This window comes from Paenibacillus marchantiae (assembly GCF_028771845.1).
GTDB classification, from domain to species: Bacteria; Bacillota; Bacilli; order Paenibacillales; family Paenibacillaceae; genus Paenibacillus; species Paenibacillus marchantiae.
Genome location: NZ_CP118270.1, coordinates 3,056,590 through 3,114,260, shown reverse-complemented (window position 1 = coordinate 3,114,260; position 57,671 = coordinate 3,056,590). Strand labels below are relative to the sequence as shown.

The window sequence follows — 57,671 nt, the reverse complement described above, 5'->3', positions numbered from 1 at the left end:
ACAGGAGCGATCTTACGGAAGAACGTGGCCGACGGTTATTATAATTCCAATTCCCATTGTTCTTGCCGCCGTTCCCCTGATCTCCTCCGTTGCCTGAACCATTGCCGCCGCCCCCTCTGGAGGACGTATTAGCTTGATCAGATGATTCGTTATTGTAATTACTGTAGTAAGTAGGTACGGGCTTCACGGGTTCAGGTCTTGTAATCTCTACATTTCCTTCTTCACGTTGATTATGTTCCCCATTATGACTTGCTGTATCTTCCTGATTCACGGACTGAAAAGGTCCGTAAGAATAATAATAGGAGGAATCGTCCGTCCCTGATGAATTGCGATTCTCCGCTTGTTTAGTTTCATTTTCCTCGTCTTGACGGTTCGCTCTGTAATTACGTTCGTCCATGCCTCTCTACCTCCCAATCTCTTCTTCGCAAGAGATATTCTTTAACTGTCCTTATTTTGTACTTTAAACCTTAACCGTACCTTAAAAACAATTAAAAAGGAGATAAAAGCACGCTGTTATAGAACATTTTTCCCGCCAAATCTGCATTCTAACCCTTATTCTTCACCCAGCCCTGACGATGAGCGTAGATTGCCAGCTGTGTCCGATCGTCCATTTCACATTTCATCAGCAGATTGCTCACATGAGTTTTGACGGTTTTGATACTAATATGTAGTTCTTCCCCGATGTCCTTATTGGTCTTGCCCTCTGCAATCAGCAAAAGCACTTCCTTTTCCCGTTCCGTCAGGCCGGATTCGTTCTCTCTTGCTGTGCGCTGCCTGATGCCACGGGTCAATGCCTGTGATACGTCGCCTGTCATTACAGGCATACCTCGGTATGCTCCTTGCAGAGCGTAGATCAACTCTTCAGCAGATACTGTCTTCAGCACATAACTGACCGCACCGGCTTCAATCGCTTGTACCACAAGGTCATCCTCCAGAAAACTGGTCAGCATCACAATTTTCATCCCCGGAAATTCGGTCATAATCGCTTGTGTCGCTTCCGCGCCATTCATTACCGGCATCATCAAGTCCATCAGGATCAGGTCAGGCAGTTCGTTTTCTCCCAGCTTGCGCAGCTGATTCAATGCATCCTGTCCGTTACCTGCTTCCCCCATCACATGAAATGTAGGCTCCAGCATAAGATACGTTTTTAACCCCATCCGCACCATATCATGATCATCCACAATCATTACATTTATTATTCCGCTCATTCCGTTTCCCCCTCTGGTTCTTTCGGGAATTTCGGGATGAATACCCGCACCGTCGTCCCCGCTCCCGGCTTCGATATAATCTGAACCTGACCCCCAAGCTTCTCTGCCCGTTCACGCATCGTTGATAATCCGTATGAACCAGGCCGTTCCGCTTGCTGCAAAAACCCCTGACCGTCATCGCTAATGCTCATGCTGATCTGATGTTCACTCTCTCGTATGGACAGGCTGACCAGACCCGCTTCCGCATGTTTTACCACATTAGCGACCGCTTCCTGAATAACAAGAAACAGCTGGTGCTCGATGGCATCGGAAATTCCGCCATCCAGTTCCAGCTCTTTCACTCCTTTTAAACCATTCTGCCTGCAATAATCCGGGAACCAGCTATCCAGCGCTTCGCCAAGATTCCTTCCCTCCAACTCCACTGGGCGAAGCTGAGCGATAAGCCCACGCATCTGCCGCTGTGCGATATGCGACATCTGAATAAGTTGCTCCAACACTTTGCTACCATGCTCGGGATTCATCTCCAGCAAACGTGGTAAGGAAGAAGCCGACATATGCATGGCAAAAAGCTGCTGGCTGACCGTATCATGCAAATCTCTTGCCATCCTTTTTCGTTCTTCAATCACAGCGCGTTCGGATGCCTGTTCCTTTTCAATGACTTCCTGCTCACCAAGCCGCTGAAGCAATCTCATTTTTTTCTCAATCGAATCCATCATGACATTGAATTCCTGATATACCCGTCCGAAGGAGGCATCATCTGCCTCAGGCATACGAACAGCGAGATTGCCCTTAGACACTTTCAGCATGTTGAGATCCAGAAGATCAATCTTGCGTTGAAGCCGTAAGGCGGCAATATAGCCCGTGATTACGGTAGCCAGGAGTACAACAGCAACATAGGTCCACGCACGCTGACGCCCTGTTCCCATCAGCACTTCCCCGTACAGCAAGTAAAACCCGCCCAAAGTAATGAGTCCGGTCAGCGCAAAATACATCATCAGTTCCCACTTATTTGCTTTGAGAATCGTTCGAATCATGCGTTAACCCACCTTGTTCACTTTGACATCTCCAATAAACACACTAACGACAATCCGTACTTTTTTTCCTGCTTCGCGATAATGCGCCGTTTCAGCCTGAGCACTGCTTAGGAATCCACCCCGTTTTTGATTTAACAGCGACATGTCCCCAATAAACGAGTTTGTCGTCACAGTCACACCGAGATCCATATCTTCAGGAACAAATACCTTCACATCCCCAATAAAAGAGGAAATGTTAATTTTCGTCTCACCGTAAGGTATTTGCGCCTTCGTCAAATCAATCACCGTATCGCCAATAAATGCCGAAATATTCATCGGTTTCAGGGAGAACACTTCCTGTCCCATATACATATCACCGATAAATGCCGATTTGTTAATTGTATTCCCATGGCCACCATAGTAATTCGGATCATCATCATAGTGGTCATCGTTATCAAATGTTCCATATTCCTTTTTACTTGAACCGTAACCTTTATGCTTGTGATGATGATGTTGATGTTGATGTTTATGATGGTGTTGATGTCCGTGTGTTTTAGGGTCTTCCTTATCTGTATAGAATGAGCCATGTGAATCATTCTTGTGTTCCTGTTCCGGTTTGCCAAATGTTTTCTCGAACTGTTCATCAAACGAAGACGGCATTTCCAGGTCCTCAGGGGACAATGGCTTATAAGGTGGCTCCGGTGGAGGAGGCGGTGGTACTTGGTCATGGTGTTTCCGGTCACGACGACGGGGTCCGATCAGAACGAACAATCCCCCACCAATCAGCATTACCGGAATTAGGTAGCGAATGAACTCGCCCATGGAATAATCAATCCACCCCAGATTGCGTGCCAAGAAGTATCCACCAATCGCCAGTACAATGGCCGGTCCAATCAATGCATGACTCCCATTACGCCGAATTTCGGTTATACCTTTTACACCCCACCAAATCAAAAATAACGGCCAATATGTTCTGAACATGTATCCGATATCTATGTCATATCCCAATTGCCTGAACAATATTATTGCGCCAATCGCAATAAGAGGAATGCCAACCCACCAGCGGTCCCGCGTAGATCGTTTCATCGCTCATGTCTCCTTTGTCTGTATTCTGTATCCAGTTTACATCAGACAAGGATTGGTTAACAGCGGCGGCAGATGGAATTGATCTCAGTCTCCAGACCGAGACGGAAGGGTATTTATGTAAAATATTAAAAACACCCTGGAGAAATACTCCAAGGTGTCTGTGCATTGATTTACTTTTGTGATTTGCCTGTGTTCTCAGTACCGAACTCAGCATTGTATTTTTCATCAGGTGTTTGGAAGTTATCCTTCACTTTGTTTTGGTGCGATTGTTTCACTTTGCTTGCTGCATTCTCTTCTCCAAACTCTGCATTGTACTTCTCGTTTGGCGTTTGTGAACCTTGAGATTTCTTAGCCACGACGATCACCTCTCTCTTCATATTTACATTGCATGTCTGCAACGCGGGGTTCGTCCCCAGAGAGTATTATGTGAAGAGTGCGCGTGCGTTATTCATGTATTAAAATTCATCATCATTATACGGCCTTGTCCAGCCATGAATCGGGTACGGATTTGTACACATCGATGGCTTCTGATAATTCTTCCAGCATTTTTTCAGTGCATTTTCCAGCACCTTGTTTGATCACCTGTACTTCGACGTCCTTTTTGCCCCATTCTTTATACACTTGCTTTGTGGTAGGGAAATAAAGATCAATTTTATTGCCCTTGATCGCCGAGCCCGTGTCTGCAACGATGCCGTAACCGTAACCGGGAATATATAAAATGGAACCCAGTGGGAACAGCTTCGGATCAGCTGCAATCGTTGAGACCGTTTCTTTATCACGGCGCACCTTTACACCTGAATACGTGATTCCGTATTGAGGATGTTTTGGGCCTTTTCCGGTTGATTCCACACCTGCAGTGTATCCGGTAGCCGTCACTTTATGCGTGTCCAACACCTGTTCTGTACGCGGAGCGAGCACCGGCATGGATGGGTCAACTCCGGTCTGCTTCTCCGGAACTTCCGGCCGTAGAATAACAATAGGCTGTGGAGACCATAAAAACCCCATATAGACCAAGGTTGTGAGCTGAGCCTGATCGCTGTATTCATAAACTGCCGTTTCAGAATGTACGCCTTCAAGCTCTCCTGAAGTTTCGCTGTGCTGATTCTCCACATACATGACTTCATTTTCCTCTTCGAAGGTATATGCTTCTACCTGATTCCAGCCCAAGACTACTCCGGCGAACATTACACAACAAGAGATGATGAACCTTATGTTTTTCTTTTGAATTAAGAATTGCTTTTTCATTATAGAACCTCCCCCTTACTGCAAAGGTTTTCCAAAATGAAAAAATTCTATACTTTTCACCTATTAAGGCTTTTAAACCGGATGTCAGAAAACCAGAAAACAACAAAAAAAACCGTCTGAACCCTTGGATTTACTCCAATATGATTCAAACGGTTTTCTATTATAGAACCCACAATTCAGGATTACACCAGTCTTGTTGCAATCTCTTCTTTGAGCTGGGCTACAATTTCGTCCACAGGTTTCATGCCGAGGTCGCCTTCTCCACGTTTCCGCACAGATACACCCTCTGCATTACGTTCATTTTCACCAACGACGAACATGTAAGGCATTTTCTCAAGCTGTGCTTCACGAATTTTATAACCAAGCTTCTCGTTACGCAGATCCGCTTCAGCAGAGATGCCTGCACGTTTCAGTTTCGCTTCCACTTCACGTGCGTAGTCGTCGAAGTTGCCGGATACAGGAATAACCTTCGCCTGTACAGGAGACAACCACAGTGGCAGAGCCCCTGCAAAGTTCTCCAGCAAGAATGCAGTGAAACGCTCCATCGTACTGATTACACCGCGGTGGATAACGACCGGACGATGTTTCTGCCCATCATCTCCCACATATTCAAGCTCAAACCGCTCTGGTAAGAGGAAGTCCAATTGAACGGTAGACAATGTCTCTTCTTTGCCCAGTGCTGTCTTGATCTGAACATCCAGTTTTGGACCATAGAATGCCGCTTCGCCTTCTGCTTCATAGAATGGAAGGTTGAGTTCTTCCACAACTTCACGGAGCATGCGTTGGGACATTTCCCACATCTCGTCATTCTGGAAGTATTTCTCGGTATCCTGAGGATCGCGGTAGGACAGACGGAAACGATATTCGTGAATGCCGAAATCTTTATAAACCGTTTGAATCAGCTCAATAACACGAGCGAACTCTTCCTTGATCTGATCCGGGCGTGCGAATATATGAGAATCGTTCAGCGTCATCGCACGTACACGGTGCAGACCTGTCAACGCGCCCGACATTTCGTAACGATGCATCATGCCAAGCTCGGCAATCCGGATCGGCAGATCACGGTAGCTGTGCATGCTGGACTTGTACACCATCATGTGGTGAGGACAGTTCATCGGACGAAGAACAAGTTCTTCATTGTCCATAACCATTTTCGGGAACATGTCATCCTGATAGTGCTCCCAGTGACCTGATGTTTTGTACAATTCAACATTACCCAGCACCGGTGTGTACACATGCTGATATCCGAGGCTCTCTTCCAAATCCACGATATAACGCTCCAACGTCCGGCGCAGCTTGGCACCATTAGGCAACCAGATTGGCAGACCTTGTCCAACCAGTTGGGAGAATGTGAAGATTTCGAGTTCCTTACCCAGTTTACGGTGATCCCGTTTACGAGCTTCTTCCAGGAAGTGCAAATGCTCATCAAGCTGTGCTTTTTTCACAAAAGCTGTACCGTAAATACGTTGCAGCATTTTGTTTTTGCTGTCTCCACGCCAGTAAGCACCGGCAACATTCATCAGTTTGAATACTTTGATTTTGCTGGTGGATGGTACGTGTGGTCCACGACACAAGTCGAAGAATTCACCTTGCTCATAAATAGTGATAACACTGTCTTCTGGTAAGTCACGAATCAATTCGAGCTTGTAAGGATCGCCCACTTCTCCGAAGATTTTGATCGCTTCCTCGCGGCTAACTTCCTTACGTACAATCGGCAAGTTCTCATTAACAATACGTTCCATTTCCTTCTCGATCTTTTGCAGATCTTCGGGATTGAGAGGTTGTTCCAGATCCATATCATAGTAGAAACCATCTTCAATGACAGGACCAACGCCGAGATGTACCTCTTTGTTTCCATATAAACGCTTCACAGCTTGAGCGAGCAAGTGAGCTGTACTATGACGCATCACTTCCAGGCCTTCTGGTGAATCCAGTGTTACGATCTCCACCAATGCTCCCTCATGAAGTGTTGTGGACAAGTCCACCACGATTCCATCCAGTTTGCCGGCTACGGCATTTTTGCGAAGTCCGCTGCTGATCGAAGCGGCCACATCTTCAATGCTGCTTCCGTCGGCATACTCACGAACCGAACCATCGGGTAGTTTAATGTTAACTGCCATTTGTCTCATTCCTCCTGTAAATTCAACCTCTGTCCATACATGATCATGGATGGATAATCTATTGCTGTTCCTGCAATTTTTGCAAAGGAACGCAAAAAACACCCGTCCCGGCAAAGGGACGAGTGTTGTATACTCTCGTGGTTCCACCCTAATTCAGCTGCTTCATCCGTATTGGAAGTACAGCCCTCATTGGCATGACGGTAACGGGCATGACCCGGCATATCCTTACTCATGGATGACTACCTGTATTATAGAGGCAATATTTATATCCATTTTCAAAACTGCAGCTACAAAGGGGTAAACCAAACGTGGCATCCGGAGGAAATTTCAGCCTAGTTCCCTCTCTCTGCACTGACCGTGCGTATGGTTCTTGTCTTTGTCAACGCTTTTGTTTATTGTTCCATAACAACCTCAAATAAATATCATGGATCAACAGTTATTATAATTGCCGATATCACTTGCGTCAAGACCTGTCAACAATCCGGAGCGCAGCACTTCACACTCAGGGCAATGATGGCATAATTGCACCTTGTCTTCAAAGATCTGACGGATCGTAGAGATGATAGGCAGATCTGGAGTGCGTGTATGCAGCATGACCTTTTCAGGCGAGATGGAGATCAGCGTACTCACGATCATGTCTTCGATATCCATTTCCAATTCAAGTCCAGGCATCTCTACAACGACCTGTTCATCCTTTTGTACGGGCAGCACATTAAGCGCAGCATCCAATACTTGAAATTCATGCAAACCTTTGTGTATCAAATGTACAAGAGGTACTTTCGCCTCCTGAAAGAACACAAAATATTTGAGTAGCCCCATAAACTCTTCATATTGACGATCCATCCAGAATTCATCCAGCGCATATTCTACCAGCTCATGAAGTTCCTGCTTATATGGCCGAATCCGGAAATTTAGAATGCCTTCAAGATGAAAAAAATGCACCTCTTCCAAATCCTGCTTCAATCCATTGGCCAAAGTGGTACGGCGACGCTCTCGCAGGCCTGGCTGATCCAAGTCCCCATTAAATAATAAAGGCATGCATATCCGATTTACCTTCTCCACCTCATGTTCATCCATGACTGAGCAGGCCTTTGAGATCATCTCTTCCACCATAATACGTTCACGTGTATCCATGATGTAATCTGCAAGTCCAGTGGCAAGCAAATCACTGATCTGAGGCAGCCACTGCTGGAAGTCAGCGTGATTCTCATTGCCTCTGCATACCCAGGCCGCTCTTCCGTCATTATGTTTGAAGGTGAGCCGAAATCCTCTTTTGCTTATATGTAAACCTTTGGTTTTTTCCTTCACACAACGATAAAATTGATCCGCTTCCTCCTGCCCTGATACATCGGTCCATACGGCGAACAGTTCCATAAGAATCACTCCTTTCCTTCCTGTTCAAAGTATATGGCAAGGCTGATAGGGATATACGAAGCGGATTGATGGAAAGCGTGTCATGATTTCTCAGTATATTATCAATCTGTTTGGAGTTAAGACAAAAATGTGTTATTATTTTTATAACAGTATGTTTCACGGAAAAGGGGGGAAGCCAAAATGAGACAACAACCAAGAATACTCCGTTACGCTTTTATTATCATTTTGTGCGTATTCCAAGCGTTGTCCTTCCCTATTCCGATGCAGTCGGAATCCGCTGTCGAGGTAACCGTTGAGACGACTTCCAACAAGGAAGTGCTTGTCCACACATTGGAGTCTCAGCAGAAACCTGCCATTCGCAAATACCCACAAGTCATGTCGAAGTTGATTGCGGTCACGCATAACAAACCTGTCTTTCTTGTGCTCGCTTTGTTGCTAATGCTGCGAATTCCTACACCGCGTCTACCCTTTAAACCGTTGATTTGTCTGTTTAAACGCAGATTATTTCTGCTACCCATCAAATTCACCAGTATGTATGTATCTCCCACCCCTATAGCACCAAAATACGTGAACGCTCTTAACTAGCCTTTACATCGTATTTTAGGTTGCTTTGCATGGAGACACCTCTGTCTGATAGACGGTGTGCTTGTGCATAACTTTTAACCCTTTTAGCAAATGTTAGATATCGATCAGCCTCATTGGCAACACCTATTTGTTAGCAACTATTTTGTTATCCCCATTTTCATTAAAAATTCACAACACAAGGCTGTGTGTCAGGAGTCCCTGGCTCTGTTTACCCGCATCATTTAATGTTCCTAAGTGCAGCTGTTCATTCTATTTTCGGGAAATAAGCCTGTCTTCTGTGGCCAGCCCTCAATTTAAGGAGGCATACTATCCATGGATGTACGCGAAACAGATTTGCCGGGAATCGGCAAGAAATTTCAGATTGAAACGAGCAGTGGAGATAAAATTATTGTCATTATTCACGATGACGGTCGCCGGGAAATGTACCATTTTGAGTACGATGATCCAGACCAAAGCATCTCCATGATTACACTTGATGACTATGAAGCAAGACAGATTGCTGCCATCGTTGGTGGATTGACCTATAAACCAAAGCAGCTTGAAAATATTGAAGTAACGTTTGACGATCTGATTATTGAATGGTACAAAATCGAGCCATCCTACGGATGTATCGGTAAATCTATTGGTGAACTGGACGTACGTCAAAACTCAGGGGCAACGGTTATTGCCGTTGTAGAGAAGAATCACAAAAAACATATCAGCCCCGGTCCGGAGGTCGTGATTAGTGCAGAGTCCACGGTAGTAGCCGTTGGCGAACGCAATCAGCAGAAACTGTTTAAATCCCTCCTCCTGACTGGAAGGGGGTAAATAGATGGATCATTTGATATTCGAAGTAGGTCTGGCCCTTGTGCTCATTGCGGCAGCCGGCCTTTTATCGGCAAAACTAAGATTTTCGGTCGTTCCGTTTTATATTCTGATCGGGATGGCTGTTGGGCCACATGCTATGAAAATCTGGCATCTGGACTTCCGTTTCATTGAAAGTCAGCCGTTTATTGAGTTTATGGGCCGCATTGGTATTCTCTTCCTGCTCTTCTATCTAGGGCTGGAATTCTCGGTTGGTCGTTTGATCAAATCGGGTAAATCCATTGCAGTCGGCGGGTCTATCTATATTGGGATTAACTTCACGCTGGGATTAATATTCGGTTTTATGTCCGGTTTCCCAGTTGCAGAAGCACTTATTATCGCAGGTATAACTACCATCTCTTCCAGTGCCATCGTGGCCAAGGTACTCGTGGATTTGAAACGAACGGCCAATCCTGAAACAGAGATGATATTGGGTATTATTATGTTCGAAGATGTATTCCTCGCTGTATATATCTCGATCTTGTCCGGACTTGTGCTTAGTGATTCATCCTCCATCGGAGGCGTCATCATGTCCGCACTTATTGCTCTCGGATTCATGCTTATCGTGATTATCCTTGGACGCAAAGCAACACCGCTACTAAACAAATTGCTTAAAATTCGATCGAATGAGCTATTCTCTCTCGTTGTATTCGGAGCCTTGTTCCTGGTAGCCGGCTTCTCTGAAACCATTCATGTTGCCGAAGCGATTGGTGCATTACTGGTTGGTCTGGTGCTTGCTGAAACAGAACACGCGAAACGGATTGAGCACTTGATTCTACCGTTCCGTGACTTCTTCGGAGCAATCTTCTTCTTCAGCTTTGGATTGTCCATTGATCCGTTGTCTTTGGGTGGCGAAGCCGTATGGTTAGCTCTGATTGCAGTTGTTATTACATTGTTCGGTAACTTCCTGGCAGGTATGATGGCCGGACGCAGTGCAGGACTATCGCCCAAAGCATCGGCGAATATTGGATTAACCATTGTGTCACGGGGTGAATTTTCCATCATCTTGGCCAACATGGGTAAAGCCGGAGGACTGTTGCCAATGATTCAACCGTTTGCCGCGCTCTATGTCCTAATTCTGGCCATTCTGGGTCCTTTATTAACCAAAGAGTCCAAACATGTATTCCGTTTATTGGATAAAATATTCAAGTTCAAGGATCCTCGGAAAAAGAAAGAAGAACCAAAGGTTCTACAGAAAGAAGGATAATTCCTTATGTCTGTACAGAACAGACACACTAACGTACTTCGCGGCTCTTATGCCGATCTTTCTGTGACTAACCCAGGGAGAATGGCTCGAAAGCCGCACTAAGGAGGATGACCTATGAAAGCACCTCTGATATCGGCTAATCCGGTGCCACAAACCGCCAAGACCAGATTATCATCTGCCCGTCGCATGTTGAATTTATTGTTTGTAATAGCGGGTGGAATTCTGGCCTCCGTGGGACTTGAATTGTTTCTACATCCCAATAAGATCATTATTGGAGGCATTACAGGTATCTCTTCGTTGTTCGCCCACTGGACCGAAATGAGGATTGGTTTGTTCCTGTTTTTGTTCAACGTTCCGTTTATCTTTCTGTCCTATAGACTCGTGCAAAAGAAATTCGTACTGGTCACTGTTCTGGGTTTGGTTGTCTTTTCGATTGGTGCCATTGTGCTTCATCCCATGCCGCCGCTTGTCGAGCACCCGCTGGCTGCCGCCATGTTTGGGGGATTATGTCTCGGTCTAGGAATCGGTCTAGTCGTGCGGTATGGTGGGACACTGGATACGCTGGAAATCGGTGATCCGTCCTCCCGTCCACCTGAACGTGTATTTAGCGGGAAACGGATGCTTATCGAAAAAATAATCATGCTGCTCAACTTGTTGATTCTAACCGCCGCTGGTGTTGTCTTCGGTTGGGATCAAGCGATGTACTCGGTAATTGCTTATCTCATTGCATATGAAATGGTGTATATTGCATTCCGCGGATTCACAGCTAAGCGCAAAATATGTATTTTAACCACGCAAAGCGCTCAAGTTGAAAAAGCCATCCGTAAACGGCTGCGCCGTGAACCTGGAACATTGGCTGCTTCAACGGATCCAGGGCATCCAGCTGTCGCTGAAGGTTGGATCCAACACGTTCCGGGAGCGCTCTACTATGAGATTCATTTCCTCGAAATGATCTGGCTCAAATCCATTGTGCGTCATATTGATCCACATGCAGGTATTGTGACAAACCCGGAAAAATAATAGCTCATGTAAGTTGAACTAAAGATATTTACACTGACACTACGATGACAGAACAACCTTCCAATCGCTGTTATCCCCAGATTTTTTCGATTCCCTTTTCTGAAGGGAAAAATCCGGGGATAAAGGCGAACGCTTCGCTTATTCAGGTTTTTTCTGTCCTCTTCGTTATCGTGTAATTTTAATTCAACTTACAAAAAACGCTCTCTTCCCCTATGGATGGACAGTATTGTCCAGTAAGGTCAGAGAGCGTTTTTTTCTGTTATCAGACTTACTTGTTATTATAGCTCAACGATGGCTTTGACTACATGTGAATCTGGCAATAACCATTGATCTATTGCAGTAGGTAACTCATCAAATTCCACTCGGTGTGTGATATACCCATCCATGCTTAATTTCTTTTGACGCAAGGTCGACAGGACTTGTTCAAAATCTTCACGGGTTGCGTTTCGACTGCCCAAGATACTCATCTCCCGCTTGTGAAATTCGGGGTCATGAAAGGTAATATCCGCTCTCACCAGTCCCACGAAAATAAGTTGACCACTATGAGCAACATATTGAAGCGCCTCATTCATCGAATTCACGTTACCTGTTGCATCGAAGACAGCTGTAGCATAGTCGCCTCCCGTAATTTCAGCCACTTGTTGTACAGAATGTTCATTGGCCTGTACCAGGTCATCCGCTCCAGCCCAAGTCCGGCTAAGCTCCAGTCTGTCCAGATTACGATCAACGGCAATAACACGCGCCCCCGCCTGTTTGGCAAATGCCATCACACCCAATCCAATGGGGCCAGCTCCAATCACAACCACATGCTCACCATACTTGATTCCCGCTCTTCTGACGGCATGGGCTCCAATGCTTAATGGTTCTACCATTGCCGTCTCATCCAGCGTCAAACCTTCTGCTGAGAGCAGATGTGAGACAGGCACGCTGATTTTTTCTCTCATGCCTCCGTCTACGTGCACACCCATCACCTGCATGGACACACAACAATTCGTTTTCCCTGATCGACAGGCGATACAATGCCCACAATGCAAATACGGAATAATACTAACCTGATCTCCCTTCTTCAGGCCCGCTTCATTCTCCCCGATGTCTTCAATAATCCCTGCAAGCTCATGACCCAATACACGAGGATAGGTGAAAAAAGGCTGATTGCCTCTGTATGCATGCAGATCTGTGCCGCAGATACCAATTCGTCGGATAGTAACCAACGCCTGATTCTCGGTTCTTTCGGGTTCAGCTATGTCTCGCAACGCCAAACGATTTATTTCTTCACATATAACTGCTCTCATTCCTGTTCCCCCTTCGATGATGCTTGTGACTTTATGTTATGTTCAATGTTATATTCAGGACGGCCGCTGGCCCAGCTCTCATTATGAACCGGAGCCAGGATTCGGAGCACCTCCGATAACAGTTCCTGGTCTAATGGTTCCTCAATCCAGGCTGCATTGTTGCGGATATTATGTTCACTTGCACTGCTGACCAGTGTCGTTGGAATCCGTTCATTGGCTGTTGCAAACTGCACGGCAAGCTTCGCAATATCGCTGCCCTGTTCCGCGCAGAACCGCGCCGCTTGCAGGCAGACCTGCTTCACGCGATCATCTGCCGGGTGCCAGGCAGGAGCTCCTCTTGTGCTTAACAAGCCCATAGAAAGAGGCGAAGCATTCACAAGGCCAACTTCTTTATTTTCCAAAAGGGGCAGCAAGGACAGTAGTGAAGTATCATTTAATGCATAATGGCAGTAGGAAATGATAGCGTCAGCATCAATCTGTGGCAACACTGTTTCGAATAACGGCAGCGGTAAGCCACAAATCCCTGCATGGCGAATGACTCCCTGCTCCTTTAGGCGGAGTAAGGTTGGGAAAGCTTCTTCAATAATAATATCGGCCGGGACAAACTCGATGTCATGCAAGAACAGGATGTCGATATAATCGGTATGCAGTCGATCCAGACTCTCTTGTACACTATCATGTATCCGCTTACGCGAAAAATCAAATGCATTCTCCCCATAACGTCCAGCCTTGGTCGACAACGTAAACGAGCTACGTGGCAAACTACGGATGGCTTCTCCAAGCACCGATTCAGCCTTCGTTAATCCATAATAGGGCGAAACATCTATATAGTTCATCCCTGCATCTACAGCGGCGTGAACCGTACGAACACCCTCACCTCGGTCAATATCACGAAATACTGAACCTAGAGAGGATGCTCCAAAGCTCAGTACAGGTACTTCCAATTCCGTCTTCCCAAGTCTTCTTGTTTTCATCGGCCTGCCCCTTCCCAGCATGTCTGCTTACTCACGTGTCCTTTCATTGTAACAGTTGAATTTCAAACTAAAATATCGCCAAATGCGTAATATGTACTGTTTGATGATCTGTGAATAATCGCTTGGTGTGAAGTGAAATTAAAAAGTCCGCCGATTCCCCCTTAAAGAGTAATCAACGGACTTCATATCCAAACTGACTGAATGATTCTTATCCATTCAATTCATCAGCGTGATGTACTATAAAATAAATATTAGTTCTGCATTACAAAATCTTGTTGAATGGCATTATTCTCATCAAACGTCCGCAGGATGTCATATCTTGTGTTACGCTGTGCCGGAATATAACCGGACTCCCGAATCAGTTGCGTAATGGAACCAATGTTGACTTTGTACGTTGCGCCTGCAGCAGATACCACGTTCTCTTCAATCATGGTGCTACCAAAGTCATTGCAGCCAAATTCGAGTGATTTTTTGCCGACTTCAGGTCCCATCGTTACCCATGAGGATTGAATGTTTTTGATGTTGTCCAACACCAGTCGACTGATCGCTACCGTCTTCAGGTACTCTTCTGGCGTCTGACGCTCCAGCTTCAGGTTTGTATTATCCGGTTGGAATGTCCAAGGAATGAACGCCAGAAATCCTTCGGAATCATACTTGTTCGCAATGCACTCATCCTGAGCTTCACGTACACGAAGCAGATGCAGTGCGCGCTCTTCCATCGTTTCACCAAGGCCGATAACCATCGTTGCCGTTGTGTTCATACCGATACGGTGAGCCGTCTGCATAACGTCCATCCAATCGCGCCATGAACCTTTCAAACGGCTGATTTTGCGGCGTGTACGGTCATCCAGGATTTCGGCACCACCACCAGGCAGAGAATCGAGTCCCGCTTCGTGAATTGCACGTACAACCTCTTCCAAAGTAAGACCGTCGGACACTTCAACCATTTTCATAATTTCAGCTGGCGAGAAGGAGTGCATCGTAATATTAGGGAAACGCTCCTTGATCGCTTTGAGCAGGTCAGTGTAATAGCTAAACGGCAGATTCGGATTCGTTCCGCCTTGCATCAAAATCTCGGTACCATTTACGTCTTCGGTTTCTTGAATCTTCTGGAAGATGACTTCATCGGGAAGTACATATCCTTCGTCAGAGCCAGGTCTGCGGTAGAAAGCACAAAAACGGCAGTACACATCACACACGTTCGTGTAGTTGACGTTACGCCCAATTACAAATGTTCTGTATGGTTCGGGGTGCATGCGTTTTACAATCACATTGGCGGCGGCCCCGATTTTGTCTACTTCATTTGATTCAAACAGCTGAATCGTGTCTTCCAAGTCCAAACGTTCGCCCCGAAGGGCTTTATCTAAGATACGGTCTACCGTACTCATCGTAAAAAAGCCTCCCTCATGAAGAGAAAATATAATCACGATCCGTCCCAACTTGCTCATATAGATGAAAGTTTTGGTGGCAACATCGCATTTCTGTACTCCACATATCGTAACACAGGTTACATGTGAAAAAAAGCACCTTATGAGAAGGTGCTTTAAAAATTAATAAAAATGTTTACATATGCTATCTATTTCATTTCTTTTTCAGCGGGCTCTAACACCCGTGTTTCAATACTGTTCGATCCTACGAGTCCTGAAGTGCCTGATCCAGATCTGCAATCAGGTCATCGATGTCTTCCAGACCAACCGAGAAGCGCAGTAATCCGTCAGTTATACCCCGATCACGGCGAACCTCAGCCGGCATAGCCGCATGAGACATCATCGCAGGATAAGACAAGATACTTTCAACCGCACCCAAACTCACGGCAACAATTGGCAATTTCACACGATTAAGTACAGCCTTGGCCCGATCGCCTGAACCTACGTCAAACGACACGACAGCGCCGTATCCGCTTGACTGACGTTCATGAGCTTCACGGCCGGGATGATCCAGCAGTCCCGGATAAAATACAGCCGTAATATCACTGCGTCCACTAAGCCAAGCAGCCAGCTTCGCTGTGCTCTGTTCACTGTGTGCCATGCGCGCACCCAAGGTTTTCATACCACGCATCAGCAGCCAGGATTCCTGAGCCCCGAGCACGGTTCCAAGTCCATTCTGCAATTGTTTTAGCTGTGTACCCAATGAATCCGTACGAGCAACGGCTAAACCTGCCAGTACATCACTGTGTCCGCCAAGGAACTTGGTCGCACTATGTACGACAATATCTACCCCGAGCTCGATCGGCCGTTGGTAATAAGGCGTCATGAAGGTGTTATCGAGAATGGAGATTAACCCATGTTCCTGTGCCCAGGAGGTGACCGCAGCAATATCCGTGATCCGAAGTGTCGGGTTGGATGGTGTTTCCATATAGACTGCCTTCGTATTCGGTTTGAGCGCTGCCTTCACTTCATCAATATTGGTCATATCCACAAAGGTAGTCTCAATCTGCATCCGGCTCAGAATGGAAGTAAGCAGTCGATACGTTCCTCCATATACATCTTCCGTCACAATCATGTGATCGCCTGCCGAGAACATCATGAACACACTGGAGATGGCAGCCATGCCTGAGGAATAGGCAAATCCTCGTGCCCCACCCTCCAATAATGTAATGTAATCCTCCAATGCCTGACGAGTCGGGTTACCGGAACGACTATAATCATGTTGAGGTGGATTAAAAATATCAAAATGATGGAATGTGGAGGCCTGGTAAATTGGCACACTGGAAGCCCCGGTGGTTTTATCAATTTCGTCACCGAAATGCAGCAGCTTGGTATCGAACTTCAGGTCGGAATGAACATTCCGTTCATGATTGTTGGCATTATTGTTTTGCTCACTCATGATGCGTTCCCCCTTCTATCTCCTGCTGTGCAGCTTTGAGTGCATTGCCCAGATCAGCAATCAGATCTTCGGCGTGTTCGATCCCTACAGAGAAGCGCAACAGACGGTCATCTACACCTACCGCGTCACGAATTTCAATCGGAATATCCGCATGGGTCTGTACCGCAGGATAAGTCATCAATGACTCTACACCCCCGAGGCTTTCCGCAAAAGCAATCAGTTTGATGTGACGAAGCAACGGTTCAACATAACGAGCATCCTTTACTTTGAAAGAGAAAATGCCTGTATTTCCACTGGATTGTTTATTCTGTATTTCAAATCCGGGATGATCCGACAAACCAGGATGATACACTTCATTAACGGCTGGGTGCTCCAAAAGGTACTTGGCAATCGTCAAAGCATTATACTCATGCCGCTCCATGCGAAGAGCGAGTGTCTTCATGCCTTTCATCAGCTGATAGGAGTCGCTTGGAGACAACACTGCTCCAATAGAATTGTGCAGGAATGCCATTTCGGCCGACAATTCTTCCCCTTTGGTAATAATTAATCCGGCAAGTACATCATTATGACCACCCAGATACTTCGTGGCACTATGGATAATGATATCAGCACCGAGTTCAATTGGACGCTGGAAGAACGGAGTCAGTAGTGTATTATCCACAATGGTCAGCAAGTTATGGCTCTTGGCCCAGGAGCATACCGCTTCCACATCCGTAATCATCATTAGTGGATTGGTTGGTGTCTCAATAAATACCGCTTTTGTATTCGGCTGACGAATACTTTCCAGAGCTGCCAGGTCATTGGTATCTACGTAACTTGCCGTCACACCAAATCGAGACAGGATGCGTTCAAGCAAACGATACGTTCCGCCGTACAGATCCAGCGATACAATCAGATGATCCCCTTGTCCAAATAAAGCGAAAATCGTTTGCAAAGCAGCCATGCCGGAGCTACAGGCAAAACCTGCATCACCGGATTCCAACGCTGCCGCTGCTTCTTCCAACACTTTACGGGTTGGATTTGTCGTACGAATATAATCAAATCCCGTGCTTTGTCCAAGCTTTGGGTGGCGAAACGCAGTGGATTGATAGATCGGAAAATTAATGGCGCCCGTTACCGGTTCATTGATAGACCCAATTTGGGCCAATCGACTTTCGATTTTCAACTTATTGTCTTCCATTGCAGCATCCTCCTGTAATGTCGATTAGATTTGCGGACCAATATCGTAAGGTGTCTCTTGATACACATAGTAATTGAGCCAATTAGAGAATAATAAGTTTGCATGTGCCCGCCAAGTGGCCGGGGGAACACGGGAAGGATCGTCATTCGGGAAATAATGTCTAGGCAGCGCAATGTCCATGCCTTTAGCTGCATCACGGTCATATTCCCATTTCAATGAAAGAGGGTCATACTCAGCATGTCCGGTTGCAAAAATCTGTTTGCCGTCTTTGGTAGCAACCAGGAAAATACCCGCTTCCTCAGATTCAGCCAATATTTCAAGGTTTTCATTTTTTTCAATATCTTCACGCCGCACTTCCGTATGGCGGGAATGCGGGACGTTGAATACTTCATCAAATCCGCGCAGCAGCTGCACATTGGATCTGTTGATCGTATGTGAGAATACGCCAAAACATTTTTCATCCAATGGAACTTTGGGAACTCCAAAATGATGGTATAAACCCGCTTGGGAAGCCCAACATATATGCATGGTCGAAGTCACATTGGTTTTGGTCCATTCGAAGATCTCCTGGATTTCTTTCCAATAGTTCACGTCTTCAAAGTCCATTTGCTCTACAGGAGCGCCTGTAATGATCATGCCGTCAAAACGGCGGTGTTCAATCTCATCAAAGGTTTTGTAGAACAAGTCCAAATATTCCTGGGAAGTATTCTTGGACGTATGAGACTTCGGATGAACCAGAACGATATCTACCTGAATGGGTGTGTTACCCACCAGACGAAGCAATTGTGTTTCTGTCGTTTCCTTTGTGGGCATCAGGTTTAATATAGCGATACGTAGTGGACGAATGTCCTGCTGGTAAGCAGATGTCTCGTCCATGACAAAGATGTTCTCTCCTGCAAGTACTTCCTTGGCAGGCAGTGTGTCTGGAATTTTGATTGGCATGGTGTTTCTAACTCCTCCTTGTGCATAAATAGATGCAGCCACTGCGGATTCGATACGATTCGCATCCGTACAGTTATAGGCTGCCATGAGCTTGCCTGCAGGCGCTGAATTGCAACCACATTGCTGGCGGCAAGCTCAAGTTCCTTAGCGAAAATCACTGCTGAGAAGTCGGTGCATATAACAAAGACCTTCCTCGGATTCCGAGAAAGGTCATATGTAAATAGATATGCGCCTCTCTCATCTCTCAGTTACAACAGTGTCACTTGGACACTTGGTCGCTGCAAGAATTAGCACCGTGCGGTATACCGCCGGTTGCCGGGTTTCATCGGGCCAGTCCCTCCACCTACTCTTGATAAGATTTCGCTTTATTCAATTGTAAATACTAGTGTGGTTCACCTTTTACTTTAAGACATTAATCCCCTCACGTCAAGGTGTAGTTCAATGTCTGTTCCTCAGGATCGGAACCGTTCATCATCCGTTGTCATACACTGCTCCAGGGCGCGAAATCGACACATTTTTGCGCTTGAAAGGACCCTGTACCAGCGGTATACTAGACAAGTGTTATAAACCCTTATGTGAGAGGTGACATATTCAATGGATGGCGACCCGAGGCCTGACTGGCAGCCGAATTCCGACAAACTGCATAGAGAATTGATATCAGCATGCCGGCAGCGGGACGTTACTTCCGTTTGATTATAGAGCGAACGCAGTCCTGACTTCCAGGCTCCGCTGCCGACCGGCTGATCTGTTCTTTTTGCGCCCATATTGATGAAATCCGCCCATTTGGCGGGTGCAGAAGGAGTAGATGAATAATGAAAATCCGGTTGGTAAATAACGGTGTATTTATTCCGGTGGACGACATTCAGCAGGCGCTGACTCCACCAGCGGAGGGGTTTTACTGGATTGATGCGGACGTAGACGATTTGGCGGTACTTCAACCGCTGTTCATGATGCATGATCTGGCCGTGGAAGACTGTTTGAGTGATGAAGAACAACGTCCGAAGATTGAAATTTATGAGAGCCATTATTTTATTGTTATTAATAGCATTCGTTTTGATGATGAAGAGATTTTTTTACGTGCCGTCAACTTGTTCCTTGGCAGACACTTTATTATCAGTGTGACCAAACAGAAAGTCAGCGAATTGCGGACATTGAAACCGATTCTTTGGGAGCAGGAAATCAGTACGCCGGATAAGCTGCTGTACCTGTTGGTTGACTTAATTGTTGATAATTACTTTACCGTCGGTGACCGAATTGAAGCGCGTATCGAGAAGCTAGAAGAAGACATTCTGATGCATACCAAAAAGTCTCATCTGAATGAGATTATCGGGCTGCGCAGTGAGATTCTGTGGCTGAAGAAAGTGCTTGGACCTCAGAAAGAGGTCATTAACACACTCAATAAAAAAGATCTGCGTCTTATTGATGATCAACTGCAAAAGTATTTCAGTGACATTTATGAGAATGCTGTGAAAATATCCGAAACCTTTGAGACTTATCGCGACCTGATGGGGAACTTACGAGAAGCTTACCAATCCAGTATCGCCAACCGGGCGAATGAAATCATGCGTGTGTTCACCGCCATTACCACGGTGTTCATGCCGCTGACCGTTATCACTGGCATCTATGGGATGAACTTCACGAACATGCCTGAGTTGGACTGGAAATATGGTTATTTCGTGGTTATTGGCCTAATGGTTACACTGGGCCTGAGCATGTTCTTTATTTTCCGCAAAAAAGATTGGGTTTGAAATAGCAAAAGACGAAGCGCTCCACATTTGGAGACGCTTCGTCTTTTTTTATAATTAGCTTATTGTATGACAACTAACGTCCTATTTCCAATCTAGCCTGCATTCTGCTCCGTCTCTGTGTGACGACGAAACCGGATGCGAATCATGCGCAGTCTTTCGTAGACCTGCTCCAGATTGCTCCCGCCAGGCTTCTCTTCTCCATACACCTTATGTAACACGGGCTTCAGAAACGTATCTCCCAGCTCCTCGTAGGCGCTCCATACCGCCTCTTGCTCCTCTTCCGGCATGACAGCAAGCTCCGCATCGAGTAGACAATCTGTGTCATACCCCTCCAAATCCAGTGCCTCTAACAGTTCAATTAGCTCCCGACGGGACAATCCGGAACGATTCACGATCTCCTCTAACGTATATCCTTCTTTCATCCCTTCAAGTACCTGCTTCCGGGTGGTGAATCTGTCTAGCTCCTGCTTGTATTTCTGCTCCCTCTGTTTGTACAGCCAGCTCTCATATTCTTGTTCCTTCAGAGCCGTATACACCCAATCTAGCGGAAAAGATGTGGAACGTTCCAGTCCATTCGTAAGCTCCAACCATTCAGCTCCGTACTCAGAAGCCTTGCTCTCTCCTACGCCAGGCAGTTGCATCAATTCATCGATGGTTTGTGGAACAAATGCACTAATCATGCGTAACAACCGGTTCGTTGCAATAAAATAGGGGGCCTTCCGGTCAGACGCTGCTCTCTTCCTGCGCCATATGCACAGGTCCATATACAGCCCCTCATTGCCATATAATTCACTGTAACAATGAAGACGCTGACCGCCATAACTGCGCGACTTCAAATCATCATTTTCGTTAAACAAACCTTGCAGCAACGGACGATATCCTTCGCCCATCTGTATGGCTAACTGAAGACGATACACATGTAACAGCTCGTCCCACGAACTGCCAGCATACCAGATGGCATCCGTACGATCTCCTTCCTCATATCGGCTCCATCCCAGATGCCACGCTCCTTCTTCTTCACCGATCCACAGCTGGGCATGTTCTTCATTCTGATCTGACATTCTGGATAATCTGTTCATGAAAATGACTTCCATATCTTGTCCCTCCTTCAATAGTTCAGCTCGACACAGTCTGTATTGTGCTAAATTAAGCAGCACAAAAAAACACCTCTCCTGCAAAATCCATGCAAGAGAGGTGCTTCCTCATTAACCGTGCTATGCTGTTGCTCATATATTACCACAATGGAAAAATTCGTCAACTACTTGTTTGTAAAGCTATTACTTGTTCAAAGCCAATTTGGCCAACGCAAGCGAACCACACAGTCCTGCGTTATCGCCAAGTCCCGGTGAAACGACATACTGGTCAATTTCGGACTGAAGTGCAGGATGCTGAACGTATCCAGCGAGCAATTCCTGCAGTTTGCTGCGAACCATTGGGAACAGATGCTCCTGCTTCATCACACCGCCACCCATTACAATTTTCTGAGGTGTGAGGATCAATACATAATTCATCAGAGCATGCGCCAGGTAATGTGCTTCAATCTCCCAGGCCTTGTGATCGGCTGGCAGTTCGTAAGCTGGTTGCTCCCAACGTTTATTGATAGCAGGACCTGCGGCAAGCCCTTCCAGACAGTCTCCATGATACGGACAGAACCCTTCATACGTATCTTCAGGATGTCTGCGTACAATGATGTGTCCCATCTCTGGATGTGACAATCCATGGACCATTTTGCCACCTACAACTGCGCCTGCACCAATACCCGTTCCGACAGTAATATACAGACAGCTATCTAGGCCTTGTGCAGCCCCCCAGGTTGCTTCCCCAAGCGCAGCACCGTTTACATCGGTGTCGAACGTCATCGGTACATCAAAGTGCTCTTTGAGCTTACCAATCAGGTTGTACTGACCCCAATGTGGTTTTGGTGTTGTTGTGATGTAACCATAAGTCGGGCTTCCTTCAATCGGATCAATCGGACCAAATGAACCTACACCTAATGCTTCAATACCTTTACCTTCAAAAAAAGCGATTACTTGAGCCATCGTCTCTTCCGGTGTCGTCGTTGGAAAACTTACGCGTTCAAGAACTTCTCCTTCTTCCGTACCGATACCACATACAAATTTGGTTCCTCCAGCTTCAATTGCGCCTAAAATCGTCATGTTAGTCACACTCCCAAGTAGTTTAAAATTAAAATGGATCTTCGAATCTGTTCTCTAAACAAGGGCATGAATTAATCCTGTTCAGCAGTTTCGAGCTTAGCCAGTCGCTTCAATAAGGTCTGCTTCCAGCTGTCGGCTAACGTTGGAATGGCCAGCAAAGCACGCATAGCAGCGACATCCTGCTTCCCCTGATGCATAATTCGATTAGCTTCCAGAATGGTCATTGATGCAGGGTTCGTGCTTATTCGTCTGAATATTGCAGAAGGAGTTACCTCGCCCTCTTGCAACACCCGAAAATAAAATCCGGTATGCCCGCTATCCTGAAAATAAACAGGCAGCTCTTTGTAATCATACCGTGCACCAAGCTTGAAGCAAGGCTGTCTTGGCTGGCTTACCTGTACCGTGGCTTCCCCCAATTCATACACATCACCAATCCGGACTTCTTCCTCCATACAGCCTTCAACTGTCAGATTTTCTCCACAAGCTCCCCAGCCCAGCTTGCGATCCATCAGTTGTTCAAGCGCCGCATAACGACTGTAATCGTATACACAAACTGCCTTATCAGGCCCACCATGGTGCTCGAGATCCGCCTGGGCATCCCCTGTCATTCCGGTGAATGACAGGAAGACCGGGCTGGATATGGGATGTTTCACAATGCCGCTCATCACTTCGCGCTTCTGGCCAGGCAAGGCCTGAACTTGCCCTACGTTTACAGCTAATACCGCCGTTTTTCTTTCATCTGGCTTCCGGTTATGTGTGAGTGTCATCTGATCCTACCTCCCATATTGGCTTTCTTTTAACGAACAGAGCCACCAAAAACAAGTGTATTACTTAACAAGCGGCCCGGGGAAGTAAGCATTTTGCCGCCAGCATACATGCCAGAAGATGCACCACCATCCAGGTTCATTGCCTCCTTGGCACCAAGCTTCTGCATGACAGCAGCCCATTCTTTGATCGTCGCTCCTGACACGGTAGCCAACATAACCGAACCGTCGGCCATTATGGCTATACCGCTTCTTGCGCCGGAGGCATTGAGAATTTTGGTATCCTTGAAGCCCTCACTCGTTGGATTTACGGCAACTTTGCCGTCTTTCACCAGACGTGGACCTGCGCCCACAGCGGTGACTACATCTTGCCAAGGGATCTCCTTGCCTGCTGCATTGGTGTATTTATAATTCATCTCAACAGTTGATCCAACGGTGAAGCGGTCCGACGAAGATTTCTGATTCCCCGTGAAGACCAGCACCGAGCCATTCTTTGGAATGGCTACATCGGTATTCGGTACTTTCTTGGTGACAATCCCTTTCTCCATCACAACCGCCGTACCTCCTTTGAACCCGACTGTAGATCCCCGCTCTGGCGTGTATAACATCGTAATACTCGCATTCGCGGAAGGTGTTCGGTTAATAAAGGTCGCATACCAACTGCGTGATTTCCCTTCTTTATCTGTTACTTTACCCGTCAGACTCACTTGAAGCGAATCCATGATGGCTGAACCGTCTTCCTTAAACCCGATCGTTGTTCCGTATCTTCCAATATGTATAACTTTGCCGTTTGCTATTAACATGCCGTATGGATCTGGAGCTCCGTTATAAGCTTCAAAAAACGCTCCGTTAATGGCCGCTTGCGCGCCATATGCCTTAACAATCGAAGGTAATGTTGCGGTCTGACCGACCTGCTTCTTCGCCAATCCTACGGTAACTGGTGTACCCTTGGGAATACTAACCGTCTGCACGGTAAAACTGCGTCCTGCTGCTTTTACTTTCTGTACCTTGGTGCTAATTGCCGCTTTGGCATCCGCTGTCTGTGGAGCACTCACCGCTCCTGAAAGGATTACCGGCAAAGCAAGGACGAGGGCCATAGCCCCTGTCCACCACTTTTTGCCCGTCCTTTTTGTCTGCATACTACTCACCCTATTGCCACTCCCATCCAAGAGCCCAGGCTCTTCATCTCAAGTTGTTCGAACTTGTCCATCACCATATCCGGATCAAGACGCAATTCACATACATCCAGTGCACAAGCTACCGGAACAGCACAGTGAATCTCTGCCAGTTTACGAGACAGATGAAGCATATCGAGATCATTCTCAATCTTGTTACGTACCGAAGGGGTAAGTTTATCCATATTGTCCAAAATGCCTTCTATGGAGCCAAACTCCTGCACAAGTTTCAAAGCCGTCTTCTCCCCAATGCCCCGTACCCCAGGATAATTGTCACTGGCATCGCCCATCAGACCTTTCATGTCAATCACTTGACGAGGCGTCAGTTGTTTCTCCGTCATTAGAGATTCAGGCGTATACACCATGTAATTGCCATGACCTTTTTTCATAATAATAATGCTTGTGCGGTCGTCAATCAGTTGCAGCATATCATGGTCACCCGTAAGTACCATCACGTTCATATCCGTCTGCTCGGTGTAGTACTTGGCAAGTGTACCGATGCAATCATCAGCCTCATATCCTTGAGCGCCAATATTCGGAATGTTCAAACTATCCATCACTTCACGAATCAGAGCAAATTGAGGAATCAGATCATCCGGAGCTTCCGGACGGTTCCCCTTGTACGCTGCATACTCTTCACCGCGAAACGTCTTGCCCCCCATATCCCAACAGCATACGACATGACTTGGCCCAAAGGTCTGAACCGCATCCCAAAAATAACGGATAAATCCGTATACTGCGTTGGTTGGCACGCCTGCCTTTGTACGTCTGATATATCCGCTTGCAGATGTTGCATAGAATGCACGGAACAACACCGCCATACCATCTACCAGCAACAAAGTAGGTTCATTACGTTGATTCACTTGAATTTGTTCTCTCCTGTCCTGTATCTAGCAAATAAAATATCGAACTAATTCTATCATTATAGCATAGTTCCGCCAAGGATCGACCAGCCAAAAAAGCCCTGAAATTTGAACATTCAGAGCCTTTTTCACCTTGGTTCATTTAACAATCAATGAAATCATTCATCTATAAATTACGCGTTGTTCCATTCCTGCTCATACGTGTCTTCTTTGAATCCTACGGTCACTTTGTGACCATCCGTAACGATTGGACGTTTAATCAGACGACCATTGGAAGCCAGCAAACGAATCTGCTCTTCTGTGGACAACCCTGGCAGCTTGTCCTTCAATTGCTGCTCCTTGTACACTTCCCCACTCGTATTAAAGAACTTCTTCACTTCAACTCCGCTCTTCTGAATCAACTCCGTTAATTCTGCTTCGGATGGAGGTGTGTCGAAAATAGGGATTAATTCCAGCTCATGCCCCTGAGCTTCCAGCCATTTTACGGCTTTGCGGCACGTGCCACATTTGGCGTATTGATATACTTTTAGATTACTCATCGTTACTTGTCCTCCTATGTGTGCTCCGGTGGTGCTCCGGTTTCGACTTCTCGCTTCCCTTGGTTTGCTTTGCAAATCCAAAAGTCGCTCCAAACCGATACCATCGCACTGTAATTTTAAACCTCTTTTCGAATGAGAAAAATATACATTCGGCTTTAGGGTCAAAAACCTTAAAACATATATATCCTACAACCTAAAAATTTTAAAAATTAGCCTGCGGCATTTTGTTCGGATGCAGTTTGCATGCCTCACACGGGTTAAGCTAACTAACCGTTGACTTACAGCTGGACACGGACACAAATGCACTCTGAGCTACTACACACAGCGCGAATTGCAGGCTGTTTGATAGATCCCTACAATACTTCTCTCGGTGATGCCTCGACATCCAGGCGAGCCTCCAAGGCAGCCATATCTGCGGGCAATGGGGCTTGGAACGTCATCCGATTGTGCAAAATGGGATGGTCAAACGCCAGCTCACATGCGTGCAATGCCTGACGAGCAATCCAAGTGTCTCGCTCCTCTCGGACAGCCATGGTCTGCTCATCAATCTCATGCACTGGAAGGGTCTTGTACATCCGATCCCCAATTAACGGGCAGCCAATCGATGTCATATGTACCCTTATTTGATGGGTTCTGCCGCTCTCCAGCTTCAGATTCACCGCACTGGCACTTCCGCCCGCCCATCGGACAACGGTCGTGTATAACGTTCTTGCCGCATACCCGTCAGGTGTAACGATTCGACGATGCGGCTCTTCGGGATCACGATCAATCGGGCCATCGATGGCCCCCTCTTCTTGGGCAGGACTACCGTGCACTAAGGCAATATATTGTTTATCCACCGTTCCTGCGATCATCTGTTCAGACACATGCTGGTGCACATATGGATTTTTTGCGATTGCCAGCACACCCGATGTTTCCTGATCCAGTCGATGAATCGGCCTGAAGCGGAATCGCTCGCCTTTGGACTTCCAATAATGGACAACCCCGTTTGCCAAAGTACCTGTGTAATGCCCATGTGTTGGATGTACGATGACACCGGAATCTTTGTTCACGATAAGCAAGTGCTCATCTTCATACAGTATCGTAAAGGGAATCGGCTCAGGTAAAATATCATCCGACTCTTCCTGTTCCATTCGGACTTCCAGGACGTCACCTGCGCTAACTTTGACGCTGATGTATACCCGCTCGCCATTCAACATAATTCCCTGCTCTGTAAGTTTGATTCTCGACAGGAGCTTGCGCGAAACCTGTAGGCGCCGCTGAAGCACGGTCTTCAGCAGCCAGCCATCTTCATTTTCGGGAACCGTGTAAATAAGTGGTGAATAATAATCGCTCATTCTTTGTCTTTGCGGCGGAATACTTTTTTGCTCCGCACATACTCAATGTCAGCTACCTGTTGTCTCGCATTGGCAGTCCGAGCTACAACGAAGAAATAATCAGACAGACGATTCAAATAACGTCGTACAGAAGGGTTGATATCCGTATGCTGTCCGAGTGTTACGGCGCGGCGTTCAGCGCGGCGACATACTGTACGGCAGACATGTAATGTGGAAGAGAGCAAACTGCCCCCTGGCAAAATAAACCGTTCCACCTTCGGATTTTCCGCATCATACAGATCAATCCATTGCTCAAGCCGGGTGACCATCTCATCCCGTACTTTATATTTGGTTTCGCTAATTTTTACAAAGGCGAGATCGGACCCGCAATCAAACAATTCTTGCTGAATTTCGAGCAAGTGTTCACGCAAATCCTCAAATTCCCCATTTGCTTGATCAATAAAACTGATGGCCTGCCCAACAAAACAATTCAGCTCATCAATTGTCCCGTAAGCTTCAACCCGGTCATCGTCCTTGATGACCCGTCCACCAATGACTGAGGTCTGCCCCTCGTCACCTGTTCGTGTATATATGCCCATTGTAATCCCTCCTATTGTTAATATCATTCGCATGGTAGAACGCTGGGGTTAAATATAAATGCATTGCCCTTCTAGAGTTTAACTTAATCAGTATACTTGACCTGCTATGAATACGGGAATGCTATTATTTTCAGAAACCAGTGAGATCCTTCACACGTATATATGAGTTGGTGTACTCTGCCGAGTATACGCCAAATCCTTGCAAACCAAAAGTAGAGGAGACGATTATGCAAAACTGGATAACCGATTTCATGGAACAATACGGCTACATAGGCATTGCACTCATTATTGCGCTTGAAAACGTATTTCCCCCCATCCCCTCCGAAATCATATTACCTTTTGGCGGCTTCATGACCACCTACACCAGCCTGACCCTTCCCGGTGTTATTATTGCTGCTACCATTGGTTCTGTGCTTGGGGCTGTCATTCTCTATGGGATCGGACTGCTGATTGATGTCAATCGGCTGGAGAAGATTGTAGAACGTTGGGGTCATATTCTGCGGATCAAAAAAGAAGATATCCACCGTGTCGATGCATGGTTTGACAAATATGGAATGTGGACCGTACTATTCTGTCGCATGGTTCCCCTTGTTCGAAGCCTGATCTCAATTCCTGCCGGCATGTCCAACATGAAATTTGGTTTATTCCTACTCTTCACAACCATTGGAACACTGGCCTGGAATATTATTCTCGTCTCGGTTGGTGCGGCTCTCGGTGCTTCATGGGAGAGTATTCTGCACTTTATGGACGTGTACTCCCTGGTCGTATATGTACTTCTGGCGATTATTGTTGTTGGCTGTATAATCTGGTGGATCAGACGCAATAAAACTCGGAAATAAAGAAATTTACACGCATAGCTTTTGTCATAAAATAAAGCCTCCGCACCACAATTTGTGGTAACGGAGGCTTCTTTAGGCTCGTCCATCGTTTAACACTATGAAATACTAATCTTCATATCGCAGCCCTCGATCTTTGAGATCAACAGGCAAGCCAGATATCAACAGATACATCTGTTCCGAATGCGCCTGCAACGCCCGGTTAACTGACGCCATTCTTGCTGCAAAAATTCGTTCTTCCTCTGAAGGATATAAAGAACCGTGCATTTCATTGGTAATCACGAGCAGCTTTCCCTGGTAAGACAGAAGGGCGTCCAGCAACAGCTGTGTCTCTGAACGCTGCTGATCCAGATCATCACTTGCCCTGAACCCGGCTGCCATCCATGCGGTCAGACTATCCACAATGACAATCCGCTGATCTGCCAGGAAGAGATTGGATTCTCGATTAATCTGGTGAAGCACCTCCGTCAGGTGCTGGCCGTTCCCAGCCTGGATGGCACGATAATGAGCGGATGGCAATTCGGGAATCACGGGATCATGATCACCAGTGGATAAATAGATGCCCTCCCGGCTAATCCGGGCTGCGTACCCAAGCGCAAATCGGGTTTTACCACTGCCTATGCCGCCTGTGACCGTAATTAGCAATCCGCTCCCCTCCTTCAGTAGCCATACTAGATTGCATTTACTCTGTCAGCGCCTTCAGCACTTTCTTGGACTCTTCGACATTAGACGCCGACACCGGAATGGTAGCAAACAGATTTTGCGCAGCATAATCTACATCTTTGAACATTTGCATGTCTTCCAAGGGAATGCCATAGAGATGTGATTCTGTCTTGATATCTGAACCGTCATCTCCTTCACCCTTTTCAACCAGGACCCCGCCTTCAAATACACCGCGCTTATACTTCTCCGCATCAAATGTATCATCAAGCGGAATATTGGAGCCGTTACTTCCGTACTGCTTCATATCAGCCTCAGGCAAAATGAAAATATCATGACCACCGGCCGCGTACTCTACCATAATTTTCTGCACATCATACATTGCACTGGTGATAACCTCCACCTTGGGCTCCTCGCCCAGCTTCTGCTGCAAATTAGCTTGCAACTGCTCCGAGATCACGGATGGATTTCCTTGGTTATCAATGATAAAAATTGTAAAACCGTCCTTACCGCCACAGCCAGCAAGCAGAAAAATCATAGAAATGATTGCGGTAAGCCCCCAAAATCTCTTCATTCCAGTTCCCCCTTTAGTCTCCTATGTACAATATATCACAATTGTTCCACGCAAAAAAATAACCCTACCTATCCAAAGCAATCTGTTCATAGATCAAAAAAAAGACCCTTTCCGGGTCTTCTTCGAATCGAATATGCGTAACGTTTCGATACAACGAAAAATTACTTTCCTTTAATCGGATTAGCCTTCATGTATTCATTAATCTTCAAATCTAGCAAACTGCTAATTTCAATTACAATATCGGATGTAAATGATTTCTCTTCAAGGAATATCTGTTCCATCTTGCGGCGTAGCATATGGATCTCATCTTCCAAGGAAACGTTATGCAAAGATGCGTGATCCGGTTTCACCGACCATCGGTCGCCATGATCGCCTTCTGCCAAATAATGCCCACGATTAGTCGGTAAATCATATTCAACACAAAACAAAGCCAACCCCTCCTTGGAAAAATTAGTTTCCAAATACAAGAAAAACTTATTTCAAATTGAAATTATATCACAATATTTTGTAAAAGAAAGTTATTTTTTTCTAGTTTGAAGAAAGTTTATGTCGATCAGAAGCTTCTAATCCCTATTAACCCTCTTTTTGCAGTTTGTAAACAAAGTTTCCGATTCGTTCCAAGGCTTCATTCAATTGGGTCACAGATGTTGCATAGGAACAACGAAGAAATCCTTCACCTTGTGGACCAAATACATTACCAGGAACAGCCGCCACTTTATTTTCCGTTAGCAAACGCTCAGCAAAAAGATCCGAACTCAGCCCCGTCTTCTGGATACTAGGAAATGCATAAAATGCTCCCTGGGGTTCATGGCAGTCCAGTCCAATATCTCTAAAACCCTGCACGATAAGGCGTCTGCGCTGATTATAGGATTCAACCATTCTATCCTTCTCACCCAAACCGTTCGTCAATGCCTCAAGCGCGGCCACCTGTCCCATAGCAGGTGCACACATCACCGTGTACTGATGAATTTTGAGCATGGCTGCAATCAGTTCAGGATGTCCGCACATATACCCAATTCGCCAGCCGGTCATCGCAAAAGCCTTGGAAAACCCACTAACCAAAATGGTACGTTCCTTCATATCCGGAATCGTAGCGAAACTAACATGTTTTTGCGTATACGTCAGCTCAGCATAAATCTCATCCGCAATGACGATCAGATCATGCTTTTTGATCACTTCAGCAATAGGCAACCATTCTTCATAGGTCATGATGGCACCTGTCGGATTGCTCGGATAACAGAGGATAAGAACCTTCGACTTCGGCGTAATTCCCGCTTCCAGCGCCTCGGCAGTCAGTTTAAACTGATCCTTCGCATACGTTTCTACACCAACCGGTATACCTCCACCAATCGAAGCGATTGGAGAATATGCCACATACGAAGGTTCTGGAATCAGAATTTCGTCTCCGGGTACAATCAATGCACGCAATGCCAGATCAATGGCTTCACTGCCACCAACGGTAACGATAATTTCGTCCTTTGGATCATACTTGGTATCAAATTGAGTATCCAGATACTCGCTGATGGCTTCCCTCAGTTTCGGCATACCCGCATTGGAAGTGTAACTGGTCATGCCTCTTTCGAGTGAATATACACAAGCTTCACGCATATGCCACGGTGTTACAAAGTCCGGTTCACCTACACCCAGTGTGATGATATCCTTGTTATCGCCAACCAGATCAAAAAATTTGCGTATGCCGGATGGCGGTATCTGTTGAACCAAAGGTGCCAAATACGAAGTCATTTTCTTGTTGTTTCCTGTTGTCTGTTCATTCACTATCATGACGCATCTTCCTTTACGGCGAGATCATGAGACGGTTGTCTTCCTGATGGTCTTCAAAAATAATCCCGTCCTGCTTATATTTTTTAAGAATAAAATTCGTTTTGGTTGAAAGTACAGAGTCAATCGGAGACAATTTCTCCGATACAAAATTAGCGACTTCACGCAGGTTGCCACCTTCTACTTCTACGAGCAGATCATATGCACCTGACATGAGATATACCGATTTCACTTGCGGATACAGATAAATGCGTTCAGCGATCCCTTCGAAGCCACGACCACGCTCAGGCGTAATCTGTACTTCAATCAAGGCCGTTACTTTCTCATCATCAATCTTGCTCCAGTTCACAACGGTTGCGTATTTCACAATCACGTGGTCCTGTTCAAGCTGGGCCACGGCGTTCTTGATCTTATCTTCCGACTCCCCCAGCAGCGTCGACAGCAGTGCGGGAGTCCTTCTCGCGTCTTCCTTCAACAAATCCAGAACTTTTAATTGCAGATCGTTCAGATCCTTCATGTCTTTCCCTCCAGCGTCATCCAGCTTCCTGAAAATGAATTAATACTTATATTACATGAATTCAACGATCATGCAAAGACAAAAACCGCCCGCCCTGAATTCGGGCAAGCGGTGGTATGGTCTGTAACAGTACCTGCTTCAAACCATAATTACAAAGGTTACATGTAATAAGGGTTACCGTAATTCGGTTGATGCTGGGGTACATTAGGCGCCTGGTTGTAAGCACTGGCCTGCGTATTCTTTTCCTGAATGAACTGCTGGCATTTCTGTTGGGTCTGGTGGGCCGATTGAATCTGCTTGTCCACATCCTGGCGCAATGCCTTCGAGCCTACCGAATACATGTTGTTCTGCTGCATCACATTAAACAGCTCACCTTGCAAACGGAGTGTATCATTGGTCAAATCTGTGAACATCCGACGTGTAATGGGACAGGAAGCTTCGGTTGTTGCTGTCGTATATTCGCGCGCGGTTCGTCTTAAATCCGCAAGAATCGACTTCAACAAATCCTGTTCCTGCATAAAAGATCCACTAGATGATAAAGATTGAGAATACACACGATTTCCTCCTATACGGTTAGATTCGGCTTCTATTACTGTGCTTGTGTTGGAGCAATAGATTGATGTTGTTGCAAAGCATTAACGAGTGTGTTCAGATGCTGTTCATGGGAACGAACATAGTGATTCAGTGCCTGCTGAATTTGCGGATTATGTGAGATAGAAGCTGTAGCCGCGCACTGCTTGATCAGCAGTTCTTCATTGGTTATTGAATCCGCAATATAATTCAATTCTTTCGGACTCAGCGCTTGCATGGATTGATTCTGCATGTTTCGTTGACCTCCTCGGCATAAAGTTTATGCGCAATTATTGTTAACCCGGTCACTCAAAAGTATACAAACGTAATCATGAAGGAGATGTTTCTAATGGATCTGGTCTATGGTACACCGTTCTGGCCTTCCACTTTCAACCCAAATTCTAACTATCCCTCGCTACAAACCGACATCTCCTGTGACTGCTTGATCATAGGTGGTGGTATGGGGGGGCACTGACTTCCGAATTGCTTACGGAGCGTGGAGTTAATACGGTTGTTATTGATAAGAGAAAGATTGCGCATGGCAGTAGTTCAGCCAATACAGGACTTTTGCAGTACACAAACGACAAAACACTGACCTCCTGTATCAATACCTTTGGTGAAAAGACAGGCGTGCGCTTCTATGAACTATGTCGTGAAGCCATGCAGAAACTCACACAAATTGCGGACAGGCTGGATACCGATCCCTGGTTTATTCCACGGACCAGTCTCTGTTTTGCCAGCAGCATTGATGATGTAGCCATGCTGGAGGAAGAATATCAAACGTTGAAGCATTATGGCTTTGAAGCTGAACTGTGGAATTCCGACAAAATCAGCACCCATTTCCCCTTCAGCAAACCTGCCGCATTATATACGTTGGGGGATGCTGAAGTGAACCCGTATCGTTTTGTTCATGCCTTGTTTGAATCGGCAAGCAAACGAGGAGCACGAATCTATGGACAGACTGAGATGATTCATTGTGAATTCGATGATGATGGTGTGCTGTGTCATACTTCAGGTGGGAAAATCCGCGCCAGCAAGGTTATTTTTGCTGCCGGTTATGAGACGCAGGCCATCAAAAAGGATCAAGGAGCCTACCTACAAACCACCTATGCTATCGCTACTAAACCGTTGCCTGACCTTAAGGAATGGTATGAGCACAGTCTGATCTGGGAGACGGCACGCCCTTACCTGTATATGAGAACCACACCAGACGGACGGATCATTGCTGGCGGTCTGGATGAAGAGACACCGAGGGAAGATCAGCGTGAGATTCGGGCAAGACACCGGGGAGATACACTCCTGGAAGAAGTTCGCTCTTATTTCCCACTGGAGGGTCTTGAAGTTGATTATGCCTGGGGTGCCGTATTTGGCAATACGAATGACGGACTTCCGTTTATCGGCCCACATCCTGAATACCCGCATTCTTATTTTCTTGAGGGTTATGGCGGTAACGGTACAGTGTACAGCATGTTCGCTGCTTCTATTTTGGCCGATGCTGTTACAGGAGTTGAGAATGGCGATATGGAACTTTTCTCATTAACGAGAACGAGTAAACCTTCTCCTGTGTAAGCAACGCCTCAAATAAATAAGGGTACAGCTCAGGATTATTCCCTGGACTGTACCCTTTTCCCTATGCTGAGGGTTCTTGCTGATCCGGATGTACTAACAAGTTGCGCATGAATATCCAGCCAATAAGCGGGAAAGCCCCAAGCGCCACAATAAGCCAGGTTAATGTTTGTAAAGAAGGGCCATTCATGACCGTCAGAATAAATACAGCAAGGCCAAATAAACGACCGACCATCAAACAAAGCTCCCTTAATACGACAAGTTCAACCCTTTTCTCTACATTTTCGCCGCTCGCTCCCATCAGGTCGAATCCTGCCGAAATCATTGGCAAAATATACAACGGCATCGACAAGGCAGATCCAATTCCCATAATTAAAAGCGTACCATAGCTGACCTTCCATAATAGCGGAATTAACACGATGAATAACAATATCGCACCGGCTAACATCCCTCTGGACCTGTATTGCGGCTTAAACCATTTTCCTGCGGCCCAGTAACTCACCAGTGCTACGGCTGAAGTAATTAGCGAGAACTGCCCTAGTTTATATTCCTGCTTAGTTGCCACATAGACAAGCAATGCAATCAGAAAGGCAAATACGCCTTCCCGCACGCCTTGTGCAAACAGTCCCATGCCAAGCGGTCTCCATGCGCTATCCTTGGCAGACAACTGTCGCCACGGTTCAGACCAGCGGTATGTGCCGCTGACCTCCCTTTTTTTCAGAAAAAAACTGAACACAACGGCAATCACATATATGACCAATGACACCGTAAAAATAAGGCGATAACCCGAATTATCAACCATTCGTGAAATAATAAGACCTGAGAACCACGGACCGATGATGCCTGTCATGGAACCCAGCAGACCCACCCAGCCATTGAACAGGTCCCTATTCTCCCGGTCAGTCACCTCAAAATAAACCACATTGAACGCAATCCAGAACAATCCAAGTGCACATCCAAACAAAATCCCCAGAGGCCATATCCAGTCAACCGCTTTTGGTCCCGCCCATAACACAAGCATGTAAAAAATACCTGACAAGGCTGTTCCCAATCGTAACGCACTCATTTTGTTATGTTCCTTGACCCACTTTCCCGCAAGCCAAAACGTGAGTCCAAGTGCAATTTGCTGGCTGATCGTAAACCATCCCAGCATGGCGTAGTCGGGACGACTTTTCCACAGATACACATTCAGAAACGTTCCCGACAAAGCTCCGGCTAACACAAACAATCCATTCACGCCTAGTAGCAGAATGGATTGTCGGCCCAGAGAAATCTTCATCTGCTCCCTCCTTATTCCACCTGAAGTCAGCACTTCACAGGCAAGGTCTAAGGGTTAACGTACCCCAAGCAGAAGGAAAACATGATGAATTTCCCGGATTATTATATTTTCAGAAGCGTCTTACTCTCTTATTTCCGTGCACTCAAATTCTGGATCAGACGCAGACGGTCATCTTCGGACAGGTTATATTGAACCTGGAAGCAACCTGAGCATACATACATTTGTACAGAGAACGGCGCATCCAGCAACGAATCCGTACCAGAGACAGCGTTGGCAACAGGGTTGAACGTATCCTTGGTTGCCTTCTGTGTACCCGTGAGGATCATGAATTCACGGCAGTGTGGGCATTCCGGAACCTCTTCTTGCAAATCAAGCTGCTTCTCCACGCCTTCTTCGTATTGAATCAGATCATTGCCCTCATCCGCATATTTCGTCAATGTACGAAGCTCCGGCAATTTCAGCTCTACTTCATCTCCCCACAAATTGGCGAGATCCGTAGTTTGTTCACCGTCCTCAACATCATCCATATCATAGATGTCTTCCTCGGCTTCATTGTTCTCTTCATCACCGATATTGATGTTTAGAGTACGATATCCCTTTAATTCATTATGACAGTAAGGGCATTCTTCTTCTGGACCTAGCTCCTCATCCCATACAATCTCGGTGTGGCACCATGGACATACTGTTGGTTCCATATTAAATCAACCTTTCTCTTTCAGATAATCATGTGTTTAACACATATATGATGCCTATGGCAAAAAATACAATCGATGCAGCAAACAGAATCCGTATCAATATCTTCATGAACGGTCCCCCTACATGATGCTCGCGCCAATAACAAATGACAACGAGACGGAAATAATCATGGATATCAATCCAACGGCCCGGTTATCCGCTTCAATCTCCTTGTCAATGGAGAACACCGGTGTCAGAAACTCGAATAGAAAATAGGCAATGAGCAGAAGGACAAATCCTACAAATGACCACGTCATAGCTTCATACACCGATGATTTGGCCTGAATGCAGAAATGAAGCACGTTGCAGATTCCAAAGATCTTGCCTCCTGTAGCCATCGCAACCGCCACATTGCCCTTCTTGATTTCATGCCAGCATTTGTACTTGGTCACCAGTTCAAAGCAAGCAAGAAATACAAGCAGCTCCATAATCGCTACGGAGAAAAATCCGAGCACCATCCCCAAGGGATGAGACAGCAATTCGTCAATCGTCCCTTTCACTCATCGTTCCCCTTCCCCATTCTGCCGCCTGAACTCACTCATGCGGCAGAACTTCTTTGATTCCTGGTCGGGCTATTCCAATTCTGCGACGGTCACACCGTTTCCGCCTTCTCCGTAATTGCCCAGCCGGTAACTTTTTATATGTCTATGCTTACGCAGGTAATCCTGAATACCGGAACGCAAAATTCCTGTTCCTTTACCGTGAATAATATACACCTGACCCAGATTAGCAAGGAAAGCTTCGTCGATAAAACGATCTGTCTCCATCAAGGCTTCTTCCAGATTCGTCCCCCGCAAATCCAGTTCACTTTTCACATTGTCATCGCGAGTTCGTTTCACGCCGGTTACCGGTTTCTGCTTCGGTTTGGCTTCTGCTGGTGCAGACTGCTGTAATTCCAGGTCATTCAGGGATACTTTCATTTTCATGATCCCCAATTGAACCATGGCATCCTTGGTGCCTGACATCTCCACCACATGACCTTTTTGATTCAAACTGTAGACAAGAACTTCATCGCCCGGTCCGATGGCCCGAGACTTCGTTGCCGTTGAAGTGCGCTTAGCCGTCTTCTTGCGTTTCTCAGGTTCAGCTTCATCCAGTTGTTTGCGAGCAGCAATAAGTTTGTGCTCCTTCACGGATGCGCCTTCTTCCATAGCGAGCTGACGAAGATCAGTTATAATCTTCTCAGCTTCCGCTCTGGCCTTGTCCACAATGTTGCGGGCATCTTCTTCCGCTTTTTCAATGCGTCGGTCACGCTGCTGTTCCAGCTTCTCCAGTTCGGCTTGATGACGGCTGCGCAATTTCTCCATGTCCTGGCGCAGACGTTCCGCACTCTCACGTTCTTGCTCCGCAGTAAGCCGGTTCTCTTCCAGGGAAGCGATCATATGCTCTACACGCTGGTCTTCTTCTTTCACTTCGCCACGCGCGTAATCCAGAATGTATCCTGGCAGACCTAGCCGCTCCGCAATTGCAAACGCGTTACTCCGTCCCGGCACACCGACGAGTAGTCGGTAGGTAGGGCTCAGTGTATTAACGTCGAATTCCATGCTGGCATTAATAACACCTTTTCGCTCATAAGCGTAAGCTTTCAGCTCACTGTAATGCGTTGTTGCTACCATGCGGCATCCGGTCTGATGCATATGCTCCAGAATGGAGATCGCCAGTGCAGAACCTTCTGCCGGGTCGGTACCTGCCCCAAGTTCGTCAAGTAACACCAGACTTTTGGTTGTCATGTTCTTCAGTATCCGAATGATGTTCGTCATATGACTGGAGAATGTACTCAGGTTCTGTTCAATGCTCTGTTCGTCACCAATGTCCGCGTAAATCGCATCAAAAACACATAACTGGCTGCCATCTTCCGCTGGAACGAACAAACCTGACATTGCCATGAGGCTCAGTAAACCAATCGTTTTGAGTGTTACTGTCTTACCACCCGTATTTGGACCCGTTACGATAATGGATGTATAATCGTTGCCGAGTTCAATGTCGGTTGGCACTACATTTTCAATCGAGATCAGCGGATGGCGTCCCTTTTTAAGCTTGATGAATCCGCGATCGTTCATGCGTGGCAATGTGGCTTTCAATTCTCGGGCAAGACGTGCTTTGGCAAATATGAAATCCAGCGATCCCAACAGGTCAACATCAACCAATAACCACTCTGCCTGTTCACTGACAAGTGCCGTTAATTTCTGCAAAATCACTTCAATTTCGCGTTCTTCCCGGATTCGGGTCTCGCGCAATTTGTTATTCATCGCAACGATGGATTCTGGCTCAATAAACAGCGTTGCTCCTGAACCGGATTGATCATGTACAATCCCGCCAAAGTACGAGCGATATTCCGATTTTACGGGAATCACGAAACGGTCTCCCCGAATGGTAATCAGCTGGTCCTGCAGCATTTTGGATACCGTAGAAGAACGGATCATCGAATCCAGTTTCTCACGGATGCGAGCTTCACCGCCGCGCAGCTCACGACGAATCTGCGCCAGTGTTACACTCGCGCTATCTGAGACTTCGGCATTGTCGTCAATACAGATCCGAATCGCATCTTCAAGCGTTTTTTGCTCAGATAACTGATCACTGATATAGAAAATCGATTCCACCTTTTCATCATCGTGGAGTGCAGCGATCTGACGTTTCAATCGACGTGCTGCCATAGTGGTGTTGGAAATTCCCAGTAACTCATGCGGGTTCAACGTGCCCCCTATTTCGGCGCGTTTGATCGAAGCAGTAATATCCACAATTCCCCCAAAAGATGGAGAGCCTTTCAGACGATCAAACGTAAAAGCTTCATCGGTTTGCTGGAGCAGTCTCTTCACTTCTTCCAGTTCACTGATCGGCTCCAATTGTTCCGCTTTCTTTTTTCCCATCGTAGTCTGGGCAAAGCTTTGCAATGTATTTAAAATTTTGCGATATTCCAATGTTTTTAAAATTTTCGTGTCCAAGTGTACAACTCCTTCCAAACTATAACTGTATTATAACGAAAGAAACTTTCTAGCGCTATTTAACGAATCCTTCCACACATAACTTGGGACATAGCGCCGCAAACTACAGGTGTCAGGATTGTGCAACCTCACCATTGAACAGGATGTACAATGCTCAATCCGATCTGAATAAAGGAGGTATAACACCATGAATTTTCTGGGACATGTCGTGCGATTTATCATCGCCGCAATTGTATTGATGGTCGTCAGCTGGATCGTACCCGGATTCGCCGTCGGTGGTTTCTGGAGCGCACTGATGCTTGCTCTGGTTATTGCTCTGCTTGGCTGGGTTGTTGAAGGCATCTTCGGTAAAAGGGTTAATCCTTTTGGCCGCGGTATAGTCGGCTTCATCGTCAGCGCACTGGTGATCTGGATTGGTCAATATGTCGTAGATCATGTACATGTCAGTCTGCTTGGTGCTGTTCTGGCTGCATTGGTCATTGGGATCATTGATCTGTTCATCCCGGTTTCCACCCCTTTTGATGCCGGAAGAAGATCCAAAGATCACGCATAGGCTCCAACGTACCTACTCCCCATAGGCTTCCCCTAAACCTCTGATGGCTTAAACGCCTGATGAGGTTTATTTTTTTAGGTTGTGCGCATGCTGATGTTCAAAAAAACGACATAGGCAGCATGTACAGGCATCGTCAATTTGCGGTATGATGACTGGAGAAATCATTCAAATTTTATCCATATCACGCTTTTTGAGGAGGCAAATGATGAAGAAAGGCATGGCATGGCTTGCGGCCTGTATGTTGATTCTGGTCCTTGCTGCATGTGGTGGAACTGGACAATCCGCAGAATCAAACGGCGAGTCCGACTCGGGTGCAACTGCAAGCGAAGAACTGGTGATCAAAGCAAGCAACTATGAATTTGACCAACCTGAATACCATTTAAAAAAAGGTGTCCCGGTTAAGATTGTTTATGAAAATACAAACGGAAACCATGGTGTTCTCGTGCCTGAGCTGAACCTTCGGCTGGATACCAGGAACAATTCCAAAGTGATTACTCCCGACACAGCAGGGGAATTTGAAATGTCCTGTTCCGTCTATTGCGGAAGCGGTCACGGCAGTATGATCTCCAAAATTATTGTTGAAGAATAGTGTTCAAGACAAGGAGCCCCCGTAGCGACGGGAGCTCTTTCTTCATTATAACAAATTGTACAAGAGTGCGCTGTCCAGGATTCCAGTTATGACATAATCATCAGCTAGGTCTGATCCTGCTCAATCAATTCAATCCATTCGTTATATTCCGTCTGCAATTTCGTATATTCATCCCGCAATTGGCGGTAATCTGTATTCAGTTGCTCCGCCTTCTCCTGCTCCATCTCACGTTCAACCTGCAGCAAACGTAACTGATTGGCCGCAAGTTCATACCGCTCACCGATATCCAGCAGTTCATTTTCCATCGTCTGCTTTTCTTCGATTGCTTCCGCACGCTGCTGGGCAAGCTGCTGCCGCTCGTGTTCCAGCTCTTCTACCTTCTCCACACTGGCAGCACTTTCTTTCTGCCAGAGATTCAATTCATTCTCCAGTGTAGTCCATCGATCTTGCCAGGACTGTTCCTGAGCCGCCCATTCATCTGCACGACGTTGCCAAACCTGATCTTGTTGTTCCGCTTGTTGTTCTGCTTGTGCTACTCTTGAGCTTAGCTCAACTTCCCGATCAGTCAGCTCTTTCAGGCGAGAGGAGAGCTCTGCCTGTTTGGCAGACAATTCTTCATGCTTAATCTGCCACTCAAGTGCTTCTTCTTCTGTCTGAGTCAGTATGCTACCTTGTTCATCGATACGCCCAGATAGCTGATTAGCATTCTGTCTTGATTCTTCAAGCGCACGCACGATTTCTTTCTTTTCTTCGCTCATCTCATTCAGCTTGCGAGTATAGTCTTCTTCACGCTGCAGTGCATCACCATAATCCTTACGGATTTGTTTATAATTTTCCTGCAGCTTGTTCAGTTCTTCACGAGCTTCATTCAATTCACCATCAAGCTCTTTATGTTGTAGCTCCAGACGACCAGCTTGCGCAAGATAACGTTCTGCTTCTTCGCTGGCGTGACGAGCTTCTTCTTTAACAACGGATAATTCATCATGAAGGGACTGTACACCAGACTCTAACGTTTCATTCTGTTCTGCAGCTTCAAGTACCTGTGTCTCCAATTCGCCGATCTCGATCAGACGTTGTTCAGCCTGCTCTTTCCAAGACTGCTCGCTCTGCGTCAGTGCACCAAGTTCATGTTGCAATGTGCGTACTGCCGCATGGGCCTGCTCAAGCACTTTTTGCAACCTGCGCTGCTCATCCTCGGACTTCACTTCGGCTTCACGGAGTTTTTTGATTTCCTGTTCAAGCTGACCGTGCTGATCCTGTACTTTTCGCAGTTGTGCTGTCAGAGAAGATTCACGTTCAACGGTCTCGTTATACTGCTGTTTCCATTGCTGTTCCGCTTCCCGGAAATGTTCGGCCTCAGCTTCTGTGTTGCGGAGTTGTTCAGTCAGCAGAGCACTGTCCGCTTTTAGTTGTTCCAGCTGCTGCTCCAATTCCGTAATTCGACGAAGCTGAACATCTTGCTCCTGTTTGTATACGGCTTGTTCACTGCGCAACGTTTCAGTTTGATTACGCTCGTGTTGGAGCTGTTGCTCCTGATCCACAACAACCTCTTGAGCATTCTTGAGCTGCTTGCGTACCTCGGCTAATTGGCCTTCAACATCGATTAAGCGCGATTTGGCCTGTTTACGTTCTTCTTCCAACTGCTGCTTCAGCTTGCCTTGCTCTTCTTGCAGCAAAGCTTCAGCAGTTGCCGCAGCTTCGTTCGCCTGAGTCTGGGCTGCTTCATGGATTTGCTGAAGCTGTTCTTCATAAGCCGCTTCTTTTTCCATCCATTCCAATTCCGCCAGTTCGGATGACTCCTTGAACGTTGCATTCAGCTGTTCAATCTCATCCAATCGCTTCTGCTCTGCTTGTTGCTGCAGTGCGGCTTGTTCTTCTTTTGCCTTCTCAGTCAGTTCTCGAGCTTGATTGACCGCAGCTTGCTCTGCCTGCTGTATACGCTGCTCCATCTCGGACTGAAGTTCACGGTATTGAAGCTGGGCTTCTTCCTGAACCTTTTGCAATTGAGACTCGGCTTGTTCCAATTCAGACAAAATTGCCGCTTCTGCTTGCTCCTTCGCCGTTTGTACTTGCTGTGCAGCCTGCACCTCAATTTTTTGACGTTCTGCCACGGCCCGAGCTTCGGCTTCTTTCAGTTGAGCTGCCGTCTTATCCTGCAGCTCCTTGTATTGTGCAGCCGCTTTAGCTTGGGCTTGCTGCAACTCATTTGCTGAACGTGTCTGTGCTTCTTTCAGCTGAGCTGCCGCCTGAGTCTGTGCATTCTTGAGTTGATTCGCTGCTTTTTCTTCTGCTTCTTTGAGACGCGCCTGTGCCTTCTCCTCAGCCGCTTTCAGTTGCGACGCAGTTTGAGCCTGAAGCTTTTGCTCGCGACCTGCTGCCTGAGCGCGTTCCTGCTCCAGTAATGTATTCAGCTTGGCTACTTCTGCCTGCTGATCCTTCTGGAGTTTCGCGATGGCCTGTTCCACCTCAGCCTTAAGTTTCATTGCTTCAGCGAGTTCTTGGTCACGGCGTTCCAGTTCCTGCTGATGTTCATTTTGTATGGCATTCAGCCGATTGAGTTCATTTCTCATTTCGGTACGTTCACCGGTCAGCATTTTCAGCTCATTCCGAATTTCCTGAGTCTGAAGAGACTGCTCAGCCATATGTACAGCTGCCAGAACTGCAATACGCGGGGTATCCAGTCGGGAATTATGTTTGGAGATGGCGCTCATTCGCTCATCCACCAGGTTAGCTACTTGTTTCATATAGTCGGCACTGCTGCCAACCAGTTTATAGGAAGTCCCGTAGATCTCTACGGTGACGCGTGTACGATCAGGTATAGTCACAGTTGTGCCCTCCTTAAAGTCTGTATGTTGATTCTAAGCTGTAAAACAAAAAAAGTCACATCGATCCTCTAATGCTAAGGATTCGATGTGACTTCAAGCAATTCCTGCTAATCTTTGTTCAAAAAATTGACTTATGTTCTATTTACGCAATTCGGCTCCAAATTGCTCCTCCAGACGAGCAACAACACGAGCATGAACCTCGGTAATTTCCTCATCTGTCAATGTGCGTTCACGGTTGCGATAAACGAGAGCCATCGCTACGCTCTTCTTGTCTTCACCCAACTTGCTGCCTGTAAACACGTCGAATACCTGTACGGTTTGCAACAGTTCGCCAGCAGATTCACGAATTGAGCGCAGCATATCCCCAGCTTCGATTTCTTTACTCACAACAACTGCGATATCCCGCTCAACTGCCGGGAATCGTGGAAGCTCACGATAACGGATATCCGCATCCGCTTCACTATAGATAGCTTCAAGCCCGATCTCTGCGAGATATACATCGTTCAAATCATATTGCTGTTGCAGTTCAGGATGCAATTGACCCATCGTACCAATCAGTTTGCCCTCTCCGCCATCTTTTGCTTCAAGGTATACCGATGCGGAACGACCAGGGTGGAAGCCTTCTGGACTGTTTGCTACCAGGCGAATGCGCTGCTCCAGGCCCACATAGGCGAACAGGTTCTCAAGTGCACCTTTCAGATCGAAGAAGTCCACTTTCTCTACTCCCACATTCCACTGCTGGGATGCACGATTTCCAGTGAGCAACAAGCTCAGGACCGGAATTTCATGCGGTTGCTTCGTCAGCTTTTCTTCTTCAGTGAAGAACACACTACCTACTTCGAATACAGCCAGTGAATCATGTTTGCGGTTCATGTTATACACCGTGGCATCCAGCATTTGCGGCAAGATGCTCTTACGAAGCACGCTGCGGTCCTCACTCATTGGCATAGCCAGCTTCACGGCTTTACTGCCTTCTGTTAGAGAAGGGAACAAGGATACTTTATCCGGGTGTACGAATGAATAGCTGATCATTTCCTGCCAGCCACTACCTGCAAACAAACCACGAATGGTACGGCGCATTGCTTGTGAACGCGTGTAAGCACCCGGTGTTGTTGGTCCTTCGATCAACGTGGTTGGAATATTGTCGTATCCATACAGACGGGCAATCTCTTCAAACAGATCCACATCAAGTGTAATATCCCCTCTGCGGCTAGGCACTTCAACATCAAGCAGACCCTGCTGCGCATCACCACATGCAAAGTGCAAACGAGCGAAGATGGTTTTCACTTCAAGCAGGGACAACTCGGTTCCCAGATAGCGATTCAGTTTATCCAGCGACAGCTGCACAATATGTTTATCCGCTGCGGCTGTTCCAGCTTCCACGATCCCCTGATGAACTTCGCCTTCCGCATAACGCTGAATCAATTCAGCCGCACGGTTCAATGCCGTAATGACAGCAGCCGGATCGACTTCTTTCTCAAAACGCATGCTTGCTTCGGAACGCAGCCCCAGTTGGCGCGACGTTTTCCGAACGGTTCCGCCGTCGAACTTGGCGGATTCCAGCAACAGATTCACTGTGGTTTCCGTTACCTCGGAATTCTCGCCACCCATAACACCCGCAATGGCTACCGGTTTCACGCCATCCGTAATGAGCAGCATATGCGGCTCCAGCTTGCGCTCCTGGCTATCCAACGTCACGATCGTTTCGCCTTCTTTGGCCATCCGCACTTCAATATGGCCCTTCTCCAGCTTATCTGCATCAAAAGCATGCAGCGGCTGTCCGTATTCCAGCATGACATAGTTCGTGATGTCAACAATATTATTGATCGGACGGATGCCAGCGGCCATCAAACGGTTTTGCATCCACTGCGGGGAAGCTCCCAGCTTGATCCCAGTTACATAGCGGGCTGCATAATGACTGCATTGTTCGTCAGCCGTAATCTCAACCGAGATATGATTCGCAGCCGCATCACCGATTTCCACCAACTTTTGAGTTGGATCAGGCAGTTTCACTTCACGACCAAGAATTGCACCTACTTCATAAGCTGCACCCAGCATGCTCAAACAGTCGGAGCGATTCGGTGTCAGGTCCAGTTCAAGAACATGATCGTCAAGACCAAGCACTTGGCTGATTGGTGTGCCAATTTCCGTTTGTGCCGGCAATACGAGAATGCCTTCTTGTTGGTCCTTCGGCAGCAACTTGTCGTTCATGCCCAGTTCTTTCGCAGAGCAGATCATGCCAAGGGAAACAACGCCGCGCAGCTTGGCTTTTTTGATATCGAGTCCACCAGGGAGCTTCGCTCCTACCAGGGCAACGACTACCTTTTGACCGGCATCCACATTTTTCGCACCACACACGATCTGCAGATCTTCTTCCTGTCCGGCATCAATCACACATACATTCAACTTATCAGCGTCAGGGTGTTTCTCCTTACTCTTCACGTAACCAACAACCACTTTGTTCACGCCCTGGTTCCGGTTCTCCACTACATCAATCTCAATCCCCGCACGGGTGAATTTCTCTGCCAACTCCTGCGGTTCCACGCCTTCCAGCGCGATATAATCAGACAGCCAATCTGTCGATACTCTCATGGACGTTCACTTCCTAATCTATGAATTGGTGTTGCAAATGAAGGGCGTTCGCCCTGTATGCTACTTCGGTAATTACAGTCGTCCGAATTGTTTCAGGAACGCCATATCACTGTTGTAGAAATGACGAATATCATCAATGCCATATTTCAGCATGGCGATACGCTCTACGCCCATTCCGAATGCAAACCCACTGTATTTCTCCGGATCATAACCGCCCATCTCGAGCACTTTCGGGTGAACCATACCGCCGCCCAAAATCTCAAGCCAACCGGTCTGTTTACATACCCTGCAGCCACTGCCACCACATTGCACACAAGTCACATCCACTTCAGCACTTGGCTCTGTGAACGGGAAGAAGCTTGGACGGAGACGAATTTCGGTATGTGAACCGAACATTTCGCGTACGAATTGCAGCAAGGTACCTTTCAGGTCACTCATGCGAATGTTCTCGCTAATAACCAAACCTTCTACCTGATTGAACTGGAACGAATGCGTCGCATCGTCATCGTCACGACGGTATACTTTACCCGGACAGATGACTTTAACAGGAACTTCACCTTTCATGCTTTGCATCGTACGAACCTGAACCGGAGACGTATGCGTACGCATCAGCAGATCTTCTGTTACATAGAAAGAATCCTGCATATCACGCGCCGGGTGGTTCTTCGGCAGGTTCAGTGCTTCGAAGTTGTAATAATCCATTTCAACCTCAGGACCTTCCGCTACGCGGTATCCCATACCGATGAAAATATCTTCGATTTCCTGTACCACTTTGCTCAGTGGATGCAGTCCGCCTTGACGTCCGCGACGTCCTGGCAGGGTCACATCAATTTTTTCGGATTGCAGACGTTTCGCCGTCTCTTCCTTCTGGAACTGCTCCTGCTTGCTATCAATGACTTCTTCAATCGCGCCGCGAACATCATTGGCAACCTGACCAATCACCGGACGTTCCTCTGCACTAAGCGCACCCATACCGCGCAAAATCTCGGTCAATGCACCCTTTTTCCCCAAATACTTTACACGCAGATCACTCAGCGTCTGTGGATCGTTCACGCTAGACAGTTGCTCCAACGCTTCGATCTTTAATGCCTCCAAACGTTCTTTCATGTGTAAATGCCCCCTTTATGTGGTTTAATGCAACAAAAAAAGGCCTTCTCTCCCCTGAAGGGACGAAAAGACCGTGGTACCACCCTTGTTAGACATTCATTGCTGCCCGGCCCTTCCGGCCTGCAACATGTTTGCCTCACTCTATACGGAATAACGACCGTTAACCGTTACCCCCTACTGACTCCTGCGATGAATCGCAAGATATGGTTCAGGGAACCGCTCCGGAGTGAATTTCAGCAGCCTTGTTCTACAGAAACGCTCTCAATCTACGGCGCTTCCTCCCTGTACAGAGGCACTGCTTACTTGTCTCCATCATCACGTTTGCATGTCAGATAAACCTTCAAATTTACTGATGATCGTCCATTATTATATGCAAAATCGCCCGAAATAGCAAGCTGTAAAGCCGCATGATCAAACGTTAAGCCAAAAAGTAAAACGGCATAAGCTTCGTCAATCGATTACTTCTGTTTTCGCAGCTCGTGCAACTGTTTTAAACGACGCTGAATTTCGCGAACCTCGGCAACTTCAGCCGCCCGTTCAATTACATCATCAGGCTTAGTCAACACATCATTGCCCCCACTGTTCATGGGAGATAACAATTCGGATAAACGCATTTCAAGCCGCAGCCGTTCATCATCTGACTCCCGAACCTCAAGGGCAGACTCTCGCAGTTTGATGGATTGCTCCCAGTCCTCCACTCCGCCTTCATACAGTGTAGCCTTCCCACCGGGTTCTAAATCAAGCAAGCGGCTGGCGAGTACTTTGGTCAACATACGGTCATGGGATACGAGTACCAGTGCTCCGGATGCCTGCTTCAATATATTCTCCATCACTTCCTGTGTGTCAATATCCAGATAATTGGTCGGTTCATCTAACACCAGTACATTAGATCCCCCGAAGTACAACCGCAGGAATGCAACTCTGCACTTCTCTCCCATACTCAAATCCCCAATACGCTTGAACACATCATCTCTTGAGAATAAAAAGCATCCGAGAATGGTACGTGCAGCACTTTGTGTCATGGATGGAAGACAGAGCAAACTGTCCAGAAGTGTCTCTCTTTCCGGTAACCCCTCAAGCTCTTGCGAAAAATAACCGATCTTCAGTTGTGGATGACGTGTCACTTTGCCCTGGGATGGTTCCAGATCTCCAATCATCAGTTTGAGCAGTGTCGTCTTGCCTGTGCCATTCGGACCACGTACGGCAAGACGATCTCCACGTTCGACTGCAATCCGGAGATTGTGAATCAATGTCGGGCTCCCCGGATAAGCAAAGCTAACGTCTTCCAGTGCAAGGAGTTGGCGGGCAGCCAGCGTGTTCACCTGCAGCTCCATGTTCAATTTTGCAGCTTCGCGGGGTTTATCCACGCGTTCCTTCTCCAGGCGCTCCAGTTGCTTTTGCTTGGCATGGTAGCGGGAAATGTTCTTGTTGGCTTTCGCTTTGTAAAAGCTCTGAGTTATTTTCACTTCCACATCGCTTGCTGAATTATGAGCCTGATGAAACCACTGCTGATAATTGCGGATCGTCTCTTCTAGCGCTTTCCGTTCCAGCTCCTGCTTGCGATAGGTTGCTTCCTGCTCACGTAATTCGCGTTCCTTATGGCCTTTGTAATCAGTGTAACCGCCTTTATATTTGGTCAGTGCATCCGGACTAAACTCAATGACACCCGTTGCGACCTGATCAATAAAGGTCCGGTCATGAGAAACAAACAACAATGTTCCAGCATAGGCCGAAAGCCATTCTTCAAGCCAGCGCATGCTCTCTTCATCCAGATGATTCGTCGGTTCATCCAAAATCAGAAATTTGGGTTTACTGACCAATAGTCCTGCGAGACGGGCCTTCGTTTTTTGCCCACCACTCAAAGAATGATACGGCCGATTCCAATGTTCCGACGATAACCCCAGACGAGTCAGTACCTTCTCTACCTCAGTCTCCCACATATACCCGTTCAATTGCTCATATTGCTCCATCGCTATCGTATAAGCTTCGAGCAGCCGCTGCTCATCTGCCGCTCCACTGTTGCTCATCCGTTGTTCCAGTATTTCCAGGTCACGCTTTACTTCGTAAATCCGTCCACTTTCCTGCCGGACAGCATCAAGCACATTCATCTCAGGCTTGATCAATGAGCGCTGGCGCATGAAACCCCACTCCTGCTGCGGAATGTGACGTTCAATGCGTCCACCACCCTCTTCTTCTCCAAGAATGATGCGTAATAAGGTGGTCTTGCCACATCCGTTGCGACCCAGAATGGCGAGCCGCTCACCTTCATTTATTTCGAGATTCAAACCTGCAAACAACTCATTCCCGTTCCACTCTTTCGATACTTCATGTAGGCGTACCATTGTCATCATGAGGCCTCATCCTTCCTGCAATTCAAAATAAAAAAACCGCTGGCATCAGCCGGCGGTAGGCAATTCAGGATTGGATAAAGCGTCAAAAAACAAGCATAAGATACCCCACGGTATGAACAAAGAACCCTTAAAAGGGTACACACAAGCAAAGCCAGAACAGACTGCCTGTTTCCATACCTGATCCCATAGCTGAATTTGGACACACGAATCCCCTCATTGCTCAGCCGCTTTTTGGCTGACTGCGTCATAAACTCTCTGCAGTTACTGGGGTTCAATTCATGTGTTTTACTTCATGGGACGTATGGTTACCTCTCATTCATGTGTAGTATCGATTTCTCCGTTATTGTACCAGATGATGGGGAAAAAGCAAAGGTTTTGAATTTGGAGTCAGTGATATTCTCCATTCAAACATGACTTAAAATACACTAACTAACTTCTAGAATTTTTCACAAGGATTTCAGGTGTTGCATTAGTTAAGCGGGTGATGGGAATCGAACCCACGCTATTAGCTTGGAAGGCTAAAGTTCTACCATTGAACTACACCCGCGCGAATGACGATCGGGACGACACGATTTGAACATGCGACCCCCTGGTCCCAAACCAGGTGCTCTACCAAGCTGAGCTACGTCCCGTCAAGTTCCGAGGAACATTAACATGAATTTTACAAAATTAATATACCATGATCATCCAATGCTTGCAACTTCTTTTTACCATTTCTCCCCTAATCTTTCGAAACAAAACAAGACAGAAGCGTGTCCACGCCCCTGTCTATCCTTACCCCGTGGGTTTATCCACATCTCTCAAAAATTTTTTTTCAAAATCGGCTGCCACAATGGGTTTGCTGAAAAAGTACCCTTGAGCCTCATGACAATGCTGATCACGAAGAAATGAAAGCTGGTCCTCATTTTCAACGCCCTCAGCCGTCACTTTCAACTGCAGGTGATGAGCCATCGACGTAATGGTCGACACAATTGCCGCGTTATTGCTGTCCTCCATCACTTCATTGACAAAGGAACGGTCAATCTTGAGGCGGTCAATCGGCAAATCTTTCAAATAGTGCAGTGAACTGTACCCGGTACCAAAATCATCAATACTGATGTGCACACCAATTTCCTTGATTTTGCGCAACTGCTCAAACGCACGATCCTTGTCAAACGTCATGCTCTCCGTAATCTCGAGCTCAAGCCAAACAGGTTCCAAGCCTGTTTCCTTGAGAATGCCGCTGATGTTGTCCAGCAGATGGGAATGTCTGAATTGTCTCATGGACAGGTTAACCGATACACACAGCTTGCGGTAACCTGCTTCTTGCCAGCGCTTGTTCTGTGCACAGGCCTCACGCAATACCCATTCTCCAAGTGGCACGATCAGCCCACTCTCCTCCGCAAGAGGAATAAATTCCCCAGGGGATACTGACCCTCTCAGCGGATGCTGCCAACGTACCAAAGCCTCCATACCCACAATCAAACCACTAGCTAGATTAACCTGCGGCTGATACACAAGATAGAACTGCCCTCGATCCAACGCTTTGCGCAAATCATTCTCAAGCTGCAAACGTTCTTGGGCTTTCATCTGCATCGCATGAGCATATCGGTTTAGCTCTATTCCCTGCTCTTTGGCATTATGCAGCGCTGTATCCGCATTTTGGATGATCTCTTCCGGTGAGTCTCCGTCATGCGGAAATATCGCCATACCAATACCCAACGTGAGATGGTACTCGTTCCCATCCACCGTTACAGGTTTTTCGAACAGTTGCAAGATCGATCTTGTCCGTCGCAACGCCGTATCTGTTGTGCAGAAGTCTGTCATTGTCAGTACGAATTCATCTCTTCCCAGTCCGAACACTTCCTCTCCCGGGAGCGAAGAATGATTCAAACGCTGTCCAACCTGACGAAGTACACGGTTTGCCGCTTGTTGGCCCAACGAATCATTAATCGTTTTGAACCGATTAATATTCAATACCAAGACTCCAACAAGCTGCTCCTCTACCATAGCTGCATTCATCATCACTTTCAGTCGCTGAGAAAGACGACGGCGATTCGGCAGCCCTGTCACATCATCATGGTGAGCAATAAAGTTCATTTTAGCTTCAGCCACCTGTTGTTTGAGGAAAGGCGTATCCACCACAGACGAATACAGTCCCTTCTGGATGAAGAAATAACCCAAACAATCGCTTAACAGACCTAGCAACAGATTGAGATCATTAATCTTCGTAGCAGAGACAAAGTAACATTCTCCAAAGAAGAAACAGAGAATTGCACAAAGGATGGTAGGCAGATCACCATCTTTGCCTTTTTTCCATTGAACGAATAACACAACAGCAGTCACGCCATACAGGATTCCGATCAGAAAATGAATTCGGGTAAACATGCCTCCAAGTACATTGCCCTCCAGCAAGTTCGGCAGTACAGCCCATTCCTGAATAGCCACTGTATACAAAACAACAAAAATGCCGAGTGTTCCGCTGAAGAGTAAAAATTTGCGTGGTAACGCAATTTCCCTCTCGCTAACTGCATATATGAACAGCAAACCTGCCGCACAAACAAGAGATCCCAGCGACATCATCTTCAGCGAGAATTCTGATTCCACCATTGCGCCATTCGGCATTTCTTCGGCAAAAGAAACGATGTGAACCAGTTCAAATAAACCAATTAATAAAAACAGTGTAGTCATAAGGACCCTTCGGAGGGTCAGTCTTTGAGTCTGAAATAACCAGCTTTGATTATAAATGCCGATACAGGCCGCTGCTGCAGCGAAGCCACCCAAGAGTGTCAAAACCGGGTAACCCGATATGATCAGATCAGAGCTTGCAGAGGAACGAAACCATTGACTTGCGAGGAAACACAATAAGCCGCCTATCGCGACCCAACCTATTTTTCTCTGATCTTGCTGATTAGCCTTCATGCCGTGTTTTCCTTCCCGGGATCACCTATCCTGAAATAACTTTAACGATATAAATTTACATTGTTACAATATTCGACATTTTTACATCTACCAACGTTCAATTCACATGCGAATACATGCTATCTGGTACATAATAACATTTATTTCCGCAGACGTGAACAAAAAAATAAGCACTCCTAGGAATATTTATTCATAGATATGTAGAAAAACAAGGCAATAAGAACTAAAAAAACATGAACTCCTCATTGGAGTCCATGTTTTTTTGATTTGCAACTGTATTTTAGACTAATTTTCGCCACATGTGCATCATTCGACTTAAAACGCTAATGCGCTAAAGTTATAGTCGTATTAGATCCATCTCTTGTTGACTTGAAGTCAATCTCAAGAATTATGCAACAAGCTTATTTGTCAAAATTCACTTCTGGTGTTGTCAATTTATCATAGAAATCAACAACCTTGTCTTTGTCTTCCGACGAACGCAGTGCCATCGCCGAGCGAGGATGCTCGTCCAATGTACCTGTAATCATATAAGGCAAAATGTAACCCCACTCTTCTTTTTCACGGAGAGGGACCATCAATTGCTCCAATACACCCAGTACTGGACGCAGGTTGTATTTTGTGCCTTTCAAATGAGCAACGAGCAGTTCAGTAGGACAGTTTCCTGCAGCACGTCCCATACCGTATACGGAAGCATCCAGCAGTTCAACGCCAAGCTCAGCTGCTACCAACGAGTTCGAGAACGCCAGTTGCATGTTATTGTGTGTGTGAACGCCAAGACGTTTGTTCGGCAGATGAGTTTTGAACTTCTCCACCAGATATTTCACATCGTTATGATCCAGGCTTCCATAGGAGTCTACTATGTATACAACATCCACAGAACTTTCCTTGATCAGTTCAAAAGCTTCCAGCAGTTCATTTTCCATAACATTAGACAATGCCATAATGTTCAGCGTTGTTTCATATCCACGATCGTGGAATGTTTGAACCAGAGCAAGTGCCTTGTCTACATCTTTGCTGTAACAAGCTACACGGATCAGATCCAGCATGCTTTCGCTGCGCGGCAGAATGTCATTTTCGTCCACACGTCCAACGTCAACGAGTGCAGACAATTTGGTATTGCCTTTTTGCGGAATTACTTTACGCAGGAAATCATCATTCAGAAAACGCCATGGTCCTGCTTCTTCTGCACCTTTCAAGAGCTTAGGTGAGTTTTTGTATCCAATTTCCATATAATCAACGCCGGCTTCATTCAATCCAGCATAGAGCTGTTGAACAAAGTCCACGCTAAAGTCCCAGTTATTTACCAATCCGCCATCACGGATTGTACAATCTACTATTTTGCAATGATTTGTCTTCATTTAATGTCTGCTCCTTTTCTGACCAACTTGTGTATTCCTCTCATGATACTTGAACGTAACAAGAAAAGTAAAGGGATTCCCGACTTATTTACTTCGATAAGATTTCCATATCCGATCAATCTCACTCATCTCGGAATCATCTGGAGATTTCTTCCCATAGCGTACAGCGTTATAGGTATCTGGTAGCATTACAGAGAGCTTCTGATCATCTTCTCTGACCCCATGCTGAACAATCGTCTCCGCAGCCTCCAGTGGCGTATGTGCACCCTGTATATGCACGCCCCGGTGTGCAGCTCTGTCAATCCACTTTCGATAATAATATCGAACACGTTCAGCTTCCTGTGAGGGCAGCGACTCCTTCTTGCGGAACCAGGATTTGCGCGTTTTTGCAGGCACCTCTAACGTTTCGCTAATGTCCACATACTCCGTCCGGGGTTCTACCTTCTTCTGACCGGGCTGCAGTAGCCCTTTGAAACGCTCCATAAGTTTGTTTATCGCCTTCTGTCCCAAACGTAGGATAAGCCACAAGATCACAACTGCGACAGCCCCCATGACTACCCATCCCAGGATATCCCAGAAAACAGAGGGCTCCCCTGCCGGTTCCATCCCTTCAGGTATCATTGGCGGTTCATTTGGAGCTGTAGGCGTAATAGGTGGCTCCTGATTGGAACTCGAACCTATTAAACCTCTGATCCAAGCAAGCAGACGGTCACGCAGTGGTCCTAGCCAAGCAACAAGACTGGGAAAAGCACCAATTCCTGCGATCACAATCAGCATCCATAACAGACGCTGATGATTCGCCCGGGCAAACTCACGTAACACGATCCTTTTTGAGCCATCATTTAATATCGCCCGATCCAGCTGCACACTGTATTGGCCTACCAACCAGCCAACAAAACTGATTAATCCCGCTGCATATATGGTTCCGGTGTAAGCCCGAAGAGGTTGCATGAATTCAATTCCATTGGCCGCCCCACTAAGCACAATTGCACTGACTACACCCCAAATCTGCAAGCGCCAAATCAAAATCGAACGGAAAACAGGTTGAAAATTCAACCCAATATAGGCTGAAATTACACCCCATATCACTGCAGTCAGCAAATCAGGTAAAGGAAAAGCCCACACTAGTGTGATAACCAATGAGACCAACAGCCCCATAAGCAACGCTGCACCCCATCGAATAAACGTGTTTTTTTCACTGATGGTTGGTAACCTGTGTTGTACCCACTGACCTAACCAGCCAGCAATAACAAAGATAGCCATTAATGTGTATGGAAAATGTCCCGTTGCATAGAGAGAAGTAAGCGTTAATAGCGGATAGAAATATACTCCAATCAACAGAACGGCCGACAAGGATAAAAGTACTTTTTCCTTGGTATTGTTGCTGTTGGACTCATTCATGCACTCACCGCCTTGGAATCGCTTTTCCCGCCCTCTACGGGGAGTATGGTCACACGGTGGCCTTGCTCATGCAAACGCGCAATTTCATGTTCCATAGCTGGAGATACATAGGACGTAATTAAGAGATAACTGCGAACCTGCTGAGCCTCTTCATTCCGTTCGACCTCATCACTCAGGAACTGCTCCATGGGAACCATGCATTTCAGCTCCGTCTCTGCCATAGCTTCCAGTAACATTTCCAGATGAGGACTGCCGTAATCTGGCTCAATCCGTAATGGATCACGCCCTCCACTTACACGGTAGCCATTATGAGCAAATCCTGCGGGTAACCCTCTTCCAATCGCATCTACCGCGGCTGTTGCCGCATAACGGAGTGCCCGTTCGATCATCTCGGGGCGGGTAACGACACTCCACATGTCTGCTGACTCCTGAATGTTAACCACAATCCAGGATTGAGGGTCCGCAGTCCATCCCTGCTTATAAACCTGCAATTCTCCTGTGCGTGCACTCGCTTTCCAATGAATACGGTTCATCGGATCACCCGCACCATACGGTCGTACCCCGAGAATCAGAAAGGGATCTTCAACAATCCAACGGGATACTTCAACCTCACCCTGCCATACCTGATAAATCGCAGGCAGATCCTCCGCATGAACAAGTGAAGGATAGACGACCATGGACAGATGAACGGGAATAGGCTTCGAGGTACGCCAAAGGCCGAACAAGTCCCCTCCGGTCATGGTTACGGTGTTTAACGTGTAGATCCCACGTCTACTGCATACAAAAGGATGCTTGCGCGTAATACGGGTAAACGGTTTCAAAGTAAAGATACTTTTATGATTCTGATAAATATCTCCCTGACTGATATCCATGCCTGAGCCGGAACGGAATACAAATGAAACTGGCATCATAGCTTCAAGTCTGAGCCATGGAACCGATATTCGTTTTTCATTCGCAATCGTCTCAACCATCTCCAGCTCATCCCCGGCGTAACAACGCATTTTGCTGAACTGTCTGGTATACTTCAGCTTGCGTAAAGCCGGACGGCCGAACCATATGCCGTGTACTCCAATAACAATGCCTCCAACAACGACAAGCCATAGTAATGCCATATGTTATCGCCCGCTGCCTGTAGCAAGATTCTCCGTCGGCACTTCAATCTGGCTCAGAAGTTCCTGAATAATACGCTCCGCCAAGCCCTCTTGTTGTCTCACCCGGTTACGAAATACAAGCCGATGGGCTAACACGGGCTCCGCCAATAATTTAATATCATCAGGGAGAACGAAGTCTCTGCCATGTAAAGCAGCCCAGGCCTGACTTGCCTTGAGCAACGCCTGAGCTCCTCGTGGACTTACGCCCAGTGAAAGCTCGGGATGCTGCCTAGTCGCTTCTGTCAGACGGATAATATATCGTAATAGATCTTCGTCGATTTGGACCGATGTATAAGTGCTCTGTGCCTCAAGCAGCTGCTCGCGACTAATGATAGCGGACAGATCGGCAACAGAAAGGCTCGCTACCGTACGTCTCAGAATTTCTACACTTTCTTCACTGCTTGGATAGCCCATTCGGATCTTCATCATGAAACGATCCATCTGTGCCTCGGGTAATGGAAAAGTTCCCTGGTTATCTACCGGGTTTTGTGTGGCAATGACGATAAATGGTCGTTCCAGCTGTCTGGTTGAACCATCAATACTGATCTGCCGTTCCTCCATACACTCCAGCAAACTGGATTGGGTACGCGGTGTAGCCCGGTTAATCTCATCTGCCAGCACCAAGTTGGCAAACAGGGGGCCAGGTCTGAATTCAAAGTCACCTTCTTTTTGGTTGAAAAAATGAATACCTGTCAAATCGGATGGCAAAAGATCCGGTGTGAACTGAATACGCTGGAAGGTACAGTCCAGTGAAGAGGCTACTGATTTGGCCAACATGGTTTTTCCCGTACCGGGTACGTCCTCCAGCAGGACATGCCCTGAGGCAATAATTGCTGTCATCACAAGCTCAATCGTATGGTCTTTGCCCACAATGATCTTCCCTACATGGTCCATTAGCTGTTTGTTCATTTGTTCCATTCCCTGGATATTCATAATTGGTTCTTCCTCCCGTAAATTGAGCTATGTATTCGCATTCATTCTAACTATAACCCTAATCGCCCTAACAAAAAACAACAGGAATCGGCGGGTTAGCCAATTCCTGTTCGCATTACTCTTGTGTTTACACCAAGGGAAGCATAATGATGAACCGGGTGCCTTCCCCTTTTTTGCTATCCACAGAAATATTGCCTCCGTGATTTTTGATAATGCGGTAACTCACGGAAAGTCCCAGCCCTGTTCCGCTCTCCTTGGTGGTGAAAAACGGGTCAAACAGGCGCACAAGGGTGTTGTGATCCATTCCCTGTCCATTATCAGCAATGGATATCTGCACATACTTGTTCTCGGTTCCCGTAGAGATCTGAATCAAGCCA

The 57,671-nt window shown here is 46.7% G+C and carries 53 protein-coding genes, 2 tRNA genes and 1 riboswitch (2 of these 56 only partly in view); of the genes, 9 read left to right on the top strand and 46 right to left on the bottom strand.

What is annotated here, in order from left to right:
* From PTQ21_RS14410 to PTQ21_RS14370, 9 genes are all read right to left on the bottom strand, one after another.
* Positions 1-397, bottom strand: partial view of a S1C family serine protease gene (locus PTQ21_RS14410; RefSeq protein ID WP_090808685.1) — the 5' portion only. Its footprint begins 1,301 nt before the window's first position; the window shows 397 of its 1,698 coding nt (coding positions 1-397); the start codon lies at positions 395-397; its stop codon lies beyond the left edge, outside the window.
* 148 nt (positions 398-545) lie between these two features.
* The gene (locus PTQ21_RS14405; protein WP_072734028.1) at positions 546-1,208 is read right to left on the bottom strand and encodes a response regulator; all 663 of its coding nucleotides are present in this window, start codon (positions 1,206-1,208) and stop codon (positions 546-548) included.
* Complete coding sequence (locus tag PTQ21_RS14400) at positions 1,205-2,242, bottom strand: HAMP domain-containing sensor histidine kinase (RefSeq protein ID WP_079696552.1); 1,038 nt, start codon at positions 2,240-2,242, stop codon at positions 1,205-1,207. The genes PTQ21_RS14405 and PTQ21_RS14400 overlap by 4 nt, the downstream gene beginning before the upstream one ends.
* A 3-nt stretch (positions 2,243-2,245) precedes the next feature.
* Positions 2,246-3,307, bottom strand: coding sequence for a cell wall-active antibiotics response protein LiaF (gene liaF, locus PTQ21_RS14395; RefSeq protein WP_079696551.1), 1,062 nt, complete (start codon positions 3,305-3,307; stop codon positions 2,246-2,248).
* A 170-nt stretch (positions 3,308-3,477) separates the two neighbouring features.
* Complete coding sequence (locus PTQ21_RS14390) at positions 3,478-3,663, bottom strand: hypothetical protein (RefSeq protein WP_063564337.1); 186 nt, start codon at positions 3,661-3,663, stop codon at positions 3,478-3,480.
* A gap of 115 nt (positions 3,664-3,778) precedes the next feature.
* Positions 3,779-4,312, bottom strand: coding sequence for a 3D domain-containing protein (locus PTQ21_RS14385; protein WP_083584755.1), 534 nt, complete (start codon positions 4,310-4,312; stop codon positions 3,779-3,781).
* A gap of 422 nt (positions 4,313-4,734) precedes the next feature.
* The gene (gene thrS, locus PTQ21_RS14380; protein ID WP_063564234.1) at positions 4,735-6,672 is read right to left on the bottom strand and encodes a threonine--tRNA ligase; all 1,938 of its coding nucleotides are present in this window, start codon (positions 6,670-6,672) and stop codon (positions 4,735-4,737) included.
* A gap of 5 nt (positions 6,673-6,677) precedes the next feature.
* Positions 6,678-6,905, bottom strand: coding sequence for a hypothetical protein (locus tag PTQ21_RS14375; protein WP_063564233.1), 228 nt, complete (start codon positions 6,903-6,905; stop codon positions 6,678-6,680).
* 196 nt (positions 6,906-7,101) lie between these two features.
* A complete protein-coding gene (locus PTQ21_RS14370; protein WP_064639434.1) occupies positions 7,102-8,046 on the bottom strand; it encodes a putative sporulation protein YtxC in 945 nt (314 codons plus the stop codon).
* A 180-nt stretch (positions 8,047-8,226) separates the two neighbouring features.
* Between PTQ21_RS14370 and PTQ21_RS14365 the strand changes: the two genes are divergently transcribed.
* The 4 genes from PTQ21_RS14365 to PTQ21_RS14350 all read left to right on the top strand — a co-directional run bounded on the left by PTQ21_RS14365 (position 8,227) and on the right by PTQ21_RS14350 (position 11,701).
* The gene (locus PTQ21_RS14365) at positions 8,227-8,631 is read left to right on the top strand and encodes a hypothetical protein (RefSeq protein WP_063564231.1); all 405 of its coding nucleotides are present in this window, start codon (positions 8,227-8,229) and stop codon (positions 8,629-8,631) included.
* A gap of 312 nt (positions 8,632-8,943) precedes the next feature.
* A complete protein-coding gene (locus tag PTQ21_RS14360; protein ID WP_053780467.1) occupies positions 8,944-9,438 on the top strand; it encodes a cation:proton antiporter regulatory subunit in 495 nt (164 codons plus the stop codon).
* 4 nt (positions 9,439-9,442) lie between these two features.
* The gene (locus tag PTQ21_RS14355) at positions 9,443-10,681 is read left to right on the top strand and encodes a cation:proton antiporter (protein WP_063564230.1); all 1,239 of its coding nucleotides are present in this window, start codon (positions 9,443-9,445) and stop codon (positions 10,679-10,681) included.
* 114 nt (positions 10,682-10,795) lie between these two features.
* The gene (locus PTQ21_RS14350) at positions 10,796-11,701 is read left to right on the top strand and encodes a YitT family protein (protein WP_063564229.1); all 906 of its coding nucleotides are present in this window, start codon (positions 10,796-10,798) and stop codon (positions 11,699-11,701) included.
* 278 nt (positions 11,702-11,979) lie between these two features.
* On the opposite strand, the gene PTQ21_RS14345 is transcribed toward PTQ21_RS14350, so the two are convergent.
* The 6 genes from PTQ21_RS14345 to metA all read right to left on the bottom strand — a co-directional run bounded on the left by PTQ21_RS14345 (position 11,980) and on the right by metA (position 18,915).
* The gene (locus tag PTQ21_RS14345; protein WP_274570317.1) at positions 11,980-12,993 is read right to left on the bottom strand and encodes a zinc-binding alcohol dehydrogenase family protein; all 1,014 of its coding nucleotides are present in this window, start codon (positions 12,991-12,993) and stop codon (positions 11,980-11,982) included.
* Positions 12,990-13,967, bottom strand: coding sequence for an aldo/keto reductase (locus tag PTQ21_RS14340; RefSeq protein ID WP_274570316.1), 978 nt, complete (start codon positions 13,965-13,967; stop codon positions 12,990-12,992). The genes PTQ21_RS14345 and PTQ21_RS14340 overlap by 4 nt, the downstream gene beginning before the upstream one ends.
* Positions 13,968-14,218: 251 nt before the next feature.
* Positions 14,219-15,355 (bottom strand): cyclic dehypoxanthinyl futalosine synthase, encoded by a 1,137-nt coding sequence (mqnC, locus tag PTQ21_RS14335; protein ID WP_063564227.1) that lies wholly within the window; start codon positions 15,353-15,355, stop codon positions 14,219-14,221.
* 244 nt (positions 15,356-15,599) lie between these two features.
* The gene (locus tag PTQ21_RS14330) at positions 15,600-16,793 is read right to left on the bottom strand and encodes a trans-sulfuration enzyme family protein (RefSeq protein WP_274570315.1); all 1,194 of its coding nucleotides are present in this window, start codon (positions 16,791-16,793) and stop codon (positions 15,600-15,602) included.
* On the bottom strand, positions 16,786-17,973 hold the full coding sequence (locus PTQ21_RS14325) for an aminotransferase class I/II-fold pyridoxal phosphate-dependent enzyme (RefSeq protein ID WP_274570314.1): 1,188 nt from the start codon (positions 17,971-17,973) through the stop codon (positions 16,786-16,788). The genes PTQ21_RS14330 and PTQ21_RS14325 overlap by 8 nt, the downstream gene beginning before the upstream one ends.
* Positions 17,974-17,997: 24 nt before the next feature.
* Positions 17,998-18,915 (bottom strand): homoserine O-acetyltransferase MetA, encoded by a 918-nt coding sequence (gene metA, locus PTQ21_RS14320; RefSeq protein ID WP_063564335.1) that lies wholly within the window; start codon positions 18,913-18,915, stop codon positions 17,998-18,000.
* 234 nt (positions 18,916-19,149) lie between these two features.
* Positions 19,150-19,274, bottom strand: a riboswitch (SAM riboswitch).
* 453 nt (positions 19,275-19,727) lie between these two features.
* On the opposite strand from metA, the gene corA reads away from it, so the two are divergent.
* A complete protein-coding gene (gene corA, locus PTQ21_RS14315) occupies positions 19,728-20,663 on the top strand; it encodes a magnesium/cobalt transporter CorA (protein ID WP_053780458.1) in 936 nt (311 codons plus the stop codon).
* Between the two features lie 92 nt (positions 20,664-20,755).
* On the opposite strand, the gene PTQ21_RS14310 is transcribed toward corA, so the two are convergent.
* The 8 genes from PTQ21_RS14310 to PTQ21_RS14275 all read right to left on the bottom strand — a co-directional run bounded on the left by PTQ21_RS14310 (position 20,756) and on the right by PTQ21_RS14275 (position 28,075).
* Complete coding sequence (locus tag PTQ21_RS14310) at positions 20,756-21,757, bottom strand: HRDC domain-containing protein (RefSeq protein WP_274570313.1); 1,002 nt, start codon at positions 21,755-21,757, stop codon at positions 20,756-20,758.
* 183 nt (positions 21,758-21,940) lie between these two features.
* Positions 21,941-22,819: an ROK family protein gene (locus tag PTQ21_RS14305; RefSeq protein ID WP_063564224.1), complete on the bottom strand. Its 879-nt coding sequence runs from the start codon at positions 22,817-22,819 to the stop codon at positions 21,941-21,943.
* A 71-nt stretch (positions 22,820-22,890) separates the two neighbouring features.
* A complete protein-coding gene (locus tag PTQ21_RS14300) occupies positions 22,891-23,586 on the bottom strand; it encodes an MOSC domain-containing protein (RefSeq protein ID WP_274570312.1) in 696 nt (231 codons plus the stop codon).
* A 29-nt stretch (positions 23,587-23,615) separates the two neighbouring features.
* Positions 23,616-24,722 (bottom strand): phosphodiester glycosidase family protein, encoded by a 1,107-nt coding sequence (locus tag PTQ21_RS14295; RefSeq protein ID WP_256336662.1) that lies wholly within the window; start codon positions 24,720-24,722, stop codon positions 23,616-23,618.
* Between the two features lie 5 nt (positions 24,723-24,727).
* A complete protein-coding gene (locus PTQ21_RS14290; RefSeq protein ID WP_072734037.1) occupies positions 24,728-25,621 on the bottom strand; it encodes a 5'-3' exonuclease in 894 nt (297 codons plus the stop codon).
* Positions 25,622-25,794: 173 nt separating this feature from the next.
* Positions 25,795-26,160 carry an arsenate reductase family protein gene (locus PTQ21_RS14285; protein ID WP_063564222.1) on the bottom strand — a complete coding sequence of 122 codons (366 nt, stop codon included), beginning with the start codon at positions 26,158-26,160 and terminating at the stop codon, positions 25,795-25,797.
* A gap of 353 nt (positions 26,161-26,513) precedes the next feature.
* The gene (locus PTQ21_RS14280) at positions 26,514-27,497 is read right to left on the bottom strand and encodes an RluA family pseudouridine synthase (protein WP_274570311.1); all 984 of its coding nucleotides are present in this window, start codon (positions 27,495-27,497) and stop codon (positions 26,514-26,516) included.
* A complete protein-coding gene (locus tag PTQ21_RS14275) occupies positions 27,494-28,075 on the bottom strand; it encodes a cob(I)yrinic acid a,c-diamide adenosyltransferase (RefSeq protein WP_063564220.1) in 582 nt (193 codons plus the stop codon). The genes PTQ21_RS14280 and PTQ21_RS14275 overlap by 4 nt, the downstream gene beginning before the upstream one ends.
* Positions 28,076-28,302: 227 nt before the next feature.
* Here PTQ21_RS14275 and PTQ21_RS14270 point away from each other — a divergent pair, with 227 nt between their 5' ends.
* On the top strand, positions 28,303-28,914 hold the full coding sequence (locus PTQ21_RS14270) for a DedA family protein (protein WP_024628348.1): 612 nt from the start codon (positions 28,303-28,305) through the stop codon (positions 28,912-28,914).
* Between the two features lie 105 nt (positions 28,915-29,019).
* Here PTQ21_RS14270 and PTQ21_RS14265 read toward each other — a convergent pair whose 3' ends face one another.
* The 7 genes from PTQ21_RS14265 to PTQ21_RS14235 form a co-directional block, all read right to left on the bottom strand.
* Positions 29,020-29,556: a bifunctional adenosylcobinamide kinase/adenosylcobinamide-phosphate guanylyltransferase gene (locus PTQ21_RS14265; RefSeq protein WP_072734039.1), complete on the bottom strand. Its 537-nt coding sequence runs from the start codon at positions 29,554-29,556 to the stop codon at positions 29,020-29,022.
* A 37-nt stretch (positions 29,557-29,593) separates the two neighbouring features.
* Complete coding sequence (locus tag PTQ21_RS14260; protein ID WP_063564218.1) at positions 29,594-30,145, bottom strand: type 2 periplasmic-binding domain-containing protein; 552 nt, start codon at positions 30,143-30,145, stop codon at positions 29,594-29,596.
* 161 nt (positions 30,146-30,306) lie between these two features.
* A complete protein-coding gene (locus PTQ21_RS14255) occupies positions 30,307-30,528 on the bottom strand; it encodes an aspartyl-phosphate phosphatase Spo0E family protein (RefSeq protein WP_323374397.1) in 222 nt (73 codons plus the stop codon).
* 190 nt (positions 30,529-30,718) lie between these two features.
* Positions 30,719-31,927: an aminotransferase class I/II-fold pyridoxal phosphate-dependent enzyme gene (locus tag PTQ21_RS14250; protein WP_063564217.1), complete on the bottom strand. Its 1,209-nt coding sequence runs from the start codon at positions 31,925-31,927 to the stop codon at positions 30,719-30,721.
* 13 nt (positions 31,928-31,940) lie between these two features.
* Positions 31,941-32,441, bottom strand: a complete 501-nt coding sequence (locus PTQ21_RS14245; RefSeq protein ID WP_024628343.1) for an Lrp/AsnC family transcriptional regulator — start codon at positions 32,439-32,441, stop codon at positions 31,941-31,943.
* A 158-nt stretch (positions 32,442-32,599) separates the two neighbouring features.
* A complete protein-coding gene (locus PTQ21_RS14240; RefSeq protein WP_063564216.1) occupies positions 32,600-32,995 on the bottom strand; it encodes a spore coat protein in 396 nt (131 codons plus the stop codon).
* A gap of 35 nt (positions 32,996-33,030) precedes the next feature.
* Positions 33,031-33,264: a hypothetical protein gene (locus PTQ21_RS14235; RefSeq protein WP_063564215.1), complete on the bottom strand. Its 234-nt coding sequence runs from the start codon at positions 33,262-33,264 to the stop codon at positions 33,031-33,033.
* 230 nt (positions 33,265-33,494) lie between these two features.
* Here PTQ21_RS14235 and PTQ21_RS14230 point away from each other — a divergent pair, with 230 nt between their 5' ends.
* Positions 33,495-34,580, top strand: coding sequence for an NAD(P)/FAD-dependent oxidoreductase (locus tag PTQ21_RS14230; protein ID WP_274570309.1), 1,086 nt, complete (start codon positions 33,495-33,497; stop codon positions 34,578-34,580).
* Positions 34,581-34,641: 61 nt separating this feature from the next.
* On the opposite strand, the gene PTQ21_RS14225 is transcribed toward PTQ21_RS14230, so the two are convergent.
* From PTQ21_RS14225 to PTQ21_RS14210, 4 genes are all read right to left on the bottom strand, one after another.
* Positions 34,642-35,856, bottom strand: a complete 1,215-nt coding sequence (locus PTQ21_RS14225; protein ID WP_072734041.1) for an MFS transporter — start codon at positions 35,854-35,856, stop codon at positions 34,642-34,644.
* Positions 35,857-35,984: 128 nt separating this feature from the next.
* Positions 35,985-36,551 (bottom strand): hypothetical protein, encoded by a 567-nt coding sequence (locus PTQ21_RS14220; RefSeq protein ID WP_090808656.1) that lies wholly within the window; start codon positions 36,549-36,551, stop codon positions 35,985-35,987.
* A gap of 120 nt (positions 36,552-36,671) precedes the next feature.
* Complete coding sequence (locus PTQ21_RS14215) at positions 36,672-37,049, bottom strand: DUF350 domain-containing protein (protein ID WP_053780553.1); 378 nt, start codon at positions 37,047-37,049, stop codon at positions 36,672-36,674.
* 114 nt (positions 37,050-37,163) lie between these two features.
* Complete coding sequence (locus PTQ21_RS14210; protein ID WP_269054959.1) at positions 37,164-39,533, bottom strand: endonuclease MutS2; 2,370 nt, start codon at positions 39,531-39,533, stop codon at positions 37,164-37,166.
* Positions 39,534-39,720: 187 nt separating this feature from the next.
* Here PTQ21_RS14210 and PTQ21_RS14205 point away from each other — a divergent pair, with 187 nt between their 5' ends.
* Both PTQ21_RS14205 and PTQ21_RS14200 read left to right on the top strand, forming a co-directional pair.
* Entirely contained in the window at positions 39,721-40,086 is a 366-nt protein-coding gene (locus PTQ21_RS14205; RefSeq protein ID WP_053780442.1) for a phage holin family protein, read from the top strand.
* 202 nt (positions 40,087-40,288) lie between these two features.
* On the top strand, positions 40,289-40,675 hold the full coding sequence (locus PTQ21_RS14200; protein WP_420800364.1) for a cupredoxin domain-containing protein: 387 nt from the start codon (positions 40,289-40,291) through the stop codon (positions 40,673-40,675).
* Positions 40,676-40,779: 104 nt separating this feature from the next.
* On the opposite strand, the gene zapA is transcribed toward PTQ21_RS14200, so the two are convergent.
* From zapA to PTQ21_RS14140, 12 genes are all read right to left on the bottom strand, one after another.
* Positions 40,780-43,500: a cell division protein ZapA gene (gene zapA, locus PTQ21_RS14195; RefSeq protein WP_274570308.1), complete on the bottom strand. Its 2,721-nt coding sequence runs from the start codon at positions 43,498-43,500 to the stop codon at positions 40,780-40,782.
* 138 nt (positions 43,501-43,638) lie between these two features.
* Complete coding sequence (gene pheT, locus PTQ21_RS14190) at positions 43,639-46,092, bottom strand: phenylalanine--tRNA ligase subunit beta (RefSeq protein ID WP_072734045.1); 2,454 nt, start codon at positions 46,090-46,092, stop codon at positions 43,639-43,641.
* 72 nt (positions 46,093-46,164) lie between these two features.
* Entirely contained in the window at positions 46,165-47,199 is a 1,035-nt protein-coding gene (gene pheS, locus PTQ21_RS14185) for a phenylalanine--tRNA ligase subunit alpha (protein WP_274570307.1), read from the bottom strand.
* 458 nt (positions 47,200-47,657) lie between these two features.
* A complete protein-coding gene (gene abc-f, locus PTQ21_RS14180) occupies positions 47,658-49,550 on the bottom strand; it encodes a ribosomal protection-like ABC-F family protein (RefSeq protein WP_274570306.1) in 1,893 nt (630 codons plus the stop codon).
* A gap of 476 nt (positions 49,551-50,026) precedes the next feature.
* A tRNA-Gly gene (locus PTQ21_RS14175) sits at positions 50,027-50,097 on the bottom strand.
* 11 nt (positions 50,098-50,108) lie between these two features.
* Positions 50,109-50,182, bottom strand: a tRNA-Pro gene (locus tag PTQ21_RS14170).
* 142 nt (positions 50,183-50,324) lie between these two features.
* Positions 50,325-52,451, bottom strand: a complete 2,127-nt coding sequence (locus PTQ21_RS14165; protein ID WP_079696526.1) for a bifunctional diguanylate cyclase/phosphodiesterase — start codon at positions 52,449-52,451, stop codon at positions 50,325-50,327.
* A gap of 401 nt (positions 52,452-52,852) precedes the next feature.
* Complete coding sequence (locus tag PTQ21_RS14160; protein ID WP_063564204.1) at positions 52,853-53,809, bottom strand: aldolase catalytic domain-containing protein; 957 nt, start codon at positions 53,807-53,809, stop codon at positions 52,853-52,855.
* 84 nt (positions 53,810-53,893) lie between these two features.
* Positions 53,894-55,210 (bottom strand): hypothetical protein, encoded by a 1,317-nt coding sequence (locus PTQ21_RS14155; protein ID WP_274570304.1) that lies wholly within the window; start codon positions 55,208-55,210, stop codon positions 53,894-53,896.
* Entirely contained in the window at positions 55,207-56,322 is a 1,116-nt protein-coding gene (locus PTQ21_RS14150) for a DUF58 domain-containing protein (RefSeq protein ID WP_090808639.1), read from the bottom strand. The genes PTQ21_RS14155 and PTQ21_RS14150 overlap by 4 nt, the downstream gene beginning before the upstream one ends.
* Positions 56,323-56,325: 3 nt before the next feature.
* Entirely contained in the window at positions 56,326-57,294 is a 969-nt protein-coding gene (locus PTQ21_RS14145) for an AAA family ATPase (protein WP_063564201.1), read from the bottom strand.
* 127 nt (positions 57,295-57,421) lie between these two features.
* On the bottom strand, positions 57,422-57,671 hold the end of the coding sequence (locus PTQ21_RS14140; RefSeq protein WP_063564200.1) for an ATP-binding protein. Its footprint extends 854 nt past the window's final position; the window shows 250 of its 1,104 coding nt (coding positions 855-1,104); the start codon falls outside the window, past its right edge; its stop codon occupies positions 57,422-57,424.

Coding starts and splice junctions, on each gene's coding strand:
- PTQ21_RS14220 (WP_090808656.1), bottom strand. CDS start 36,551: ATGGAACCAACAGTATGTCCATGGTGCCACACCGAGATTGTATGGGAT.
- PTQ21_RS14400 (WP_079696552.1), bottom strand. CDS start 2,242: ATGATTCGAACGATTCTCAAAGCAAATAAGTGGGAACTGATGATGTAT.
- pheS (WP_274570307.1), bottom strand. CDS start 47,199: ATGAAAGAACGTTTGGAGGCATTAAAGATCGAAGCGTTGGAGCAACTG.
- abc-f (WP_274570306.1), bottom strand. CDS start 49,550: ATGATGACAATGGTACGCCTACATGAAGTATCGAAAGAGTGGAACGGG.
- PTQ21_RS14260 (WP_063564218.1), bottom strand. CDS start 30,145: ATGAAGAGATTTTGGGGGCTTACCGCAATCATTTCTATGATTTTTCTG.
- PTQ21_RS14300 (WP_274570312.1), bottom strand. CDS start 23,586: ATGACACTCACACATAACCGGAAGCCAGATGAAAGAAAAACGGCGGTA.
- PTQ21_RS14295 (WP_256336662.1), bottom strand. CDS start 24,722: ATGCAGACAAAAAGGACGGGCAAAAAGTGGTGGACAGGGGCTATGGCC.
- PTQ21_RS14310 (WP_274570313.1), bottom strand. CDS start 21,757: ATGGAAGTCATTTTCATGAACAGATTATCCAGAATGTCAGATCAGAAT.
- PTQ21_RS14250 (WP_063564217.1), bottom strand. CDS start 31,927: ATGATAGTGAATGAACAGACAACAGGAAACAACAAGAAAATGACTTCG.
- mqnC (WP_063564227.1), bottom strand. CDS start 15,355: ATGAGTACGGTAGACCGTATCTTAGATAAAGCCCTTCGGGGCGAACGT.
- PTQ21_RS14305 (WP_063564224.1), bottom strand. CDS start 22,819: ATGACGATTTTAGGCGCAATTGAAGCTGGAGGAACCAAATTTGTATGT.
- PTQ21_RS14270 (WP_024628348.1), top strand. CDS start 28,303: ATGCAAAACTGGATAACCGATTTCATGGAACAATACGGCTACATAGGC.
- PTQ21_RS14245 (WP_024628343.1), bottom strand. CDS start 32,441: ATGAAGGATCTGAACGATCTGCAATTAAAAGTTCTGGATTTGTTGAAG.
- PTQ21_RS14355 (WP_063564230.1), top strand. CDS start 9,443: ATGGATCATTTGATATTCGAAGTAGGTCTGGCCCTTGTGCTCATTGCG.
- PTQ21_RS14235 (WP_063564215.1), bottom strand. CDS start 33,264: ATGCAGAATCAATCCATGCAAGCGCTGAGTCCGAAAGAATTGAATTAT.
- PTQ21_RS14280 (WP_274570311.1), bottom strand. CDS start 27,497: ATGAGCGATTATTATTCACCACTTATTTACACGGTTCCCGAAAATGAA.
- PTQ21_RS14200 (WP_420800364.1), top strand. CDS start 40,289: ATGATGAAGAAAGGCATGGCATGGCTTGCGGCCTGTATGTTGATTCTG.
- liaF (WP_079696551.1), bottom strand. CDS start 3,307: ATGAAACGATCTACGCGGGACCGCTGGTGGGTTGGCATTCCTCTTATT.
- PTQ21_RS14145 (WP_063564201.1), bottom strand. CDS start 57,294: ATGAATATCCAGGGAATGGAACAAATGAACAAACAGCTAATGGACCAT.
- PTQ21_RS14150 (WP_090808639.1), bottom strand. CDS start 56,322: ATGGCATTACTATGGCTTGTCGTTGTTGGAGGCATTGTTATTGGAGTA.
- PTQ21_RS14350 (WP_063564229.1), top strand. CDS start 10,796: ATGAAAGCACCTCTGATATCGGCTAATCCGGTGCCACAAACCGCCAAG.
- PTQ21_RS14205 (WP_053780442.1), top strand. CDS start 39,721: ATGAATTTTCTGGGACATGTCGTGCGATTTATCATCGCCGCAATTGTA.
- PTQ21_RS14165 (WP_079696526.1), bottom strand. CDS start 52,451: ATGAAGGCTAATCAGCAAGATCAGAGAAAAATAGGTTGGGTCGCGATA.
- PTQ21_RS14340 (WP_274570316.1), bottom strand. CDS start 13,967: ATGAAAACAAGAAGACTTGGGAAGACGGAATTGGAAGTACCTGTACTG.
- PTQ21_RS14225 (WP_072734041.1), bottom strand. CDS start 35,856: ATGAAGATTTCTCTGGGCCGACAATCCATTCTGCTACTAGGCGTGAAT.
- PTQ21_RS14365 (WP_063564231.1), top strand. CDS start 8,227: ATGAGACAACAACCAAGAATACTCCGTTACGCTTTTATTATCATTTTG.
- PTQ21_RS14160 (WP_063564204.1), bottom strand. CDS start 53,809: ATGAAGACAAATCATTGCAAAATAGTAGATTGTACAATCCGTGATGGC.
- PTQ21_RS14155 (WP_274570304.1), bottom strand. CDS start 55,210: ATGAATGAGTCCAACAGCAACAATACCAAGGAAAAAGTACTTTTATCC.
- pheT (WP_072734045.1), bottom strand. CDS start 46,092: ATGAGAGTATCGACAGATTGGCTGTCTGATTATATCGCGCTGGAAGGC.
- PTQ21_RS14285 (WP_063564222.1), bottom strand. CDS start 26,160: ATGAGTAATCTAAAAGTATATCAATACGCCAAATGTGGCACGTGCCGC.
- PTQ21_RS14405 (WP_072734028.1), bottom strand. CDS start 1,208: ATGAGCGGAATAATAAATGTAATGATTGTGGATGATCATGATATGGTG.
- PTQ21_RS14345 (WP_274570317.1), bottom strand. CDS start 12,993: ATGAGAGCAGTTATATGTGAAGAAATAAATCGTTTGGCGTTGCGAGAC.
- PTQ21_RS14360 (WP_053780467.1), top strand. CDS start 8,944: ATGGATGTACGCGAAACAGATTTGCCGGGAATCGGCAAGAAATTTCAG.
- PTQ21_RS14370 (WP_064639434.1), bottom strand. CDS start 8,046: ATGGAACTGTTCGCCGTATGGACCGATGTATCAGGGCAGGAGGAAGCG.
- PTQ21_RS14215 (WP_053780553.1), bottom strand. CDS start 37,049: ATGGTGCTCGGATTTTTCTCCGTAGCGATTATGGAGCTGCTTGTATTT.
- corA (WP_053780458.1), top strand. CDS start 19,728: ATGAAAATCCGGTTGGTAAATAACGGTGTATTTATTCCGGTGGACGAC.
- thrS (WP_063564234.1), bottom strand. CDS start 6,672: ATGGCAGTTAACATTAAACTACCCGATGGTTCGGTTCGTGAGTATGCC.
- PTQ21_RS14385 (WP_083584755.1), bottom strand. CDS start 4,312: ATGGGGTTTTTATGGTCTCCACAGCCTATTGTTATTCTACGGCCGGAA.
- PTQ21_RS14330 (WP_274570315.1), bottom strand. CDS start 16,793: ATGAGTGAGCAAAACAATAATGCCAACAATCATGAACGGAATGTTCAT.
- PTQ21_RS14375 (WP_063564233.1), bottom strand. CDS start 6,905: ATGAGTAAGGATATGCCGGGTCATGCCCGTTACCGTCATGCCAATGAG.
- PTQ21_RS14325 (WP_274570314.1), bottom strand. CDS start 17,973: ATGGAAGACAATAAGTTGAAAATCGAAAGTCGATTGGCCCAAATTGGG.
- metA (WP_063564335.1), bottom strand. CDS start 18,915: ATGCCAATCAAAATTCCAGACACACTGCCTGCCAAGGAAGTACTTGCA.
- PTQ21_RS14275 (WP_063564220.1), bottom strand. CDS start 28,075: ATGGGCATATATACACGAACAGGTGACGAGGGGCAGACCTCAGTCATT.